Annotated in this window: 51 protein-coding genes; 31 read left to right on the forward strand and 20 right to left on the reverse strand. The window is 68.1% G+C overall.

The annotated features are described in order from the left end of the window. Positions 1-193: 193 nt before the first annotated feature. Complete coding sequence (locus U4Z31_RS29310) at positions 194-934, forward strand: 3-ketoacyl-ACP reductase (protein WP_044848894.1); 741 nt, start codon at positions 194-196, stop codon at positions 932-934. Positions 935-1,053: 119 nt separating this feature from the next. After that, complete coding sequence (gene phaR / locus U4Z31_RS29315) at positions 1,054-1,620, forward strand: polyhydroxyalkanoate synthesis repressor PhaR (RefSeq protein ID WP_006478701.1); 567 nt, start codon at positions 1,054-1,056, stop codon at positions 1,618-1,620. Positions 1,621-1,973: 353 nt separating this feature from the next. Here phaR and U4Z31_RS29320 read toward each other — a convergent pair whose 3' ends face one another. From U4Z31_RS29320 to U4Z31_RS29330, 3 genes are all read right to left on the reverse strand, one after another. After that, positions 1,974-2,228, reverse strand: a complete 255-nt coding sequence (locus U4Z31_RS29320) for a hypothetical protein (RefSeq protein WP_044848895.1) — start codon at positions 2,226-2,228, stop codon at positions 1,974-1,976. An 808-nt stretch (positions 2,229-3,036) separates the two neighbouring features. Continuing rightward, positions 3,037-3,831, reverse strand: coding sequence for an SDR family oxidoreductase (locus U4Z31_RS29325; protein WP_321812159.1), 795 nt, complete (start codon positions 3,829-3,831; stop codon positions 3,037-3,039). Positions 3,832-3,864: 33 nt separating this feature from the next. Then, positions 3,865-4,362: a carboxymuconolactone decarboxylase family protein gene (locus U4Z31_RS29330; protein ID WP_044848900.1), complete on the reverse strand. Its 498-nt coding sequence runs from the start codon at positions 4,360-4,362 to the stop codon at positions 3,865-3,867. 709 nt (positions 4,363-5,071) lie between these two features. Between U4Z31_RS29330 and rimO the strand changes: the two genes are divergently transcribed. From rimO to U4Z31_RS29350, 4 genes are all read left to right on the forward strand, one after another. Continuing rightward, entirely contained in the window at positions 5,072-6,433 is a 1,362-nt protein-coding gene (gene rimO / locus U4Z31_RS29335; RefSeq protein ID WP_044848901.1) for a 30S ribosomal protein S12 methylthiotransferase RimO, read from the forward strand. A gap of 3 nt (positions 6,434-6,436) precedes the next feature. Continuing rightward, on the forward strand, positions 6,437-7,363 hold the full coding sequence (locus U4Z31_RS29340; protein ID WP_257775908.1) for a sugar kinase: 927 nt from the start codon (positions 6,437-6,439) through the stop codon (positions 7,361-7,363). 205 nt (positions 7,364-7,568) lie between these two features. Further along, positions 7,569-8,111, forward strand: a complete 543-nt coding sequence (locus U4Z31_RS29345; protein WP_321812160.1) for a hypothetical protein — start codon at positions 7,569-7,571, stop codon at positions 8,109-8,111. Positions 8,112-8,228: 117 nt separating this feature from the next. Beyond that, entirely contained in the window at positions 8,229-9,410 is a 1,182-nt protein-coding gene (locus U4Z31_RS29350; protein ID WP_321812161.1) for a cystathionine beta-lyase, read from the forward strand. 88 nt (positions 9,411-9,498) lie between these two features. Here the strand turns inward: U4Z31_RS29350 and serB are convergent, their stop codons facing one another. Continuing rightward, positions 9,499-10,344: a phosphoserine phosphatase SerB gene (gene serB / locus U4Z31_RS29355; protein ID WP_044848905.1), complete on the reverse strand. Its 846-nt coding sequence runs from the start codon at positions 10,342-10,344 to the stop codon at positions 9,499-9,501. A gap of 215 nt (positions 10,345-10,559) precedes the next feature. Next, positions 10,560-11,507, reverse strand: a complete 948-nt coding sequence (locus tag U4Z31_RS29360) for a LysR family transcriptional regulator (protein WP_321812162.1) — start codon at positions 11,505-11,507, stop codon at positions 10,560-10,562. A gap of 123 nt (positions 11,508-11,630) precedes the next feature. Between U4Z31_RS29360 and U4Z31_RS29365 the strand changes: the two genes are divergently transcribed. The 3 genes from U4Z31_RS29365 (at position 11,631) to U4Z31_RS29375 (ending at position 14,186) form a co-directional block, all read left to right on the forward strand. After that, complete coding sequence (locus U4Z31_RS29365; protein ID WP_044848907.1) at positions 11,631-12,647, forward strand: zinc-binding alcohol dehydrogenase family protein; 1,017 nt, start codon at positions 11,631-11,633, stop codon at positions 12,645-12,647. A 261-nt stretch (positions 12,648-12,908) separates the two neighbouring features. Continuing rightward, on the forward strand, positions 12,909-13,460 hold the full coding sequence (locus tag U4Z31_RS29370) for a DUF6013 family protein (protein ID WP_124485415.1): 552 nt from the start codon (positions 12,909-12,911) through the stop codon (positions 13,458-13,460). A gap of 252 nt (positions 13,461-13,712) precedes the next feature. Then, complete coding sequence (locus U4Z31_RS29375; RefSeq protein WP_257775914.1) at positions 13,713-14,186, forward strand: PliI family lysozyme inhibitor of I-type lysozyme; 474 nt, start codon at positions 13,713-13,715, stop codon at positions 14,184-14,186. Positions 14,187-14,228: 42 nt separating this feature from the next. Here the strand turns inward: U4Z31_RS29375 and U4Z31_RS29380 are convergent, their stop codons facing one another. Continuing rightward, positions 14,229-15,032, reverse strand: coding sequence for an ABC transporter permease (locus U4Z31_RS29380; protein WP_321812163.1), 804 nt, complete (start codon positions 15,030-15,032; stop codon positions 14,229-14,231). Beyond that, entirely contained in the window at positions 15,029-15,730 is a 702-nt protein-coding gene (locus U4Z31_RS29385; protein WP_321799797.1) for an ATP-binding cassette domain-containing protein, read from the reverse strand. Before U4Z31_RS29385 ends, U4Z31_RS29380 begins: the two co-directional genes overlap by 4 nt. Positions 15,731-15,882: 152 nt before the next feature. Between U4Z31_RS29385 and U4Z31_RS29390 the strand changes: the two genes are divergently transcribed. After that, positions 15,883-18,189 (forward strand): AsmA family protein, encoded by a 2,307-nt coding sequence (locus tag U4Z31_RS29390; RefSeq protein WP_321812164.1) that lies wholly within the window; start codon positions 15,883-15,885, stop codon positions 18,187-18,189. Between the two features lie 133 nt (positions 18,190-18,322). Then, the gene (locus tag U4Z31_RS29395; protein WP_044848912.1) at positions 18,323-19,915 is read left to right on the forward strand and encodes an ABC-F family ATPase; all 1,593 of its coding nucleotides are present in this window, start codon (positions 18,323-18,325) and stop codon (positions 19,913-19,915) included. Positions 19,916-20,113: 198 nt separating this feature from the next. Here the strand turns inward: U4Z31_RS29395 and U4Z31_RS29400 are convergent, their stop codons facing one another. Further along, positions 20,114-20,479, reverse strand: a complete 366-nt coding sequence (locus tag U4Z31_RS29400) for a hypothetical protein (protein WP_044848913.1) — start codon at positions 20,477-20,479, stop codon at positions 20,114-20,116. A 268-nt stretch (positions 20,480-20,747) separates the two neighbouring features. Between U4Z31_RS29400 and U4Z31_RS29405 the strand changes: the two genes are divergently transcribed. The 3 genes from U4Z31_RS29405 (at position 20,748) to U4Z31_RS29415 (ending at position 24,210) form a co-directional block, all read left to right on the forward strand. After that, on the forward strand, positions 20,748-22,184 hold the full coding sequence (locus U4Z31_RS29405) for an aldehyde dehydrogenase family protein (protein ID WP_321812165.1): 1,437 nt from the start codon (positions 20,748-20,750) through the stop codon (positions 22,182-22,184). Positions 22,185-22,312: 128 nt separating this feature from the next. Further along, positions 22,313-23,503, forward strand: coding sequence for a nitronate monooxygenase family protein (locus U4Z31_RS29410; protein ID WP_321812166.1), 1,191 nt, complete (start codon positions 22,313-22,315; stop codon positions 23,501-23,503). Positions 23,504-23,568: 65 nt separating this feature from the next. Then, positions 23,569-24,210, forward strand: coding sequence for an OmpW/AlkL family protein (locus tag U4Z31_RS29415; protein WP_044848916.1), 642 nt, complete (start codon positions 23,569-23,571; stop codon positions 24,208-24,210). A 75-nt stretch (positions 24,211-24,285) separates the two neighbouring features. Here the strand turns inward: U4Z31_RS29415 and U4Z31_RS29420 are convergent, their stop codons facing one another. Next, positions 24,286-24,489: a DUF1289 domain-containing protein gene (locus tag U4Z31_RS29420; protein ID WP_027784516.1), complete on the reverse strand. Its 204-nt coding sequence runs from the start codon at positions 24,487-24,489 to the stop codon at positions 24,286-24,288. 553 nt (positions 24,490-25,042) lie between these two features. Here U4Z31_RS29420 and U4Z31_RS29425 point away from each other — a divergent pair. The 4 genes from U4Z31_RS29425 to U4Z31_RS29440 all read left to right on the forward strand — a co-directional run bounded on the left by U4Z31_RS29425 (position 25,043) and on the right by U4Z31_RS29440 (position 29,128). Then, complete coding sequence (locus U4Z31_RS29425; protein WP_044848266.1) at positions 25,043-26,137, forward strand: polyamine ABC transporter substrate-binding protein; 1,095 nt, start codon at positions 25,043-25,045, stop codon at positions 26,135-26,137. 86 nt (positions 26,138-26,223) lie between these two features. Beyond that, on the forward strand, positions 26,224-27,384 hold the full coding sequence (locus tag U4Z31_RS29430; RefSeq protein ID WP_321812167.1) for an ABC transporter ATP-binding protein: 1,161 nt from the start codon (positions 26,224-26,226) through the stop codon (positions 27,382-27,384). Continuing rightward, entirely contained in the window at positions 27,381-28,310 is a 930-nt protein-coding gene (locus U4Z31_RS29435) for an ABC transporter permease subunit (protein WP_044848264.1), read from the forward strand. Before U4Z31_RS29430 ends, U4Z31_RS29435 begins: the two co-directional genes overlap by 4 nt. Continuing rightward, on the forward strand, positions 28,307-29,128 hold the full coding sequence (locus U4Z31_RS29440) for an ABC transporter permease subunit (RefSeq protein ID WP_124485424.1): 822 nt from the start codon (positions 28,307-28,309) through the stop codon (positions 29,126-29,128). The genes U4Z31_RS29435 and U4Z31_RS29440 overlap by 4 nt, the downstream gene beginning before the upstream one ends. A gap of 96 nt (positions 29,129-29,224) precedes the next feature. On the opposite strand, the gene U4Z31_RS29445 is transcribed toward U4Z31_RS29440, so the two are convergent. Genes U4Z31_RS29445 through U4Z31_RS29455 form a run of 3 tightly spaced genes read right to left on the reverse strand, consistent with a single transcriptional unit; the run spans position 29,225 to position 32,643 of the window. Beyond that, positions 29,225-30,031 carry a sulfite exporter TauE/SafE family protein gene (locus tag U4Z31_RS29445; protein ID WP_321812168.1) on the reverse strand — a complete coding sequence of 269 codons (807 nt, stop codon included), beginning with the start codon at positions 30,029-30,031 and terminating at the stop codon, positions 29,225-29,227. 18 nt (positions 30,032-30,049) lie between these two features. Continuing rightward, positions 30,050-31,729: a TIGR01244 family sulfur transferase gene (locus U4Z31_RS29450; RefSeq protein WP_321812169.1), complete on the reverse strand. Its 1,680-nt coding sequence runs from the start codon at positions 31,727-31,729 to the stop codon at positions 30,050-30,052. Between the two features lie 29 nt (positions 31,730-31,758). Next, positions 31,759-32,643, reverse strand: coding sequence for an MBL fold metallo-hydrolase (locus tag U4Z31_RS29455; RefSeq protein ID WP_321812170.1), 885 nt, complete (start codon positions 32,641-32,643; stop codon positions 31,759-31,761). Positions 32,644-32,904: 261 nt separating this feature from the next. Between U4Z31_RS29455 and U4Z31_RS29460 the strand changes: the two genes are divergently transcribed. The 4 genes from U4Z31_RS29460 to U4Z31_RS29475 all read left to right on the forward strand — a co-directional run bounded on the left by U4Z31_RS29460 (position 32,905) and on the right by U4Z31_RS29475 (position 36,068). Next, a complete protein-coding gene (locus tag U4Z31_RS29460) occupies positions 32,905-34,302 on the forward strand; it encodes a sigma-54 interaction domain-containing protein (protein WP_321812171.1) in 1,398 nt (465 codons plus the stop codon). A 305-nt stretch (positions 34,303-34,607) separates the two neighbouring features. Further along, positions 34,608-35,168, forward strand: a complete 561-nt coding sequence (locus U4Z31_RS29465; protein WP_124485429.1) for a DUF2975 domain-containing protein — start codon at positions 34,608-34,610, stop codon at positions 35,166-35,168. A gap of 8 nt (positions 35,169-35,176) precedes the next feature. Further along, entirely contained in the window at positions 35,177-35,401 is a 225-nt protein-coding gene (locus U4Z31_RS29470) for a helix-turn-helix domain-containing protein (protein WP_124485430.1), read from the forward strand. After that, entirely contained in the window at positions 35,376-36,068 is a 693-nt protein-coding gene (locus U4Z31_RS29475) for a hypothetical protein (RefSeq protein WP_321812172.1), read from the forward strand. Before U4Z31_RS29470 ends, U4Z31_RS29475 begins: the two co-directional genes overlap by 26 nt. Before the next feature lie 145 nt (positions 36,069-36,213). Here the strand turns inward: U4Z31_RS29475 and U4Z31_RS29480 are convergent, their stop codons facing one another. The 4 genes from U4Z31_RS29480 to U4Z31_RS29495 form a co-directional block, all read right to left on the reverse strand. Next, positions 36,214-37,242 carry a MerR family transcriptional regulator gene (locus U4Z31_RS29480; RefSeq protein WP_321812173.1) on the reverse strand — a complete coding sequence of 343 codons (1,029 nt, stop codon included), beginning with the start codon at positions 37,240-37,242 and terminating at the stop codon, positions 36,214-36,216. Positions 37,243-37,369: 127 nt separating this feature from the next. Continuing rightward, on the reverse strand, positions 37,370-38,977 hold the full coding sequence (locus U4Z31_RS29485) for an efflux transporter outer membrane subunit (protein ID WP_321812174.1): 1,608 nt from the start codon (positions 38,975-38,977) through the stop codon (positions 37,370-37,372). 2 nt (positions 38,978-38,979) lie between these two features. Continuing rightward, entirely contained in the window at positions 38,980-42,129 is a 3,150-nt protein-coding gene (locus U4Z31_RS29490) for an efflux RND transporter permease subunit (protein WP_044848256.1), read from the reverse strand. After that, positions 42,126-43,235: an efflux RND transporter periplasmic adaptor subunit gene (locus U4Z31_RS29495; protein ID WP_321812175.1), complete on the reverse strand. Its 1,110-nt coding sequence runs from the start codon at positions 43,233-43,235 to the stop codon at positions 42,126-42,128. The genes U4Z31_RS29490 and U4Z31_RS29495 overlap by 4 nt, the downstream gene beginning before the upstream one ends. 191 nt (positions 43,236-43,426) lie before the next feature. Between U4Z31_RS29495 and U4Z31_RS29500 the strand changes: the two genes are divergently transcribed. Beyond that, positions 43,427-44,047 (forward strand): TetR/AcrR family transcriptional regulator, encoded by a 621-nt coding sequence (locus tag U4Z31_RS29500; protein WP_321812176.1) that lies wholly within the window; start codon positions 43,427-43,429, stop codon positions 44,045-44,047. A 97-nt stretch (positions 44,048-44,144) separates the two neighbouring features. On the opposite strand, the gene U4Z31_RS29505 is transcribed toward U4Z31_RS29500, so the two are convergent. Both U4Z31_RS29505 and U4Z31_RS29510 read right to left on the reverse strand, forming a co-directional pair. After that, positions 44,145-45,878, reverse strand: a complete 1,734-nt coding sequence (locus U4Z31_RS29505; protein ID WP_321812180.1) for a ClcB-like voltage-gated chloride channel protein — start codon at positions 45,876-45,878, stop codon at positions 44,145-44,147. Between the two features lie 115 nt (positions 45,879-45,993). After that, positions 45,994-47,070 (reverse strand): YeiH family protein, encoded by a 1,077-nt coding sequence (locus U4Z31_RS29510; protein WP_321812177.1) that lies wholly within the window; start codon positions 47,068-47,070, stop codon positions 45,994-45,996. Positions 47,071-47,181: 111 nt separating this feature from the next. On the opposite strand from U4Z31_RS29510, the gene U4Z31_RS29515 reads away from it, so the two are divergent. The 8 genes from U4Z31_RS29515 to U4Z31_RS29550 all read left to right on the forward strand — a co-directional run bounded on the left by U4Z31_RS29515 (position 47,182) and on the right by U4Z31_RS29550 (position 55,026). Next, entirely contained in the window at positions 47,182-48,075 is an 894-nt protein-coding gene (locus U4Z31_RS29515) for a LysR family transcriptional regulator (RefSeq protein ID WP_321812178.1), read from the forward strand. A gap of 163 nt (positions 48,076-48,238) precedes the next feature. Next, the gene (locus U4Z31_RS29520; RefSeq protein WP_321812179.1) at positions 48,239-49,003 is read left to right on the forward strand and encodes a sugar phosphate isomerase/epimerase; all 765 of its coding nucleotides are present in this window, start codon (positions 48,239-48,241) and stop codon (positions 49,001-49,003) included. A 28-nt stretch (positions 49,004-49,031) separates the two neighbouring features. Next, entirely contained in the window at positions 49,032-50,024 is a 993-nt protein-coding gene (locus U4Z31_RS29525; RefSeq protein ID WP_044848249.1) for a sugar kinase, read from the forward strand. A 165-nt stretch (positions 50,025-50,189) separates the two neighbouring features. Then, a complete protein-coding gene (locus U4Z31_RS29530; protein WP_044848248.1) occupies positions 50,190-51,470 on the forward strand; it encodes an MFS transporter in 1,281 nt (426 codons plus the stop codon). Between the two features lie 5 nt (positions 51,471-51,475). Continuing rightward, complete coding sequence (locus tag U4Z31_RS29535) at positions 51,476-52,441, forward strand: NAD(P)-dependent oxidoreductase (RefSeq protein WP_044848268.1); 966 nt, start codon at positions 51,476-51,478, stop codon at positions 52,439-52,441. A gap of 322 nt (positions 52,442-52,763) precedes the next feature. Continuing rightward, positions 52,764-53,807 carry a LacI family DNA-binding transcriptional regulator gene (locus U4Z31_RS29540; RefSeq protein ID WP_044848247.1) on the forward strand — a complete coding sequence of 348 codons (1,044 nt, stop codon included), beginning with the start codon at positions 52,764-52,766 and terminating at the stop codon, positions 53,805-53,807. A gap of 54 nt (positions 53,808-53,861) precedes the next feature. Further along, positions 53,862-54,650, forward strand: coding sequence for a YhfC family intramembrane metalloprotease (locus U4Z31_RS29545; protein WP_044848246.1), 789 nt, complete (start codon positions 53,862-53,864; stop codon positions 54,648-54,650). A 13-nt stretch (positions 54,651-54,663) separates the two neighbouring features. Next, on the forward strand, positions 54,664-55,026 hold the full coding sequence (locus U4Z31_RS29550) for a DUF3022 domain-containing protein (RefSeq protein WP_044848245.1): 363 nt from the start codon (positions 54,664-54,666) through the stop codon (positions 55,024-55,026). 60 nt (positions 55,027-55,086) lie between these two features. Here the strand turns inward: U4Z31_RS29550 and U4Z31_RS29555 are convergent, their stop codons facing one another. Both U4Z31_RS29555 and U4Z31_RS29560 read right to left on the reverse strand, forming a co-directional pair. After that, entirely contained in the window at positions 55,087-55,518 is a 432-nt protein-coding gene (locus U4Z31_RS29555) for a PGDYG domain-containing protein (protein ID WP_257775835.1), read from the reverse strand. Positions 55,519-55,648: 130 nt separating this feature from the next. Continuing rightward, positions 55,649-56,194 carry a Spy/CpxP family protein refolding chaperone gene (locus U4Z31_RS29560; RefSeq protein WP_124485446.1) on the reverse strand — a complete coding sequence of 182 codons (546 nt, stop codon included), beginning with the start codon at positions 56,192-56,194 and terminating at the stop codon, positions 55,649-55,651. Positions 56,195-56,359: the final 165 nt, after the last annotated feature.

Below are 56,359 nucleotides of genomic sequence, written 5' to 3' on the forward strand. Positions count from 1 at the left end.
ATGCGAAGCGCGGGCTGGCGTCGCTGTGCATCGGCGGCGGGATGGGCGTCGCGCTCGCGGTCGAACGTCCGTAACCGGTCGTCCGTCACTGCCAAACCAATCCGGGCGCCGGCCGATTGCGGCTTCGGCCGGTGCCACGTGAAGTCAGAGGGGCCTCCGGCGGCTCTCGAAACCAAAAAATGGAGTGAGATTTATGTCTCAGCGAATTGCGTACGTAACGGGCGGGATGGGCGGCATCGGCACCAGCATCTGCCAGCGTCTGTCGAAAGACGGCTTCAAGGTGGTCGCGGGTTGCGGCCCGAACTCGCCGCGTCGGGTGAAGTGGCTCGAGGACCAGAAGGCGCTCGGCTACGATTTCATCGCGTCGGAAGGCAACGTCGGCGACTGGGACTCGACCAAGGCAGCGTTCGACAAGGTCAAGGCCGAAGTCGGCGAGATCGACGTGCTGGTCAACAACGCGGGCATCACGCGCGACGTCGTGTTCCGCAAGATGACGCATGAAGACTGGACGGCCGTGATCGACACCAACCTGACGAGCCTGTTCAACGTGACGAAGCAGGTGATCGACGGGATGGTCGAGCGCGGCTGGGGCCGGATCATCAACATCTCGTCGGTGAACGGCCAGAAGGGGCAATTCGGCCAGACGAACTACTCGACCGCGAAGGCCGGCATCCACGGTTTCACGATGTCGCTCGCGCAGGAAGTCGCGACGAAGGGCGTGACGGTCAACACCGTGTCGCCCGGCTACATCGGCACCGACATGGTGAAGGCGATCCGTCCGGACGTGCTCGAGAAGATCGTCGCGACGATTCCGGTGCGGCGTCTCGGTGCGCCGGAGGAAATCGGCTCGATCGTCGCGTGGCTCGCGTCGAACGATTCCGGCTTCTCGACCGGCGCCGACTTCTCGCTGAACGGCGGCCTGCACATGGGCTGAACGTCCGGGCTGCGCAGGCCGGACCGGCCGTGCAGCCTGGCGTTTCCGAAGGCCCCCGCCTCCCGGATCCGGGAGGCGGGGATTTGTCACTTGCGCTACGCTGCACCCAAAGGCGTTACATGACTACTACAAAGAAAACGGCCGAGCGGCTCATCAAGAAGTACCCGAACCGCCGGCTCTACGATACCGAGACGAGCACGTACATCACGCTGACCGACGTCAAGCAACTCGTGCTGGAACAGGAGGACTTCAAGGTCGTCGACGCGAAATCGAACGAAGACCTGACGCGCAGCATCCTGCTGCAGATCATCCTCGAGGAAGAGAGCGGCGGCGTGCCGATGTTCTCGTCGTCGATGTTGTCGCAGATCATCCGTTTCTACGGTCATGCGATGCAGGGCATGATGGGCACGTACCTGGAAAAGAACATCCAGGCGTTCATCGACATCCAGAACAAGCTCGCGGATCAATCGAAGAACTTGTACGAAGGCAACGCGATGAATCCGGAAGTCTGGTCGCAGTTCATGAACATGCAGGCGCCGATGATGCAAGGGATGATGACGAGCTACATCGAGCAGTCGAAGAACATGTTCGTGCAGATGCAGGAGCAGATGCAGAATCAGGCGAAGTCGATGTTCAGCACGTTCCCGTTCAAGCAACCGGGCACGCCGGAGCCGGAGAAGAAGTAACGATGTCGCGGCAGGCCGGCCGCGGCGGCGCGAGCCGTCGGGCGTCGGTGCCGCGACGTGCGGCGGGTGCGATGCGGCCGGTCGCGTGCCCGGGCACGACGATGATTGGCGGCTCGCTGCCGCGAGATGTCGCCGACGGTCGTCCCTGATCGTCGGCACCGAATGCCCGTGCCCCTGGGTGGGGGCGGGCATGACTGTCGTCCGGTCGATCGAATTCCAGGCAAGCAGCGAAATACAAGCGGAGCATGTCGCGCCTGATGGCGCGCGTGCGTGCGCGGGCGCGGGCGGCCGCCGTTGTGTCGGACGGCGCGACGACGCGCCGCCTCAATGCCGGCATGGCGCGCCGGCTTCGCTCAAAGCGCGCGATCGAAATCCTGTTGATCGTCCGCCGGCGGCAGGTCGAGCACGAGCTTCACCGCGCAGTAGTTCGCCTTCAGCGAAAACACGCGGCCGATCACGAGGAACGTTTGCTGCGAGTTCTCGATCTCGACGAAATCGCCAGGCTGCGGCACGTGGGCGCCCTGGTCATAGGAAAAGCTGGTGCTGGTCTGCTCGCCGATGGTTTCGGCGGCGTGCTCGGTGAATTCGATCGTGATGTGGGTGGTCATGCGAACCCCGTCGTGCGTGGAGTGAAGCGGTTGGAGGTTCCGATTCTCGCATAATGGCGGGTCGCGTCCGGGGCGATTGTCGTGCGCCGGCGGTTGCGGATCGTGCTGACCCGCCGGGCAGCGGCTCACCGGAATGCGCACTCGTCGAGGATTTCTCATGAGCGCTGCAGTGAGTCTCCCGTTGGAGATGCGTGGCAGTGCGATGGCAGCGGCTCGGGCGAAGCCGGGCGCGGCGCGGAACGAAGCGAGGCGGCGGTTATTTCTCTGCAATCGTGCCGAAGGCCATGTCCAGCACCCATTGGATGCTGTTCTCGATACGCCAATGCACTCTGCATCGGGAGGCAGGCTACGACAAGTAGTAACGCCGCTCGGTCGTCTTGGTATCGCCGATTTCGCGAGTGGCCTCGACCATCACGATCGAACGCTTCCCGATCAAACCGCTACGACTTGACTGAAGTTTGGCTGAGAAACGCAGCTTGGCGTCGCTTTCAAGCGCCCCGACGGTGTTCCATTGAGAAATGAGCGCCGGGATTTATGCGTGAGCATCATGAGTTGCATCCGCAAAGAGGAAGTCCATGCTCCTCGGGACTTTCACACCGTTTGCTTGAGCACGAACGCCGTACGGGTGTATGAACTCATCCAGATCGATGTCGGCGCGCAGGCTCGATAGCTGGTTACGCGCCGAACGGAATAGCACTTCAGCATCTGGCGCTGTTATGCCAATCGACGCTAAAACAATATGTCATCCTTAACAACCTACCGTTTTCAGGACGTATTTGATTGCGTTGCCCACATCCGCCAGCCTCGCTCACGCCAACTGCATCGGCACTGGCCAGTCGTCCGGCCGGAGCAGGGCATCCGTACCACCGTCGAGCCAGATCACCGAGCCGCACATGAATCGGGACTCCGTTCCGAGCAAGAACGCGATGAGCGAGGCGACTTCTTCAGGTGTTCCCGGGCGGCCAACGGGAATCGGAAAGGCGTCGAGCTGACGTGCGATGTCGGGATCGGTACGACCTTCAGCCGCGAGCGCCGTCTCGATCAATCCCGGTGCAATCGCGTTTAATCGTATTCCGCTTCCGATCCAGTCCTTCCCTGGCGCCAAACGCCTGACAAGTCGGGCAATCGCGGCCTTTGTCGCGGGATAGGTCAATACTGGTCCGAACGTGTCGGCCATCGTGCAGGCGAGCGTTTCATCCCCGGACAGACACGCGGCGGCCAGTGCTTCGGGCCACCCAGGTTGGGCCGTAGACGAGTTGGAACTGATGACGACGACGGATGCATTTTCTGATGCGGCGAGAGCCGGCCTCAGTCCGGACAGCAGAACGGCCGTGCCGAAGTAATTGATTGCGGCGACTTCCGCGCCACGACGATGCGGGAAGCCGCCGACCCCGGCACAGGTCACGAGGCCATCCAGGCGACCGTCTGAAAGCGCGTTGATGCGTTCAATCGCGAACTGCCGACCCGGCTCGGAGCCCAAGTCGCAGACAACATCGGCCTCGTGACGGTCGACGCTGATGACTCGATGCCCTTCACTCGCCAGGCGCGCCTGCGTTGCCGCTCCGATGCCGGAAGCGGTTCCCGTCACTGCAATCGTACCCATCTGCTTACTCCTTCGATGTGTGTCCATCTTTACTCAGGAACGTGCGGTGGAGGTCTGCAACTCCAGCGAACATGACTGGCCGACATCCAGCACGCGCATGGCTCTGCCAGCACCGACCCACAGTGCACAGCAAATGCCGAGATCGACGATCTCGGCATCTTCGAATGCCACGCGCAGACGCATCCAAAAATCATCATCCGCGCTCAGTGCAAGGTGATCGAGCGCAAAGCGCTCGGCAAACTCGATGGCCAATCGCTCGCGCTCGCTGTATCCGGGCCAGGTTCGCCATTCGACGACGTGTTCATACAGCGCGTCGTCGACACCATTGGCTTGTCCTTGGGCGTCGCGCGTGTTGCGGCACAACTGACACTCGTTGGCCTCCGCGATCCTCATGCGTGCCGCTTCGCGTACTCGCATCGGTAACCGGCTCTTTCCATACACTGCGTGGCTGAGGGCGTTCAGGCCGGCGGCCAGTTCAGGTTGTAGTTCCATCCAGCTCTGGGGATCGTCAACGACGTCGATACGCGGCATTTCAGACTCCGTCCGGCGAGGTCAGGTCAATGCGGACAGGCTGCCTCAATGACGATCGCAAAGCTTCACTCAAATGGACTACTTCGGAGATATCGCGCTGGAGTGTTCGCAGACGGCGGAAACGGAAGCCACGGTTCCATGGTCGCGGTACTGGCGGCCTGGCTCAGGTAGATTGTTTGTCGATCGCGTCCGAGTTGCACGAAGACGCGAAGCCATTCGATTTCGGTCAGGCAGCGATTCCCCAATTCGAAGCGGTCGAAAGTGGATGTGCGGCCGATCGGCGCCGACTTTCCATCCGCAAGGAGCCCCCAAGATTGGTGCTGTCGACGCGACGGTGATGCCGTCGGTGACGAGCTGGGGGAGCTGCCTCGGCGCCGGTAACGACGCAGGCCGTGCCGGGTTGAGCCCAGCTCGGCTCGGCTCGATGGATCCGACCCTCCGCGCGTAGCGCGGACCTGTTCGGCATGTGGCAATCCCGGGCTACGCGAAGGAACACCCCGCGAGGCCCTTGGCGCTGGTACCGGGACGGAGCCCAGCGCCCATCCGCCCCAAACTGAAAGGGACGCATCAAGCGCGACATCGGGGGCGGCCGCCCGCCGGCCAGCTCATTCGAGCCGGCGCCTGCACCGCCACCAACCGCCGTTTTTGCCTCGCTGACCCATAAATAGCTGTAAACTCACACTTTTGCCGCCACGCCCCCACATTCCAGATGTCCCAATCCCCCAAAGTAGGCTTCGTATCGCTCGGGTGCCCGAAAGCCCTCGTCGACTCCGAACAAATCATCACGCAGCTGCGTGCCGAAGGTTATGAAATCTCCGGCACCTACGACGGCGCCGACCTCGTCGTCGTGAACACCTGCGGCTTCATCGACGAAGCCGTGCAGGAGAGCCTCGACGCGATCGGCGAAGCGCTGACCGAGAACGGCAAGGTGATCGTCACCGGCTGCCTCGGCGCGAAGTCGAGCGCGAGCGGCTCGAACCTGATCGAGGAAGTCCACCCGAAGGTGCTCGCCGTCACCGGCCCGCACGCGGTGGGCGAAGTGATGCAGGCCGTGCATTCGCACCTGCCGAAGCCGCACGACCCGTTCACCGACCTGGTGCCGGCGGCCGGCATCAAGCTCACGCCGCGTCACTACGCATACCTGAAGATTTCCGAAGGCTGCAACCACCGTTGCACGTTCTGCATCATCCCGTCGATGCGCGGCGACCTCGTGTCGCGCCCGGTCGCCGAAGTGATGCTGGAAGCCGAGAACCTCTTCAAGTCCGGCGTGAAGGAGCTGCTCGTGATCTCGCAGGACACGAGCGCATACGGCGTCGACGTGAAGTACCGCACCGGCTTCTGGAATGGCAAGCCGATCAAGACGCGCATGACCGACCTCGTCGCCGCGCTCGGCGAACTCGCCGCGCAGTACGGCGCATGGGTGCGCCTGCACTACGTGTATCCGTATCCGAGCGTCGACGAAGTCATTCCGCTGATGGCCGAAGGCCCGTTCAAGGGCCACGTGCTGCCGTATCTCGACGTGCCGTTCCAGCACGCGCATCCGGACGTGCTGAAGCGCATGAAGCGCCCGGCGAACGCCGAGAAGGTGCTCGAGCGCGTGCAGAAGTGGCGCGAGATCTGCCCGGACCTGACGATCCGCAGCACGTTCATCGCCGGCTTCCCCGGCGAGACGGAAGAACAGTTCGAAACGCTGCTCGACTTCATCCGCGAGGCGGAGCTCGATCGCGTCGGCTGCTTTGCGTATTCGCCGGTCGAAGGCGCGACCGCGAACGAACTCGACGGCGCGCTGCCGGACGAGGTGCGCGAAGAGCGCCGCGCGCGCTTCATGGAAGTGGCCGAGGAAGTGTCGGCGCGGCGCATCCAGCGCAAGGTCGGCAAGACCCTCAAGGTGCTGATCGACGAAGTCGGCGAGGAAGGCGGCATCGGCCGCACGGCGGCCGATGCGCCGGAGATCGACGGCGTCGTCTACGTCGAGCCGGCGACCAAGGCGTCGAAGCGCTACAAGGTCGGCGATTTCGTGTCGGTGAAGATCACGGGCGCGGACGGCCACGACCTGTGGGGCGAGGTTTAAGCGATGACCGCCGCACTGCCGCAGATCCTCGCGCTCGGCGAGGCGATGATCGAATTCAACCAGTCGCAGCCGGGCCGGCCGGAGTTCCTGCAAGGCTTCGGCGGCGACACGTCGAACTTCTGCATCGCCGCGGCGCGCCAGGGCGCGTCGACGGGCTTCGTGTCGGCGATCGGCGACGATCCGTTCGGCCGCCTGCTGACCGAGATGTGGGCGGCGGAGCACGTCGATACGACGTACGTACGGATCGACCGCACGGCGCCGACCGGCGTGTATTTCGTCACGCACGGTGCTGACGGCCACCAGTTCGACTATCTGCGCGCGGGTTCCGCGGCGAGCCGCTACGCGGTGGCCGATCTGCCGCTCGATGCGCTGGCCGCGGCGCGGGCCGTGCACCTGTCGGGCATCAGCCTCGCGATCGGCACGGCCGCGTGCGACGCCGCGTTCGCGGCGATCGACCACGCGCGCAGCAACGGCGCGCAGGTCAGCTTCGACACGAACCTGCGCCTGAAGCTGTGGCCGCTGCCGCGCGCCCGCGCGGTGATGCGCGAAGCGCTGCGCCAGACGGACATCTGCCTGCCGAGCTGGGACGACGTCACGGCGCTCACCGGTGCGAACGACCGCGACGCGATCGTCGATGCGATGCTCGAGCACGGGCCGCGGGTCGTCGCGCTGAAACTCGGCAAGGAAGGCGCGTATGTCGCGACGCCGAACGAACGGCGCGTGGTGCCGGGCTTCGCGGTCGAGGCCGTCGACGCGACGGGCGCGGGCGACTGCTTCGGCGGTGCGTTCGTTGCGCGGATCGTCGCAGGCGACGATCCATTCGCGGCCGCGCGTTATGCGAACGCGGCGGCGGCACTGTCGACGACCGGCTACGGCGCGGTCGCGCCGATTCCGCGCCGCGACGCGGTGGAACGCCTGATGCAGGGCTGACGCGGAACACGCACGCCGGCTACGCGACGTGTTCACTCGACGCCCGGATGACGGGCGACGTGAACGGCTGGCGAGCGGTGTGCGTACCGCGCTCGGCGCCTGCGCATCGGCGGTCGCCACGTGCGCGTGGCGATCGATGTGCAGCGGCGACGCGCAGCATGTCGCCGCGATTTTCGAGCGAATCTGAAGCAAGGAGCAACACAAGGTGGGTCGATATTCGCAATGGCAACGGGCGCTGGTGATTGCCGGCGCGCTGGCGGCGGGCCTCACGATGTCGGGCGTGGTCGCGGCACAGGCTGCCGCGTCGGGCGCGCAGCAGGATGAAGCGGCACCCGCCCGGCCGCTGCGGCCGAATCCGGAATTCGCCCGCCTGCCGCGTTACGAAGGCACGCTCGGCGATCGGCCGATCGTCGTGCATCTCGGCCCGAAGACGGACGAGGAAGGCGTGCACGGCGAATACCAGTTCGCGGACACGGGCGAGGTGGTGCTGCTCGCCGGCGATCGCGACGGCGACACGCTCGAGATCGAGGAATCGAACGACGGCACGAACATCACGGGCGTGTGGATCGGCCGCTTCGACGCGACGGGCGAGCTGAAGGCCGACCGGATGAACTCGGACGAATCGGATCCGCAACCCGTCGTGCTGCGCCTGGCGCCGGGCAAGCGCGCGGCGCTGCAGGTACGCGACGGCCGCGTGCAGGAAATCGAGACGGTCGGGAACGTGGTCAATCTGCGCACCGACGACTGAGCGCGCGCTGGCTCGGCGCATGCGGCGCGCATTGTACCGGGCCAACCGCGCTGATTTTGGCTAACCTAGCCACCTATTCATTCCGCAACCGAACGGCCTTTCTCCGGGCCTCCTGCCATGACTGCATCCACTCCGAAGCGTGCACTCCAGACCCGCATCGTTCAACCCGACGACAACATCCCGGACGGCTTCCGTTCGTTCGTGCCGCCGGTCGAGCGTGCATCGACGGTCGTGTTCCCCGATCTCGCGACGATGCGCGCGCTGGTCTGGCACGACGACAACCAGTGGCGCTACGGGCTGCATGCGACCCCGACGTCGCTCGCGCTCGCGCAGCGGCTCGCCGAGATCGAAGGCGGCTCGCATGCGCTGCTGCAGCCGTCGGGTCTCGCGGCGATCATGAACGTCTATTTCGGGATCGTGAAGGCGGGCGACGACGTGTTGATCCCGCACAACGTCTACGGGCCGAACGCCGATCTCGGCACCTGGCTCGCGAAGGATTTCGGCATCACCGCGCGCTTCTACGATCCGCTCGTCGGCGCCGGCATCGCCGACCTGATCCAGCCGAACACGCGGCTGATCTGGATCGAGGCGCCGGGCTCGGTGACGATGGAAGTGCCCGACGTGCGTGCGATCACCGCGGTCGCGCAGGCGCGCGGCATCGTCACCGCGATCGACAACACGTATTCGGCCGGGCTCGCGTTCAAGCCGTTCGAGCATGGCGTCGACATCTCGGTGCAGGCGCTGACCAAGTATCAATCGGGCGGCAGCGACGTGCTGATGGGCGCGACGATCACCGCGAGCGCGGCGCTGCAGGCGCAACTGAAGCTCGCCCGGATGCGCTGCGGGATCGGCGTGTCGGTCGACGACTGCTCGCTCGTGCTGCGCAGCCTGCCGAGCATGCAGGTGCGCTTCGATGCGCACAGCAAGAGCGCGCTCGCGCTCGCGCAATGGCTGAAGGCGCGCCCGGAGATCGCGGCCGTGCTGCATCCGCAACTGCCGGACTGTCCGGGGCACGCATCGTTCGTGCGCGACTTCACCGGCGCGGGCGGGCTGTTCTCGGTGGTGTTCGACGAGCGCTACAGTGCCGAGAAGATCGATCGTTTCGTCGAGGCGCTCGAGCTGTTCGCGATCGGCTGGAGCTGGGGCGGCGCGTGCAGCCTCGCGATGCCTTACGACGTGGCGTCGATGCGCCCGGACTGGCCGCATCGCGGCACGCTGGTACGCTTCTACGTCGGTCTCGAAGACGAAGCCGACCTGCGCGCGGATATCGAGCGCGCGATGCAGTCCACGCTCGGCTGAGCACCGAACCCCGAGCGGAACAACAAAACGCCCGCGCGATGCAACATCGCGCGGGCGTTTTTCATGGGCGGCTTGCGCGGATCGGAAATCAGAACAGCCGCAGCAGCCCGTCGAGGCCGACGTGGTCGAATGCGACGGTGGCCGCATCGCGCACGACGGGCTTCGCGTGGAACGCGACCGACAGCCCGGCTTCGGCCATCATCTTCAGGTCGTTCGAGCCGTCGCCCATCGCGATCGCGCGGCTCGGCTCGATGCCGAGCGATGCGCAGGTGTCGCGCAGCAGGCGCGCCTTGACGTCGGCGTTGACGATCTCGCCGAGCACCTTGCCGGTCAGCTTGCCGTCGACGATCTCGAGCGTGTTCGCGTGCGCGAAGTCGAGGCCGAGGCGCGCCTTCAGGCGCTCGGTGAAGAACGTGAAGCCGCCCGACACGAGCAGCGTCTTCAGGCCCGCGGCCTTCACGCCGGCGAGCATCGTCTCCGCGCCGGGCGACAGCTGCAGCCGTTCCTCGTACACGCGCTCGAGCGCCTGCGCGTCGAGCCCCGCGAGCAGCGCGACGCGGCGCGTGAGGCTTTCGTTGAAATCGCGGATCTCGCCGCGCATCGCCGCCTCGGTGATCTCGGCGACCTGCGTCTTCAGCCCGCAGAAATCGGCGATCTCGTCGATGCATTCGATCGTGATCAGCGTCGAGTCCATGTCCATCACGACGAGCCCGAAATCGCTCAGCGCGCGGCCGGCTTCGACGAAGCCGAAGTCGAGCGCATGCGTGCCGCAGTACGCGTCGATGTCGAGACGCTGCGCGGGGTTGGCGTTTTCGATGCGCAGCGCGTGATCGTCGGTCTGCACGATGCGGGTGCCGCGCGACAGCGCGAGCAGCGGTTTGTGATGCGCGTCCGACAACGGCGCGAGACTCTGGATGACGAGGTTGTGGGTCATGACGGAATGTTTGGAAGCGAATGAAACGCGTGCGCGGCCGGCATGCGGCCGCCTGCGAACGCGGGCCCCGTCCGGCGTCGGGCCGTTGCGTCGCGAACGCGCCATTGTAGCCGGTTGGTATCCGATCGCGACCGGATCGCTGCCGGGAACCGGCGCGGGCGCCGTGCCGGGTGCCGCACGCACGGCGATTCGGCGGACGGTGCGGGCTATTCGAGTCATTCGGGCGATTGCCGGTCGCGATCCCAGTAAGGCGGATCGCCGAAGTGTTCGGCCAGGAACGCGATGAACGCGAGCGTCTTCAGCGGCACGTGCGCGCGGCTCGGATAGACGGCCCAGATCGCGACGTCGTTCGCGAACGGGTAGTCGTCGAGCACGGTGACGAGTGCGCCGCTCGCGAGCAGCGGGCCGACGTCCCAGGTCGACTTGATCGCGATGCCGAAGCCGTCGACGAGCGCTTCGCGGATCGCCTCGCCATTGCTCGCGACGAGCCGGCCGCCGACCCGCACGGTGAGCGGGCCTTGCGGCGTGACGAACGACCAGTCGCGCTGGTCGCCGAGGATCACGCATTCGTGCTGCGCGAGGTCGGCCGGATGGCGCGGTGTGCCGTGTTCGGCGAGATACGCGGGCGAGCAGCACAGCACGCGCCGGTTCGTGGCGAGCCTGCGCGCGACCAGCGTCGAATCCTTCAGCGCGCCGAGGCGGATCGCGACGTCGTAGCCGTCGTCGACGAGGTCGACGATCTCGTCGGACAGCCGCAGGTCGAGCGACACGGACGGGTAGCGGCGCAGGAACGCGGGAATCACGGGCGCGACATGCTGGCGGCCGAACGACGACGACATCGACACCTTCAGCCGCCCGTATGGCTCGCTGCGGCCGTGGCCGACCGAGGCGCGCGCGGCGTCGGCGGCCGACAACAGCGCCTCGGCGCGGGCCATGAAGACTTCGCCGTCCTGCGTCAGGCTGATGCGCCGCGTGGTGCGATGCAGCAACCGCGCGCCGAGCTGGCGCTCCAGCTGCGCGATGCGCGCGCTCGCGACCGCGGCCGATACGCCGAACTCGCGCCCGGCCGCGCTCACGTTCGCGAGCAGCGCGGCGCGCACGAACAGGCCGACGTCGAGCAGGTCGAGCGGCTTGTCGGGGGCGGGAATCGGATCGGACGTCATTATTCTGAAATTCCTGAAAATGTTTCAGGAAATATAGCGGTTTTCTCGAAGGATCGGGGCGCCTACGATGGCATGCATGGGGCTGCGCCGCGGCCCGCCCGATTTCCCTGAAGGAGTTTCGTGATGAAAGCCGTTGGACTGACCCGTTACCTGCCGATCGACGACCCGCAGGCGCTCGTCGACGTGGAACTGCCGCAACCGGTGCCGGGCCCGCGCGACCTGCTCGTGAAGGTCGAGGCGATCTCCGTGAACCCGGTCGACACCAAGGTGCGCGCGCCGAAACCGCAGGTCGAGGAGACGCCGCGCGTGCTCGGCTGGGATGCGGCCGGCACGGTCGTCGCGGTCGGTGCCGAGGTCACGCTGTTCCGGCCGGGCGACGAGGTGTTCTACGCGGGCAGCATCACGCGGCCCGGCGCGAACAGCGAATTCCACGCGGTCGACGAGCGGATCGCCGCGCTCAAGCCGCGCTCGCTCGATTTCGCGGCATCGGCCGCGTTGCCGCTCACCGCGCTGACCGCCTGGGAGGCGCTGTTCGACCGGCTGCGCGTGTCGCCGCAGGGCGCCGACGCGGGCAAGTCGGTGCTGATCATCGGCGGCGCGGGCGGGGTGGGTTCGATCGCGATCCAGCTCGCGAAGACGCTCGCCGGGCTGCGCGTGATCGCGACCGCGTCGCGGCCGGCGTCGGCCGAATGGGTGCGCTCGCTCGGCGCGGACGACGTGGTCGATCATTTCGGCGACCTGCCCGCGCAACTGCGTGAAATCGGCCACGCGAGCGTCGACTACGTGCTGATCTTCAACGACACGGACCGTCATTTCCCTGCCGCGGCGGAAGTAATTCGCCCGCAGGGCGGCATTTGCACGATCGTCGAGAACGAGAAGCCGATTCCGGTCGAGCAACTGAAGGCGAAGAGCGCCGCGTTTCACTGGGAATTCATGTTCACGCGTGCGATGTTCGAGACGCCGGACATGATCGAGCAGCACAAGATCCTGAGCGAGGTGGCGCGGCTCGTCGACGGCGGCACGCTGCGCACGACGCTCGGCGAACAGCTCGGCACGATCAACGCCGCCAACGTGCGGCGCGCGCATCAGCTGCTCGAAGCCGGGCGCGCGATCGGCAAGCTGGTGCTGAGCGGCTTCTGAGTGCCGCAGACGCGTCGCTTCGCGCCAGGCGCCGATGGGCATCCCCCAAGGGGACTTCCTTCGGGGCGGAAAACCTGGGTCTGCCCGGCGTGTTCCCGAGCGCCGGCGTCGCGCGTACGGGATGCCGCGTCGCGAACGCAAGCGGGGTAACACCCGATGCGTTTGCGGCGCATTGCATGCCGCTTGGCGGTAGACTGGCAACGCATCATGCATCGAAAACCGCGCGGCACGCGCGTGCCGCCGCATTACAAGGAGGTCAGCATGAGCCAACGCAGCTTGTCAGTCGCCGCATCGTGGTCTGCCGTGTTCGCGGCGGCGTGCGTCAGCGCGAGCGTATTCGCGGCGCCGCCGGTCAAGGGCAGCCTGAAGGGTGGCGGGACAGGGCAGCTCGAATACACCGTCAAGGTCGATTCGAAGACCTTCGGCAATACGCAGGAGACCCGCAAGATCCGCTCGGGCGAAACGGACGACTTCAACTGGAAGTCGGTGCCGCCGGGCGGCGCGGTCGCGATGCCGGACGGTTGCCCGAACGCCGACAACCTGCCGCGCGACGCGAACGGCGCGATGGTGCGCCAGACCCAGGTGCGGCTCGCGCCGTCGGTCGACGCGAAGGGGATCGCGAACGTGCAGATGAGCTTCCAGGCCGCCGCGCCGAAAGGCACGCGCAACGTGAGCGCGGGCGGCAAGTCGCTGCAGTGCCCGGATGTCGTGTCGGTGAGCCAGGTCAAGTGGGTGTCGATTTCGACCAATGGCGGCTCGAAGTCCGTCTCGATGAGCGACGGCACGAAAGTGACGGTGTCGATCAAGCGCTGAGCGGTGCGCGCGGGCCGGCAAGGCGTTCGGTGCGTGCGCAACCAACCGCGATGCGTATCCGGTGATCCGGGCAGTGCCGCGCGTGACGGTTTCGTGGCGCGCGGCTTCGCGTATTTCCGTTGTTTGAGGTTTGATGTGCGTCGTGTCCGGCGCGCACCGACAGCGCAGCCATTCGCCCCGCGGCGCGCGTGACGTGATGCGGATGTCGCGCTATCCTCGTGGGCTTCTCCCTCTTTCCCGAACGACATCCCGATGAAACATTGCATGCGCGCGCTGCTATCGGCCGCTGCGTTCGTCGCCACCCATGCGCAGGCGGCCGACGATTGCAGCTTCGCGAAGAAAGTCGAGCTGCCGTCGCGACAGCAGGTCGCCGTCGTGTCGAGCGGCGCACTCGAGCCGTGCTCGACCGGCAGCTATGCGGTGCGCGTGTATTCGACCGCGCATGCCGCGCCCGGCTTCGATACGGACGACTACGTAACCGGTGTGCTGCATGCGCGTGACGGCACCGTCGCCGACGCCTTCACGGCCGACCTCGGTGCGCGTGCGCCGCAGGCGCTCGTCGTCACGACGCGCTCGGCCGGCAGCGGCGGTTATGTCGGCGCGCAGGCCTATGTGACGACACCGCGCGCGGTGCGGCTCGTCGCGTCGGTCGACGGGCTGACGCCCGATGCCGATGTCACGGCCGCGTTGCGCCAGGCCCTCGGCAGACGCCGTAGCGCCCGCTGACCGCACGCCGCGCAAACGCCGCGTGGGGCGTGGCGCCGCGCGTCAATGCGCGCGTTCCTCGAGCCGCGATGCGAGAAAGCGGTGATCGGCGGAGAACAGCCGGCGATACGTCATCAGCACCGCGCCGACCGTGCCGAGCGCGGACGCCGCGGCGATCAGGAACATGATCACGATCTGGTAGCGCACGGCCTGCAGCGGCGACTGGCCGGCCAGCACCTGGCCGGTCATCATCCCCGGCAGGCTCACGACGCCGACGACGGCCATCTGGTTGAGCGTCGGCAGCATGCCCGCGCGCACGGCCTGGCGCGCGGCGTCCTGCGCGGCTTCCCAGCGCGTCGCGCCGAGCGCGAGCGCGGTCTCGACGCGGTCGCGCCGTGCCGTCAGTTCCTCCATCATCCGTTCGACGCCGAGCGACACGCCCGTGAGCGTATTGCCGAGGATCATCCCGAGGATCGGGATCGCATACTGCGGCGTGTACCACGGATGAATGCGGATCACGGCGAACAGCCCGATCGCCGCGACGACCCAACTGCTGAACCAGATGGACGCGATGCTGTCGACGCGCTGTCCGCGATACGTGCGCTTGCCGCGGCCGGCGCCCGCGAAGCCCGCGATCAGCGTCATCAACGCGGTCAGCGGCAGCACGACGGTCCAGTGCGGATGGCCGAACACCCAGCCGAGCACGTAGCCGATCGCGAGCAGCTGCACGATGGTGCGCACGGCGGCGAGCGCGAGCTTGCGCCCGAGGCCGAGCGACAGCGCCGCGGAGATCGCGCCGTTGACCGCGACGAGCGCGGCGGCGATGCCGACGTCGACGAGACTCAGATCCTGCAGTGCCGGGCTCATCGTGCCGCCTCCGTCGTGCTCGCGGCGTGCAGCACGCCGGCCTGCATCACGAGCCGCATCGTGCTGATCCGTGCGGCCTGCGCCGGATCGTGCGAGATCCACATATAGGCGCGCGCATCGGCCGCCGCGTCGAACCAGGCGCCGACGAGCGCTTCGATCGCGCGCGTGGAGTCGGGGTCGAGCGCGGACGTCGGCTCGTCGAGCAGCAGCACGTCGGGGTCGAGTTGCAGCACGCGCAGCAGCGCGGCGATCTGCGCTTCGCCGCCCGACAGTTCGCTCGCGCGCTTGTCGAGAAAATCGGCGCCGCGACCGGCGCGGGCCGCGAGCGCTTCGGCGCGCGCACGGTCGAACGTCGCGTCGCGATAGATCGCGAGCGAGTACGGATAGCGCAATTGCGCCTCGACGGTGCCGTCCATCTGCGCGGGTCGCTGGCGCACGTAGGCGACGCTGCGCCGGTAGCGCGGAATTGCATTGCGCCTGATCCGCTTGCCGCGCCACAGGATCTGACCGCCGTCGAGTGGATCGAGCAGCGCGAGCGCGCGCAGCAGCACGCTCTTGCCGGAACCCGATGGTCCGGTGATAGCAATTCGCGATCCCGCGGCGAGGCTGAAGTCGGTCGGCGCCAGCAAAGTCTTGCCGCTGCTGGCGTCGCGGCGCGTGATGTGCTGCGCATCGATGAGACCGGTCGGGGCTGTCATGTCGAAAATGAAAAAAAGCGTTAATGGCGCCGAGGCGTCGTCGGAGCGTGCGTCATAATACAGATTGAAAAGCCGCCAGTGTCGTGCTTCGTTCATTCACGCACGTGGCCCGACATGGCGTGCACACTCTGCATAACAACAACGGAATCGCCATGACGCTAGCCCGAGCCATCGGCAAATCGGCTGCATGGATCGTCTGCATCGTCGCACTGATCATCGCGGCCGCCGGCATTTTTATCGTCACGTTCGACTGGAACCGCGCGAAACCGTGGGTCAACGAACATGTGAGTACCGCGCTTGGCCGTTCGTTTGCGATCAACGGCGATCTCAAGGTCGGCTGGCGTCGCCCCGACGGCGAGACCGGCTGGCGCGCATGGGTACCCTGGCCGAGCTTCTCGGCCACGCAACTCGAGATCGGCAATCCGGACTGGGCGAAGGGGCCCAGGTTCGTCACGGTCGATGCCGCGCATTTCGATCTCGCCATCCTGCCGCTCCTCGCGCACGAAATCGTCATTCCGTCGATCGATGTCGTCAATCCCGCAGTCGACCTCGAGCGGCTCGCCGACGGCCGCAATACGTGGACCTTCCAGTTCAAGCAATCCGCGCAGCCGTCGCCGTGGAAGGTGCGGCTCGACAGTTTCGGGTTCGCGAAGGGCATCGTCACGTATCGCGATGCGATCACGAAGGCCGATCTCACGGTCGCGATCGATACGCTCGGCCAGCCGATTCCGCTCGGCGACGTGCTGAAGGAACAGGAACAGAGGTCGCGTGCGGCATCGGCCCAGCGCGTCGGCAAGCACGGCGCCGCGCAATTGAGCGCGAAGGCGAATGCAGAAGCCGCATCGGGTGCGTCGGCGCCGCAGGCGGCGAGCGGGGCGTCTGCCGTTGCGGCGTCGGGAGTGTCCGGCGCCGCTCCGGCTACTTCGGTTTCCTCTGCATCGACGGCCGCGCCGGCATCCGGCGCGAGCGGTGCGTCAGGTGCAACCGGTGCGTCGGCGGCCGCCGCGCCCGCGAAGCCGTCCGGCCCGACCTATGCGTTCGGGCTCAAGGTCGACGGCCGCTACAAGAACGTGCCGATCAGCGGCACCGGCAAGGTGGGCGGCGTGCTGGCGATCGAGAAGTCGACGCAGCCGTTCCCGCTGCAGGCCGACGTGAAGGCCGGCGACACGCGGCTCGCGATCGTCGGCACGCTGACCGACCCGATGCATCTCGCGGCGCTCGACCTGCGGTTATGGCTGCAGGGCACGTCGATGTCGCACCTCTACCAGATTACCGGCATCACGCTGCCCGACACGCCGCCGTATGCGACCGAAGGGCGGCTGATCGGCAACATCAAGCAGGGCGCCAGCACGTTCCGCTACGAGGACTTCAACGGCCGCGTGGGCGGCAGCGATCTGCGCGGCACGCTCACCTGGACGCAGCGCGAGCCGCGGCCGAAGCTGTCGGGCGAGCTCGAGTCGAAACTGCTGCAGTTCTCCGACCTCGCGCCGGTGATCGGCGCCGACACGGCCGCGAGCAAGGCCAAGCGCGGCGACACGACGCGCCAGCCGCCGGACCGCGTGCTGCCGGTTTCGAGGTTCCGCACCGAGCGCTGGAGCGCGATCGACGCGGACGTGAAGTTCACCGGCCGCAAGCTGATCAAGAGCCCGCAACTGCCGATTACCGACCTGTACACGCACGTTCTGCTGCAGGACGGCGTGCTGACGCTCGAGCCGCTGAAGTTCGGCGTCGCGGGCGGCACGCTCGCGACGACCGCGCATCTGGACGGCAGCCGCACGCCGCTCAAGGGCCGCTTCACGCTGTCCGCGCGTCACCTGAGGCTCAAGCAGCTGTTCCCGACGCAGAAGGTGATGCAGACCGCGCTCGGCGAGATCAACGGCGACGCGTCGCTGTCGGCGACCGGCAACTCGCCGGCCGCGCTCGCGGGTACCTCGACCGGCGAAGTGAAGGCGCTCATCACGGATGGCCGCATCAGCCTGCTGCTGATGGAGGCGGCGGGGCTGAACGTCGCGAACGTCGTCTACGAGAAGCTGTTCGGCACCCGCGACGTGAACATCAACTGCGCGGCGATCGACTTCGTCGCGACCGACGGGATGCTCGACCCGAAGGTGTTCGCGCTCGATACGGACGATGCGCTGATCAACGTCGACGGCCCGGTCAACCTGCGCGACGAATCGATCGACCTCAAGATCCACCCGCACACAAAGGGTTTCCGGGTCTTCTCGCTGCGCTCGCCGCTGTATGCGAAGGGCACGTTCAAGAACCCGAAGGTCGGCGTCGACGCGGGCGCGCTCGCGCTGCGCGCCGGCGCGATGGTCGGGCTCGGCCTGATCAACCCGTTCGCGGCGCTGGTTCCGCTGATCGCGCCGAGCAACAACCGCGACGTGCCGTGCGCGGAGCTGTTCGGGCAAATGAAGGAGAAGGCGGCGCAGAAGCGCGCGGCGAAGGAAGGCAAGTAGGGGCCCTGAAGGGAGGCGCCGGCGCCGCGCGCGGCGGCCCGGCTGGCGGGGCCGGAACAGTGCGGTCGGCAGTTTCTCCGACACCTGCTAAAATACACGGTTTTCCGTCGATTTCTCTCTTACGGGACCTGCCGTGCTTTCTACTGCCAACATCACGATGCAATTCGGGCCGAAGCCCTTGTTCGAGAATATCTCGGTCAAATTCGGCGAGGGCAACCGCTATGGTCTGATCGGCGCGAACGGCTGCGGCAAGTCGACCTTCATGAAGATCCTGGGCGGCGACCTCGAGCCGAGCGCCGGCAACGTCGCGCTGGAGCCGAACGTGCGCCTGGGCAAGCTGCGCCAGGACCAGTTCGCGTACGAAGACGTGCGCGTGCTCGACGTCGTGATGATGGGCCACACCGAAATGTGGGCCGCGATGACCGAGCGCGACGCGATCTACGCGAACCCGGAAGCGACCGACGACGACTACATGCACGCGGCCGAGCTCGAAGGCAAGTTCGCCGAATACGGCGGCTACGACGCCGAGGCGCGCGCGGGCGCGCTGCTGCTCGGCATCGGCATCGAGGAGAAGTTCCACAACGGTACGATGGCCGACGTCGCGCCGGGCTGGAAGCTGCGCGTGCTGCTCGCGCAGGCGCTGTTCTCGAAGCCGGACGTGCTGCTGCTCGACGAACCGACCAACAACCTGGACATCAACTCGATCCGTTGGCTCGAGCACACGCTCAACGAGTACAACTCGACGATGATCATCATCTCGCACGATCGTCACTTCCTGAACTCGGTGTGCACGCACATGGCCGACATGGACTACGGCACGCTGAAGGTCTGGCCGGGCAACTACGACGACTACATGCTCGCGTCGGCACAGGCGCGCGAGCGCCAGGCCGCGGCGAACGCGCGCGCGAAGGAACGCGTGGCCGAGCTGCAGGACTTCGTGCGCCGCTTCTCGGCGAACAAGTCGAAGGCCCGCCAGGCAACGAGCCGCGCGAAGCAGATCGACAAGATCAAGATCGAGGAATTCAAGCCGTCGTCGCGTCAGAACCCGTTCATCCGCTTCGAGTTCGAGAAGAAGCTGCACAACGTCGCGGTGGTCGCCGAAGACATCACGAAGAAGTACGAGCGCACGATCTTCCAGAACTTCAACCTGTCGGTGCAGCCGGGCGAGCGCATCGCGATCATCGGCGAGAACGGCGCGGGCAAGACGACGCTGCTGCGTTCGCTGCTCGGCGCGCTGCAGCTTGATCACGGCACGGTGAAGTGGTCGGAGAACGCGAACGTCGGCTACATGCCGCAGGATACGTACGAGGAGTTCCCGAACGACATCACGCTGATGGACTGGATCGACCAGTACCGCAAGGACGGCGACGACGAAACGATGGTGCGCGGCACGCTGGGCCGCCTGCTGTTCTCGTCGGACGACATCAAGAAGTCGGTGAAGGTGCTGTCGGGCGGCGAGAAGGGCCGCATGATCTGGGGCAAGCTGATGCTCGGCCGCCACAACGTGCTGCTGATGGACGAGCCGACCAACCACATGGACATGGAGTCGATCGAGTCGCTGCAGATCGCGCTCGAGCAGTTCGAAGGCACGCTGATCTTCGTGTCGCACGACCGCGAATTCGTGAGCGGGCTGGCGAACCGGATCATCGAAGTGCGCACGGACGGCACGCTGTTCGACTTCGGCGGGAATTACGAGGAGTTCCTGACGAGTCAGGGGCAGGAGTAATTGCCCGGGCGGCCATGCCCGACCTGATGTACCGGAAGCCCGCCAGGTGCAAGCCTGGCGGGTTTTTTCGTATCCGGGCAGATGTTCGCCGTTACCGGATCGGCACGACGGCCATTGAAGGGAAAACGTCAGGTCGAGTGCGGCACCTTCGATGACGATTCGACGCGGCGGCGCCGTTTCCGGCCGGCAGCCGCCGCGTCAATCCGCGAGCCGCTTGTCGGCAAGCGCCTTGCAGCAGTCTTCGTACACCCATTGCACGAGTTTCGCCCGGTAATCGAGATCGTCGGTATCGACGATTTCCTCGACCGCGTCGCGCGCCCACGACGCATCGACGAAGTCGGCGTGCCGCTTGGCGATGTCCTGCGCCAGCGCGGCCAGCTTCGCGATCGCGAGCCAGTCGGCCTGCCGGTGATGGCGGTCGAGCCAGCGGTGCGCGGCCTGCACCTGGAACGATGCGTCCGGCCAGGTTTCGTTCAGGTAAAACGCGCCGAGATTGCCGCAGGTGAGCCAGCACAGCAGCTCCAGGCGATCTTGCGAGCCGAGGATATGGGATGCGTCGGTCATGGCAGCGCTCACGAAGGCATCGATTCCGGGTGGCGCGGCCTGCAGCGGCCGGCGCCGATACTAAAAACATAGCACGATGCGGGCCACGTCGTGCGGCCTCGTGGCGTGCCGGCGTGGCGCGGATGCCGCAGCCGCGGGCGTCCGGTATCCGGCACCCGCTCGCCGGCGCCCGTGCGGACCGTTCGGCGGCGCTCGCGGTCTGGTCCGGCGTCATCGCCGGGCCGCGCCACACTCGTTAGAATGGCCGTTTTCCGGGAGACAGGAAGCGATGAAAATCTACAACCAGTTCTACATCGACGGTGCATGGCGCAAGCCGGCCGGAACGGGCACGATCGACGTGATCGACTCGGGCACCGAGGCCGTGATCGGCCGGATTCCCGAGGGCACGGCCTCGGACGCGCAGGACGCGATCCGCGCGGCGCGCGCGGCGTTCGACGCATGGGCCGCGACGCCGGCCGCGACGCGCGCGGGCTACCTGCGCAAGATCGTCGAGCGTCTGCAGGCGCGCAGCGAGGAACTCGCGCAGTCGATCACCGGCGAAGTCGGGATGCCGATCAAGCTGTCGCGTGCGATCCAGGTCGGCGGCCCGATCTACAACTGGAAGGCATACGCGAAACTCGCCGAATCGTTCGAATTCGAGGCGACGGTCGGCAACTCGCTGGTGGTGCGCGAGCCGGTCGGCGTCGTCGCGGCGATCACGCCATGGAACTACCCGCTCAACCAGGTCACGCTGAAGGTCGCGCCGGCGCTCGCGGCCGGCTGCACGGTCGTCCTGAAGCCGTCCGAAGTCGCGCCGCTCAATGCGTTCATGCTCGCGGAGGCGATTCACGAAGCGGGCCTGCCGCCGGGCGTGTTCAACCTCGTATGCGGTTACGGCCCGGTCGTCGGCGAGGTGCTGGCGACCGATCCGGACGTCGACATGGTGTCGTTCACGGGTTCGACGCGCGCCGGCAAGCGCGTGGCCGAACTCGCGGCCGCGGGCGTGAAGCGCGTCGCGCTCGAGCTGGGCGGCAAGTCGGCGTCGGTGATTCTCGACGATGCCGATTTCGCGACCGCGGTGAAGGGCACGGTCAACGCGTGCTACCTGAACGCGGGCCAGACCTGTTCGGCGCACACGCGGATGCTGGTGCCGGAAGCGCGCTACGACGAGGCGCGCGCGCTCGCGAAAGCGGCGGCCGAAGCGTATGTCGCGGGCGACCCGCGCCAGGAAACGACGCGCCTCGGCGCACTCGCATCGGCCGCGCAGCAGCAGCGCGTGCAGGCCTACATCCAGCGCGGGATCGACGACGGCGCGGAACTCGTGACGGGCGGCACGGGCCTGCCGGAAGGGCTCGCGAAGGGCTTCTTCGTGAAGCCGACGGTGTTCGGCCGCGTCGATCCGAAATCGACGATCGCGCAGGAAGAAATCTTCGGGCCGGTGCTGTCGATCATCACGTATCGCGACGAAGACGAAGCCGTGCGCATCGCGAACGATTCGCCTTATGGGCTCGGCGGCGCGGTGTGGGCGGGCAGCGACGAACGCGCGATGCGCGTCGCGCGCCGCATCCGCACGGGGCAGGTCGACATCAACGGCGGCACGTGGAACAGCGCCGTGCCGTTCGGCGGCTACAAGCAGTCGGGGCACGGCCGCGAGAACGGTGTGTACGGGCTCGAAGAGTATCTCGAATACAAGTCGATGCAGCTCAAGCCGGCGAATCCGGCCTGAGCGTCTCACCGCGCCTGACCCGAAACGGCACGCTCGCGTGCCGTTTTTTTATTGACGGCCGTCAAGATGCGCGTCGGTGGATCGTCGATCATCGCGTTTCCGATTTCCGATGTTTCGACGAGGTTCAGATGACCGCACGCACTTCCTTCCCGCCGCTCACGATTCGCGGCCGCGCGTTGCTGCCCGTGGTGCAGGGCGGCATGGGCGTCGGCATCTCCGCGCACCGCCTCGCGGGCAGCGTCGCGCGCGAAGGCGCGCTCGGCACGATCGCGAGCATCGACCTGCGTCACCACCACGCGGACCTGCTCGCGCGCTGTCGTGCGAATCCCGACCGCGCGACGCTCGAGGCCGCGAACCTCGACGCGCTCGCGCGCGAGATTCGCCTCGCGAAGACCTACGGCGAAGGCCGCGGGATGATCGCGGTCAACGTGATGAAGGCGGTGCGCGCGCATGCGGACTACGTGCGCGTCGCGTGCGACGAAGGCGCGGACGCGATCGTGATGGGCGCGGGCCTGCCGCTCGATCTGCCCGATCTCACGCAGGGGCGCGACATCGCGCTGATCCCGATCCTGTCGGACAGCCGCGGGATCGCGCTGGTGCTGAAGAAGTGGATGAAGAAGGGGCGCTTGCCGGATGCGATCGTGATCGAGCATCCCGCGCATGCGGGCGGCCACCTCGGGGTCACGCAGATCGACGACATGCACGATGCGCGCTTCGATTTCGCGCGCGTGCTCGACGAGGCCGCGCAGGTGATGGCGTCGCTCGGCGTGGCGCGCGACACGATCCCGCTGATCGTCGCGGGCGGGATCAACAGTCACGACTCGGTGCGTGCGGCGCTCGCGGCCGGCGCGAACGGCGTGCAGGTCGGAACGCCGTTCGCGGTGACGGAGGAAGGTGACGCGCATCCGAACTTCAAGCGCGTACTGGCCGACGCGCTGCCCGACGACATCGTCGAATTCGTCAGCGTGACGGGGCTGCCGGCGCGCGCGGTGAAGACACCGTGGCTCGATCGTTACCTGCGCAACGAAACGCGCATTCGCGACAAGCTCGGCGCGTTCAGGCAGCGCTGCCCGACCGCGCTCGAGTGCCTGAGCGTCTGCGGGCTGCGCGACGGCATCGAAAAGTTCGGCCATTTCTGCATCGACACGCGGCTCGCGGCCGCGTTGCGAGGCGACGTCGCGAACGGCCTGTTCTTCCGCGGCCGCGAAGCGCTGCCGTTCGGCAACGCGATCCGCAGCGTGCGCGATCTGCTCGACCTGCTGCTGACGGGCAGTGCCGCGGCGACTGCGACAAACCGTCCGAGGTTTACGCTGGCTTGACGGATATCAAAACGACGAAAAGACCCTACGAGGAAAATGGAATGCATTCTTCAGGGGTCTTTACCATGCATAAAACGATTCGAACATGTGTCACCGCTGCCGCCGTCGCGGCGAGTCTGGTCACGATGCCCACGCTGTCGCACGCGGCGTCGCCGGGCGACGGGATCAACCAGGGTGACGTACTGGTCCGCCTGCGCGCGATCAGCATCCAGCCGAACGAGCGCGCGAGCGACACGCTCGGCGCGATCAATACCGGCGTGAACAACGCGATCGTTCCGGAACTCGACTTCACCTACATGATCCGCGACTACCTTGGCGTGGAGCTGATCCTCGGCACGTCGCGGCACCAGATGACGTCGAGCCTCGGCAACCTGGGCGGCGTAGGCGTGCTGCCGCCGACGCTGCTGCTGCAGTACCACTTCAACCATGCCGGCAAGGTGCGTCCGTACGTCGGCGCGGGCCTGAACTACACGTACTTCTACAACAACGGGCTCAACGTCGGCGGGGAAGGCGTGTCGATCAACAAGAGCAGCTTCGGTCCGGCGCTGCAGTTCGGCGTCGACGTGCAGTTGACGAAGAAGGTGTTCATGAACGTCGACGTGAAGAAGATCTGGATGAGCACCGATGCGACGCTCGGCGACAAGGGCATCGGCACGCTGCACATCGATCCGCTGATCGTCGGCGTGGGCGTCGGGATGAAGTTCTAACGGTTCGCGGACAAGAACAGAGTTGGGGTTGGCGGCATGGCAGTCGGCATGCCGCTCTTTTTTTGTGCGGCCGGTTTACAGCTTGTCGTACTGGAAGCGCATCGCGGTGCCTTCGCGCGTAATGCGCTCCCACACCGCCCGCTTCTCGTCGTCGCTCAGGAACACCCAGTTCGACACTTCGCCGGCCGTGCGGCCGCAGCCCTTGCAGACTTCGTCGAAGAGGGTCGAGCACACGCCGATGCAGGGGCTGTCGGGCAGGTCGTGGAGATTGGAGGCCATCGGGAGGGTTCGCGCAGTGAAATCGTCAGGGCGTCATTTTAATGCATCGGAACGGGGCGGCCGGCGGACGCCGCTAGCGTGCCGTACGGTCGCGTTGCCGTGACGGTGCGGCCGGTCGGCCGAACGGTTGGACGATGGCCGGATCGCCGTCGGCGACGGCGACGGCCGGCCCACCGTGCCGGACAGGGCCGGGCACGGCGCGCGGCGCGTGTCGCAGCGCGTCGCGATTTCCCCGGTGAAACGGCCGCGTGCACCGCGCGTCGCGCGGGCCGCTTGTACTGCATGCGGGACGCGGTTTCGCCACCGCTTTCTTTTCCCGATGGACAGACGCCGATTACCCGATAGAATTCCCCCGGAACGCCCCGCTGCGCGGGCCGCCCGAGCGGCCGGCGGCGGGAATCTGTTCCGTTTGCGCGACACGGGCATGATTTTTTTGTGACGGAGCGCGAATGGTGGTAGCGTTCGGGGTTTTCGAGGGGCGGCGTGCCGGAACGCGCCGCCATGACGAGGCAGACGGCAGCCGGACAAGCGGTCCGGCCGGAGGGAGAACGGGATGAAAGCAAACGTAGTGGGCCGGTTCGCAGCGCTCGCGCTGTGCGTGGGTGCATCGGCGGCGGCGGCGAAGGATACGCAGCTCAATGTCTATAACTGGTCGGACTACATTGCGAAGGACACGATCCCGAACTTCGAGAAGCAGGCGGGCATCAAGGTCCGCTACGACAATTACGACAGCGACGACACGCTGCAGGCGAAGCTGCTGACGGGCAGCTCGGGCTACGACATCGTCGTGCCGACCAGCAACTACGCGGGCAAGCAGATCGCCGCCGGCATCTTCACGCCGCTCGACAAGTCGAAGCTGCCGAACCTCAAGTACCTCGATCCGCAACTGATGGCGCTCGTCGCCGGCGCGGACCCGGGCAACAAGTATTCGGTGCCCTGGGCGTACGGCACGACCGGTCTCGCCTACAACCTGACGAAGGCGCAGCAGGCGCTCGGCAAGGTCCCGCTCGACAACTGGGACATCCTGTTCAAGCCGGAAAACATCTCGAAGCTGAAGACCTGCGGCGTGTCGGTGCTCGACGCGCCGGACCAGATGTTCGCGGCGGCGCTGCACTACATCGGCAAGGATCCGATGAGCACGAACCCGGCCGACTACAAGGCCGCGATGGAGGTGCTGAAGAAGATCCGCCCGTACATCACGCAGTTCAACTCGTCGGGCTACATCAACGATCTGGTCGGCGGCGACATCTGCTTCGCGTTCGGCTGGTCGGGCGACGTCGTGATCGCGAAGCATCGCGCGATCGAGGCGAAGAAGCCGTACAAGGTCGAGTACTACATTCCGAAGGGCGGCGCGCCGGTGTGGTTCGACGTGATGGCGATCCCGAAGGACGCGAAGAACAAGGACGCCGCGCTGCAGTGGATCAACTACATCGAGGATCCGAAGGTGCACGCGGCGATCACGAACGCCGTGTACTACCCGAGCGCGAACGCCGAGTCGCGCAAGTACGTGCGGCCCGACGTCGCGAGCGACCCGGCCGTCTATCCGCCGGCCGACGTCGTGAAGACGCTGTTCCTGCTCAAGCCGCTGCCGCCTGAAATCCAGCGTCTGCAGACGCGTCTGTGGACCGAGCTGAAATCGGGCCGCTGAAGCGAGCCGGAGTCAGCCAGCAGTCATGAAGCCCCTGGTGTCCCCGGGGGCTTTGTTCGTCAAACGCAGGAGAGAAGCAGCACATCATGAATAGCCAGTCGGGTGCGCCGGTCGCGGGCGCACCGTCCTTCGTTCCTTCGTCCGGCGCCGATACGCGCGCCGAGAATTTTGTCCAGATCGTCGACGTCGTCAAGAAATTCGGCGACACCGAAGTGGTGCGCAACGTGAACCTGACGGTGCGCCAGGGCGAGCTGTTCGCGCTGCTCGGCAGTTCGGGTTCCGGCAAGTCGACGCTGCTGCGCATGCTGGCGGGCCTCGAGACGGTCACGTCGGGCAAGATCCTGATCGACGGCGAGGACCTCGCACAGATGCCGCCGTACAAGCGGCCCGTGAACATGATGTTCCAGTCGTATGCGCTGTTCCCGCACATGTCGGTCGAATCGAACGTCGCCTACGGCCTGAAGCAGGAAGGCACGCCGAAGGCGGAGCTGAAGGAGCGCGTCGCCGCGGCGCTCGAGCTCGTGCAGATGAGCAAGTACGCGAAGCGCAAGCCGCACCAGCTGTCGGGCGGCCAGCAGCAGCGCGTCGCGCTCGCGCGTTCGCTCGTCAAGCGCCCGAAGGTGCTGCTGCTCGACGAGCCGATGTCGGCGCTCGACAAGCAGATCCGCCAGCGCACGCAGATCGAGCTCGTCAACATCCTGAACAAGGTCGGCGTCACCTGCATCATGGTCACGCACGACCAGGAAGAGGCGATGACGATGGCGAACCGGCTCGCCGTGATGAGCGAAGGGCAGATCGTGCAGATCGGCTCGCCGAACGAAGTCTACGAATATCCGAACAGCCGCTTCTCGGCCGAGTTCATCGGCTCGACCAACCTGTTCGAAGGCGTCACCGTCGAGGACGAGCCCGATTACGTGTACATCGAATCGCCGGATCTGCCGAGCCGGCTGTACGTGAGCCACGGGATCACGGGCCCGCTCGGGATGCCGGTCACGGTGTCGGTGCGCCCCGAGCGGATCGCGCTCACCCGCAAGCCGCCCGAAGGCGCGTTCAACTGGGCGCACGGGAAGATCACCAACGTCGCGTACATGGGCGGCTACTCGCTGTATCACGTGAAGCTCGACGCGGGCAAGACGGTGATCGCGAACGTGTCGAGCCTCGCGATCTCCGAGCTCGACACGCCGGCGCTCGGCGACGAGATCTACGTGCGCTGGAGCGCGACGGCCGGCGTGGTGCTGACGTCATGAGCACGCTCAAGTCCCTGCTCGCATGGCCCGTGCGACGCTTCAACCTGACCGGCGGCTCGGCGGTCGTCGCGGGGCCGTACACGTGGCTCGTGCTGTTCTTCCTGGTGCCGTTCGTGCTGGTCGTGAAGATCAGCTTCGCGGAGCTGCAGCTCGGCATCCCGCCGTATACGGAACTCGCGTCCTATGCGGACGGCGTGGTGCACATCGCGCTGAACCTGTCGCACTACGCGTTCCTGCTCACCGACAGCCTGTATTTCGCGACCTACGTGAATTCGGTGGTGGTCGCGGCGATCACGACGCTGCTGTGCCTGCTGATCGGTTATCCGATGGCGTACTACATCGCGCGTTCGAACCCGGCGACCCGCAACCTGCTGATGATGGGCGTGATGCTGCCGTTCTGGACGTCGTTCCTGATCCGCGTGTACGCGTGGATCGGGATCCTGAAGAACAACGGGCTCCTGAACAACTTCCTGATGTGGATCGGCCTGACCCATACGCCGATCGAGCTGTACCGCACGAACTACGCGGTGTACATCGGGATGGTGTATTCGTACCTGCCGTTCCTCGTGATGCCGCTGTACGCGCATCTCGTGAAGATGGACCTGCGCCTGCTCGAAGCCGCGTACGATCTCGGCGCGAAGCCGTGGAAGGCGTTCGTGCAGATCACGCTGCCGCTGTCGAAGAACGGGATCATCGCGGGCTGCCTGCTGGTGTTCATTCCGGCGGTCGGCGAGTACGTGATTCCGGAACTGCTCGGCGGCGCGAACACGCTGATGATCGGCCGCGTGATGTGGAACGAGTTCTTCAACAACGCAGACTGGCCGATGGCGTCGGCCGTGACCTGTGCGATGGTGCTGCTGCTGCTCGTGCCGATGGCGATGTTCCAGCACTTCCAGGCGAAGGAGCAGGAGGGCCGCCGTCGATGAAGCCGAATCGTTACCTGCAGTTCGCGGCGCTGTTCGCCGGCTTCGCGTTCCTGTACATCCCGATCATCAGCCTGATCGTCTATTCGTTCAACGAGTCGAAGCTCGTCACCGTGTGGTCGGGCTTCTCGTTCCGCTGGTACTCGGCGCTCGCGGAGGACGACGAGCTGCTGACGGCCGCGTGGCTGTCGCTGAAGATCGGCGTGCTGACCGCGTTCGCGTCGGTGTTCATCGGCACGTGGGCCGGCTTCGTGCTCGCGCGGATGGGGCGCTTTCGCGGCTTCGCGCTGTTCAGCGGAATGATCAACGCGCCGCTGGTGATCCCCGAGGTGATCCAGGGGATCTCGCTGCTGCTGCTGTTCATCGAGCTCGCGAAGTGGATCGGCTGGCCGGCCGAGCGCGGCGTGTTCACGATCTGGCTGGGCCACGTGATGCTGTGCATCTCGTACGTCGCGATCATCGTGCAGTCGCGCGTGCGCGAGCTGAACCCGTCGCTGGAAGAAGCCGCACTCGATCTCGGCGCGACGCCGCTGAAGGTGTTCTTCACGATCACGCTGCCGCTGATCTCGCAGGCGCTGATCGCGGGCTGGCTGCTGTCGTTCACGCTGTCGATCGACGACCTCGTGCTGTCGGCGTTCCTGTCGGGCCCCGGCTCGACGACGCTGCCGCTCGTCGTGTTCTCGCGCGTGCGCCTCGGCCTGAACCCGGAGATGAATGCGCTCGCGACGCTGTTCATCGTCGCGGTGACGGCGGGTGTCGTGATCGCTAACTTCGTGATGCTGCGCCAGGAACGCAAGCGGATGGCCGCGTTCGCCGCCTGACGCGCTCGCGCTCAGGTTGCCGACGCAACGAACGACGCCCGGTGCCGACGACGAGTCGGCCCGGGCGTTTTGTCTGGTGTGCGCGCCGCGTGCGGCTTATGCGCCGACCGCCGCCTTCGCGAGCAACCCGAGCGCCACGCACACGAGCACGGCAGCGAAGCCGGCCTGCACGTGCCGCGCGGACAGGTGCCGGGACGCGCTGCGGCCGATCGCCATCCCGATTGCCGTCGCGACCGTGAACCACAGCGTCATGTCGAGCGGCGCGCGCGTGCCCGACACGAGCGTCGCGAACACGCCGCCGGTGCCGACCAGCGCGATCACCATCAGCGACGTCGCGACCACGCCGTGCATCGACACGTTCGTGAACTTGCGCAGCATCGGCACGATCACGAAACCGCCGCCGACACCGAGCAAGCCCGTCATCAGCCCCGTCACCGCGCCGGTCGACGCGAGCGCGAGCCCGACCGGCCACGACCAGACGAGCCGGCCCGTGTCGGGATTCACGCGGCCGACGCACAGCGGCGACGCGTCCGCGTCGCCGGGCGCATGACGCAGCGCCTGCCGCAGCAGGCGGCCCGCGACGACCAGCATCGTCAGCGCGAACAGCGCCAGCAGCACGCGTTGCGGCAGCACGTGCGCGAGCTTCACGCCGAGCGTCGTGAGCGGCACGCCGGCGACGGCCATCAGCAGCGCCGCGCGATAGCGCACGAGCCCGCGGCGAAACCCTTCGAGCGCGCCGAGCGCGGCGCTGCCCGCGACCGCGACGAGCGCGACGGGCGTGGCCTGCTGCATCGGCCAGCCCATCCCGACGACGAGCGCGGGCACCGCGAGAATGCCGCCGCCCGCGCCGGTGAGGCCGAGCACGGCGCCGACGAGACTGCCGAGTACGAGGGAAATCAGCATGGTGTCATCGGATTCCGGTCAACGTGCGATCGTGGGCTTCGCGAGCCATTCGCGGCCCTTGAGCATCGCCTTCCAGTAGAGCGGCGGCAGCACGCGCTCCTTGAGCAGCCACGCGAGCCGCGACGGGCGCCGGCCGTCGATCAGCCACGCGGGGAAGGTCGGCGCGACCTTGCCGCCGTACAGGAATTCCGCGAGCACGATCTTGCCGCGCTCGACGGTGAGCGGGCAGGAGCCGTAGCCGTCGTACGCGGCGTCGCCGCGGGCGCGGCCCAGCGACGCGAGCACGTTGTGCGCGACCACGGGCGCCTGCTTGCGGGCCGCGGCGGCGGTTTTCGCATTGGTCGTGTTGGTGACGTCGCCGAGCGCGAAGATGTCCGCGAACTGCTTGTGCCGCAGCGTCGCCGGATCGACGTCGATCCAGCCGGCCGCGTCGGCGAGCGGGCTCGCGCGCACGAAATCGGGCGCCTTCTGCGGCGGCACGACGTGGATCATGTCGAACGGGCGCTCGACGGTTTCCGTGCCGCCGTCGGGCAGCGCGCGCTTGAACGTCGCGCGCCGCGCCGGCCCGTCGATCGCGACGAGGTTGTGGCCGAACGACAGCGCGATGTCGTAGCGTTTCACGTACTCCATCAGCGCGGGCACGTAGTCGGCGACCCCGAACAGCGCGCCGCCCGCGTTCAGGAACTCGACGTTCGCGGCACCGAGGCGGCCCGCGCGCCGCCAGTGGTCGCACGACAGGTACATCGCCTTTTGCGGGGCGCCCGCGCACTTGATCGGCATCGGCGGCTGCGTGAACAGCGCATTGCCGCCGCGGAACGCCTGCACCAGTTCCCACGTGTACGGCGCGAGATCGTAGCGATAGTTCGACGTGACGCCGTTGCGGCCGAGCGTTTGAGCGAGGCCGTCGATCGCGTGCCAGTCGAGCTTGAGGCCCGGGCACACGACCAGCTTGAGGTAGCCGATGCGCCGGCAGCCGTCGAGCACCACCGTGTGCGTGTCGGGCTCGAAGCCGGCGACGGCGGCCCGGATCCATTTCACGCCGCGCGGCAGCAGGTCGACGATCGGGCGCGCGGTCGTGTCGGGCCGGAACACGCCGGCGCCGACCATCGTCCAGCCCGGCTGGTAGTAGTGCGTATCGGCCGGGTCGATCACCGCGATATCGAGCGATGCGTCGCGTGCCAGCAGGCTCGACGCGACCGCGACGCCGGCCGCACCCGCGCCGACGATCACGATGTCGTGCCGCGCGTCGACGGCCGGCGCGGCCTGGCGGCCGTCTTGCGCAAGATCTCGCATGAGACGCGGCGCGAGCGCGCCGAGGTCGTAGCCGGCCGTGGCGGCGATCGCGACGATGTCGCCGGCAGGACGCCGGCCTGCCTGCGACAGCGCCCACAGCGTCGCCGAACGCGTGCCGCTGCGGCAGTACGCGAGTACCGGGCCGGCGAGCGACGCGACGAGCGTGCCGAACTGCGCGGCCTGGTCGTCGGTGACCTTGCCGGTGTCGACGGGCAGGTAGTGCACGGCGATGCCGAGCGGCGCGGCGGCGGCGCGGATCTCGGCGACGGTCGGCTGGTCGGCGCCTTCGCCGTCCGGGCGGTTGCAGACGATCGTGCGGATGCCGGCCGCGTGCAGTGCGGGCAGGTCGGTCGCGGCGATCTGGGGGGAGACCGACAGCAGGTCGGTCAGCGGGCGGATGGTCATGTCGGGGGTTCTCCGGTCGGGGCGGCGGCTCAGATCGCGTCGAGCGGGATCTTCAGGTAGCGCACGCCATTGTTTTCGGGCTCGGGCAGGTGGCCGGCGCGCATGTTGACCTGCACCGACGGCAGCATCAGCACGGGCATGTCGAGCGTCGCGTCGCGCGCGGTGCGCATGGCGACGAAATCGTCCTCGGTCACGCCGTCCTTCACGTGCACGTTCGCGCGACGCTGCTCGGCCACCGTCGTCACGAACTGCACGTCGCGGCCGCCCGGCTGGTAGTCGTGGCACAGATACAGGCGCGTGTCGGGCGGCAGGGCGAGCACGCGCGCGATCGAACGGTACAGCGTGCGCGCGTCGCCGCCCGGGAAGTCGCAGCGGGCGGTGCCGTAGTCGGGCATGAACAGCGTGTCGCCGACGAACGCCGCGTGCTGCGTCGCGTCGTCGACACAGTAGGTCAGGCACGCGGGCGTATGGCCCGGCGTGTGCAGCGCGCGGATCGTCAGCGCGCCGAGCGCGAGCGTGTCGCCGTCGTCGAGCAGGCGGTCGAACTGGCGGCCGTCCTGCGCGAAGCCGGGGCCGGCGTTGAACAGCGTGCCGAATACGTGCTGCACGCGGCGCACGTGCGAGCCAATCGCGATCTGTCCGCCGACATGCGCCTTCAGGTACGGCGCAGCCGACAGATGGTCGGCATGCACGTGCGTTTCCAGCAGCCAGTGGACGGTCGCGCCGAGTTCGGCGACGCGCGCGATCAGCCGGTCGGCGCTGGCGGTGTGCGTGCGGCCGGATTTCGGGTCGTAGTCGAGCACGCTGTCGATCAGCGCGCACGCGCGGCTTTCGGTGTCGAGCAGCAGATAGCTGACGGTGTGGGTCGCCGGGTCGAAAAAGCCTTCGACCGACAGCTGGGGGGCATGGCTCACGGGATGTCCTCGATCGGGTTCTGCGTCTGCAATCGGACATCCCATGTTCAAGAAGCATGCCAATTCGCGCCGCGCTGCCGGATGATGTGGCAGGTAATTGATTCGGTTCGGATTTTTGGCGTGGCCGCGGTGTGTCGCAGGCACCGGCGCCGGGGTGCTGTCGACGTCGACTGCCATATCTGGCAGTGTCGTGGCAGAATTGGCAGTCCGCCTGGCAGTCCGCCTGGCAGTCCATCCCCCCATCTGTTTCCGAGCTTCCCGATGAATCCGCACGACACCATTCCGATCGTTCCCGCGCCGTCGCGCGACGTCATGCCCGACGTGCGCGCGCTCGTCGCGTATCTGGAACAGGATCCGCAGCCGATGATCGTCGTCGATCCCGACTACCGCATCCTCGCCGCGAACGATGCGTATCGGCGCCAGTTCGGCGTGGCGGGCGTCGAGCACGTCGGCCGGCACTGCTTCCAGGTTTCGCATCATTACGACGTGCCGTGCGACCAGGCGGGCGAGCATTGCCCGATGAAGCAGGCGCGCGAGTCGCGCAGCCTGAACCGCGTGCTGCACATACACCATACGCCGCGCGGCCCCGAGCACGTCGACGTGGAGTTGCGGCCGATCTTCGATGCGCGCGGCGACGTGATCGCCTACGTCGAGCGGCTGACGACGGTGCGCAGCGCGTCGGCGCAGCCGAGCGCGGAAGGGCTCGTCGGCGGCGCCGACGCGTTCAATGCGGCGCTCGGCGCGCTGCAGCGCGTCGCGCCGTCGATGCTGCCCGTGCTGCTGCTCGGCGAATCGGGTACCGGCAAGGAACTGTTCGCGCGGGCGCTGCACGAGGCGAGCGAGCGTGCGATGGGGCCGTTCGTGGTGGTCGACTGTTCGGGCATCGCCGAGACCCTGTTCGAGAGCGAACTGTTCGGCTACGAGAAGGGCGCGTTTACCGGCGCGAACCAGCGCAAGCCGGGCCTCGTCGAGACCGCGCAGGGCGGCACGCTGTTTCTCGACGAGATCGGCGACGTGCCGCTGCCGATGCAGGTGAAGCTGCTGCGGCTGATCGAGTCGGGGACGTTCCGGCGCGTCGGCGGCGTCGAGGCGCTGCGCGCGGATTTCCGGCTCGTCGCGGCGACCCACAAGCCGCTGCGCGAAATGATCGACGACGGCCGGTTCCGCCAGGACCTGTACTACCGGATCAACGCGTTCCCGATTCCGCTGCCTGCGCTGCGCGAGCGGCGTGGCGACGTCGCGCTGCTGGCCGAGTCGATCCTGCGGCGCATCGCGAATGCGCGCGCCGGCGCGGGCGACGCGAGCGCGCGGCCGTTCGCGGCCCGGCCGTTCGTGCTGACCGAGCGTGCGCGCGCGTGCCTCGACGCGTATGCATGGCCGGGCAACATCCGCGAGCTGCGCAACGTGCTCGAGCGCGCGTGCCTGTTTGCGGACGACGGCACGATTCGCGTCGAGCATCTGCCGGCCGAGCTGGTCGCGGCGTCGGCGACGCCACCGGCGCGTGCGGCGGACGTGCGCGGCGTGTCGGACGCGGAACTCGTGCGCCTTGCGGGCACGTTCGATGGCACGCGCAAGCAACTGGCCGAGCACGTCGGACTGAGCGAGCGCACGCTGTACCGGCGGATGAAGGCGCTCGGGCTCGGGGTGCGCGACCGGTAAGCGGGCGCGTCGTGCTCGCTGCCGCCGACCGGTCGTGTCAAGCGGCAAGCTGATGGACGGCGGCGCGCCGCCCGTGCCGAATGCGGACCCGAACGCTCAGCCCGTGTTCCCTCGCGACATGACGAAGCGCGGGCGCGCGATCGGCCTGCACGACGATCGCCGATTGCCCGGCCGGTCGGGCGAGTTGGCGGTCGGCTGTCATGATTGACGATAAAAAATGACTGTTCTGCACGAAATAATTATCGTTTTACGATAATCATCTGGCTTACAATCGATGCGTGTTCACACCCTATCGAGGAGGTCGCATGCATTCCGATCGCATTGCCCGTATCAGTCAGCGCATGGCTACCGTCACGCTGTGGTTCATCGTCGGCATGCTGGTGCTCAACGCCGCGTGCTGGGCGTTCCCGTCGTTGAGCGCGGCCACCGGGCCCGGCCTCGTATTCGGCCTCACCGATTCGGTGGTCACGAACCTGGGCGTCGATGTCGGCGCGTTCCCGTGGTGGCAGAAGGCCGTCGGCATTCTGCTGTCGAGCGTCCCGCTCGTTGCGCTCGCGGGCGGTCTGCGCCACTTGCGCGAGCTGTTCCGGACCTACGCGCGGCGCGACTATTTCTCGGCGCAGGCGGCCGGCCATCTCGGCAAGACGGGGCGCGCGATCGGTCTGTGGGTGCTGTTGAGCCTGCTGTGCGAACCGCTGCTGAGCGTGTGGGCGACGTTTCGCGAACCGGTCGGCCATCGCGTCGTCAGCATCGGCTTCAGCCTGCCGTACGTCGTCGCGCTGTTCACGGCGGCCTGTATCGCGGTGATCGCGCACATCCTGCGGCAGGCGAGCGAGCTCGACGCCGAACACCGGCAGTTCGTCTGAGGCGCGCGATGTCGATCGTGGTCAAACTCGATGTGATGCTCGCGACCCGCAAGGTCCGCTCGAAGGATCTCGCGGCGGCCGTCGGGATCACCGAACCGAACCTGTCGCTGCTCAAGCAAGGCAAGGTCAAGGGCATCCGCTTCGCGACGCTGGAGGCGATCTGCCGGTATCTCGACTGTCAGCCGGGCGACCTGCTCGCGTTCAGCGATGACGGCGGCGGCGAGCCGGATTGACGTGCCGCAACGGCCGGTCGTCGATGCGGCGCGGCGGCGTCGGCCGGGCATCGTGGCAGTTGCAGGCGTGATCGCCGTGTTGCTGCATGCGATCGGTTGGTATGCGCTGCAGCGGATGCCGGCGGCGCGCGGGCCGCTTGCGGCCCGGGTCGATGCGTCGTCGGGCCGGATTGCATTGAGCGTCCGGTTGATTCCCGTGACGCCCGAACCTGCGCCCGCAACCGCGGTCGACCGGCGCACCGGTCCGACAGCAGCCATGCGAGAGACGCGCGAACCGAAAAGCCGTTCCGGCGCAGCGGCGACGCCGCGCCGGGCGACACGTTCGCTTGCGGCCGCGCCCGCGCAGGCAACGACCGGCGGCTCGGCGGATTCGGCTGAAAGCAGCCCGGTGCGTGAGCCGACCCCCGAGGTCGACTGGGGGCGTGATCTGGCAACGATCGGCACGCGTCGAGCGACGGGGCGCAGCCCAGCGGCGGCCACGGTCGGTGCGCTGGGCGCATCGTCCGGCCTCCCGGCCGCGCGTCGCCATTCGGTCGACGAGACGCTGGCAAGCGGGGTGGCGGACGCACGGCGCGCCGACTGCCGGCGCGCCTACTCGAGTGCCGGTTTGCTCGCACTCCCGATGCTCGCGCTGGATGCGGTTCGCGATACGGGCTGCAAGTGGTGAGGAAGCACGCGGCTCGGCGCTGCCGGTGAGACATGATCGCGCGGCGTTTTCGACGCGCGGCCGGATACGAGCCGGCTCGCCTGACGACGTGTCCGGGCGGCGCGCAACGGCCACGCACCGCCCGGGCTGCCTGGGCGTTGGACCCTCAACGCGCCGGCGCAAGCTGCGCCATCGCCTCGCGCATGAAGCCGAGCAGCGTGTCGTCGACCCATGAGTCCTTCGTCAGCGCCGGCTCGGTCATCATCGCCTTGCGGAATTTCGCGTGCGTGGCCGGGTCGTTGCCCGCGTAGCCGCGGAACAGGTCGAGCCAGCGTTGCGCGAGCGCGCGGCCTTCCGGCGAATCGGGCTGCGCGCCCGCATCGATCGCGTCGCGCACGTCGCCCATCAGTTGCGGCCATTCCATCGAGCGTTCACCGAAGTGCGCCCGCATGAAGCGGATCTCGTCCGGCGCGAGATACTTCTCGAAAATCCGCATCTTCGTTTCCGCGGACGCGCGCAGCACATAGTCGCGCAGCACGGTCGAGATGCCGAGTTTCGACTGCATCGACGGTTCGCGCTCGTGCATCAGGTTGAGCTTCGCCAGCAGCCGCGGATCGTTGTTCGTGTCGCGCACGAGCAGCGCCATCCAGCGGCCGGCAAGCGCGCGTGCGCGCTCGTCCTCCGGCGGCACGCCCGCGTCGTGCAGCGCACGCACGTCGGCGACGAGCGCCGTCCATTCCGCGTCGCCGGCCTGGCTCTTGCGATACATCGGCAGGCGCGCGAGTTCTTCCTCGGAAAAGTATTTGTCGTACACGGTCATCAACTCCAGTGTGGTGAGCCAATCGGCCAGCTCCGGCTCCGTGCCCGCGGCGAGCTGCGCGTGCAGGTGCACGAGCCGCTCGCGCAGCTGCGCGGTCTGCGCGAGCTGGTGGTCGAGCGACGCGATCTGCCTCGCGACGAGCGCGACGAGCGGGGTGCCGGGCCGGTTCAGGTAGTCGCCGATTTCGGCGAGCGACAGTCCGAAGCGACGCAGGGCCTGGATCTGGTGGAGCCGGGCGATGTCGTCGCGGTCGTACAGCCGGTAGCCATTGTCGGCACGCGCCGAAGGCGTCAGGAGGCCGATCGCGTGATAGTGATGAAGCGTGCGGACGGTCAGGCCGCTGCGTTTCGCCAGTTCTCCCACTTTCAGCCGCATGATGTCCTCCGTTCGGTGCGCACACTGGAGTCTCGAACGTTACGCTACGTGAGGGTCAAGCGGAAGATCGCGGATCGGCGCGCGGGGGTGATCCCGCGCGCCCGATGCAAACGGCGCGCTCTTGCGGTTATTGCGGTGACGGCGGCGCGTCGGGCGTGGCCGCGCGCGCCTGGGCGGTGGGGGCGATTCGAGCCGCGTTGCCGATGTCGCCGGCCGGGTCGGCCTTTCCAGCCTTTTCGACTTTTTCAGCCTTGCCGGCTTTGCCGGTCGGGTCGACCGGCGGCGTGCCCATCGCCTGATAGAGCCGCGCGGTATCCGCGAAGCGTGCGCCGGTCGCGCGGATCTCGTCGAGCCGCGCGTTGCGGTACTGCAGCTCGCTTGCTCGCGCGGCCGACGGCGGCAGCGCGCCGAGCCGAACGCGGGCGGCCGCGTCGTCGTACGCGCCGCGCGCGGACAGCGCGGCCCGCGACGACGCATCGAGCGCCTGAGCGTCGTGCTCGAGCGCGGCGAGCGAATCCGCGACGTTCTGGAAGGCAGCGAGCACGGTCTGCTTGTACTGGTCGACCGCCGCCTCGTAGGTCGCCTTCGCCGCACGGCGCTGCGCGAGTAGCGCGCCCCCGTGGAACAGCGGCTGGCTCAGCGACGCACCGACGTTCCAGATCGAACCGGCGCCCGACAGCATCGCCGGCCAGCTGAAACCGCCTTTGCCCATCGCGGCCGACAGCGACAGCTGCGGGAACAGCTGCGCGGTCGCGAGGCCGACTTCGGCGGCGGCCGCCTTCAGCCCCGCGTCGGCGGCCTGGATGTCGGGGCGGCTTTGCAGCAGATCCGACGGCACGACCACCGGCACTTGCGCGGGCAGGTGCAGGTCGGCGAGCGTGAGATCGGCGGGCGGCCGGTCGGGCGTACGGCCGATCAGCACGGCCAGCGCATGGCGCGCCGAGTCGCGCTGCTGGCGCAGCGCGGGCAGGCTCGCGGCGAAGGTGTCCGCGCTTTGCTGCGCGTTCAGTGCGTCGCTGCGCGACGCCGAGCCGAGCGCGTAGCGGCGTTGCGCGTCGTGCGCCTGGTCGTTCGCGAGCGCGACGAGCCGTTCGGTCGTGGCGATCTGCGCGTCGAGCACCGACACCGTGATCGATGCGGTGACGATGTTCGCGGCGAGTGCCCGGCGTGCCGATTCGAGCTGGAACGCGCTGACGTCGACGCGTTTCGCAAGCGCCCGGTTCGCGAAGCGCGATACGCCGAACAGGTCGACCGTATAGCTCGCCTGCAGTTGTCCGACGAACGTGTCGTACAGCAACGTCGGCGCGCCGAGCGCGGGGATCGGCACGCCGAGCGCACGCTGGCGCGTGGCCTGGCCGCCGGCGTCGATCGACGGCAGCATCGAGCTGCCGATCTGCCCGCGCAACTGCTCGCGCGCGGCATCCAGCGAGTGCGCGGCGGCGCTGAGCGTCGGGCTGTTGCGCAGCCCTTCGTCGACGAGTGCGTTCAGCGCATCCGAGCGGTACTGCGTCCACCAGTCGGGCACGGGCTGCGCGCCGACGTCGAACTGCTGCGCGACGCCTTGCGCGGCGACGGTCTGCGGCACTTGCGGCGCGGCGCCGTAATGCGCGGGCGACGGCATCGCGGGCGGCTCGCCGCTCGGCGCGAACCATGCGCAGCCGGCGAGCGGGCCGGCGAGGCTCGCGGCCGCGAGCATCCGCGCGGCCTTCGTTTTCAGGTTCATCGACAGTTCCATGGTCAGGCTCCCGACGGCGCGGCAGGCGTGCCGCCGTCGTGCGGCGGGGCGTCGCGCGGGTCGCGTTCGTCGCGCTTCACGCGGAACCACGCGGCGTACAGCGCGGGCAGGTAGAACAGCGTCAGCACGGTCGCGCTCGTGATGCCGCCCATCAGCGCGGTCGCCATCGGCCCGAAGAAGTTCGAGCGCAACAGCGGGATCAGCGCGAGCACGGCGGCCGCGGCCGTCAGCGTGATCGGGCGGAAGCGCCGCACGGTCGCGCCGACGATCGCGTCGAAGCGTCCGTGGCCGGCCGCGATGTCCTGCTCGATCTGGTCGACGAGAATCACCGAGTTGCGCATGATGATCCCGAACATCGCGATCACGCCGAGCATCGCGACGAAGCCGAACGGCTGGCCGAACAGCAGCAGCGTGCCGACCACGCCGATCAGGCCGAGCGGGGCGGTCAGCACGACCATCAGCACGCGGGAGAAACTCTGCAGCTGGATCATCAGCAGCGTGAACACGGCGATCGCCATCAGCGGCATCTGCGCGTTGATCGACGTCTGCGCCTTCGCACTTTCCTCGACCGACCCGCCGATGTTGATCTGGTAGCCGACCGGCAGTTGCGCGCGCAACGCATTCAGCTTGCCGTCGATCGCATGCGTGACGTCGATGCCCTGTGCGCCGGCGCGGACGTCGGACTGCACGGTGATGGTCGGCTGGCGGTCGCGTTCCCACACGACGCCGTATTCGAGCGTCGGCGTGAAGCGGCCGAGCGAACCGAGCGGCACGGGGCCGTTCGGCGTCGGCATCGCGAGGCCCGCGAGCTGCGCGGGATCGACGCGATCGGCGCGCGGCGCACGCAGGTCGACCGCGATCAGCTTGTCGCGTTCGCGGTATTGCGTGACGGTCGTGCCGGACAGCGTCATCGCGAGGAAGCTCGACACGTCCTGCGACGTGACGTTCAGCTCGCGCGCCTTCTTCTGGTCGAGCTCGAAGCGCACCGAACGTTCGGCCGGCTCGTCCCAGTCGAACTGCACGTTCACCGTGCGCGCGTCGCCGCGCATCGTCGCCGCGACCTTCTCGGCGATCGCGCGCACCGTCGCGATGTCGTCGCCGCTCACGCGGAATTGCACGGGGTAACCGACGGGCGGCCCGTTCTCGAGCCGCGACAGGCGCCAGCGCACGGCCGGGAAGCGGTCGCGCAGCGTGGTCTCGAGCCAGGCCGCGAGCTTCTCGCGATCCTCGACCGATTTCGCGGTGACGACGAACTGCGCGAAGTTCGGCAACTGCAACTGCTGGTCGAGCGGCAGGTAGAAGCGCGGCGCGCCGCTGCCGACGAAATTCACCGAATGGTCGATCTCGGGCCGCTTGTCGAGCACCTTCTCGAGGCGTTCGGTTTCGCGCAGCGTCGCCGCGAACGACGCGCCTTCGGGCAGCCGCAGGTCGATCAGCAGCTCGGGGCGATCGGAGCTCGGGAAGAATTGCTGCGGCACGAGCGAGAAGCCCGCCAGCGCGACCACGAACAGCGCGCCGGTGATCAGCAGCACGACGAAGCGCCGCTCGATGCACCAGTCGATCCAGCCGCGCAAGCGCGTGTAGAAGCGCGTGTCGTAGATGTCGTGCTCGTGATCGTCCGGCAGGTGCGCTTCGTGCGCGTGCTTCTTGCGTTCGGGCAGCAGGTGGAAGCCCAGCAGCGGGATCAGCACGACGGCCGCGAACCACGACGCGATCAGCGCGATCGCCGACACCTCGAAGATCGAGCGCGTGTACTCGCCGGTACTCGATTTCGCGAGCGCGATCGGCAGGAAGCCCGACACGGTGACGAGCGTGCCCGTCAGCATCGGGAACGCGGTGCTCGTGTACGCGAACGCGGCGGCGCGCGCGCGGCTGTAGCCCTGCTCGAGCTTCACGGCCATCATCTCGACCGCGATGATCGCGTCGTCGACGAGCAGCCCGAGCGCGAGCACGAGCGTGCCGAGCGACACCTTGTGCAGCCCGATGTCGAACAGGTACATGAACAGGGCCGTGACGGCGAGCACGACCGGAATCGAGATCACGACGACCATCCCGGTGCGCAGGCCGAGCGACACGAGGCTCACGACCAGCACGATCGCGACCGCTTCGGCGACGGCTTCGAGGAAGTCGTCGACGGAATGCGCGACCGCATGCGGCATGCTCGACACCAGCGTCAGCTTGAGGCCGGCCGGCAGCCGCGCCTGCAGATCCTTCGATTCGGCGTCGAGCGCCTTGCCGAGCCGGATCACGTCGCCGCCCGGCTGCATCGTCACGCCGATGCCGAGCACGGCGTGACCGTTCGCACGCATCTGCGTGACGGCCGGATCGTCGTAGCCGCGCTTCACGGTGGCGAGATCGCCGAGCCGGAACGTGCGGCCGTTGATGCGGATCAGCGTGTCGGCGATCGTGGCGACGTTGTCGAACTGGCCGCTCGGCCGCACGAATACGCGGTCGTCGGCGGTCGTCAGCACGCCGGCCGACGAGATGTCGTTCTGCGCGTTGATCGCCTGCCCGAGTTGCTGCGGCGAGATGCCGAGGCGCGTGAGCTGCGCATTGTTCACTTCGATGAAGATGCGCTGGTCGGGATCGCCGAAATAGTCGACCTTGCCGACGCCGGGCACGCGCAGCAGCACGGTGCGCAACTGGTCCGCATAGTCGTGGAGCTGCGCGGGCGTGAAGCCGTCGCCTTCGAGCGTCCAGATGTTGGTGTAGACGTCGCCGAACTCGTCGTTGAAGAACGGGCCCTGCACGCCGGGCGGCAGCGTATGGCCGATGTCGCCGACCTTCTTGCGGATCTGGTACCAGGTCTCGGGCACGTCCTGCACGGGCGCCGAGTCCTTCATCGTGAAGAAGATCAGCGATTCGCCGGGCCGCGAATAGCTGCGCAGGAAGTCGATGGCCGGCGTTTCCTGCAGCTTGCGGCCGATCCGGTCGGTCACCTGTTCCTGCACCTGCCGCGCGCTCGCGCCGGGCCAGAACGTGCGGATCACCATCACGCGGAACGTGAACGGCGGGTCTTCGGATTGCGCGAGCCGCGTGTACGCGAGGATGCCCGCGAGCGTCGCGAGCGCGATCAGGTAGACGACCAGCGCCTGGTGGCGCAGCGCCCATGCCGACAGGTTGAAGCGGCCTTCTTCGCGGGGGCTGCTCATGACGCGAAGTCCTCCGCGTGCAGCGGGGCGACCGGCCGCACCTTCTCGCCCGCGCTGACCGTATGCACGCCTTGCAGCACGACGCGCTCGCCCGGCTGCAGCCCGCTCGACACGGTGACGGTGCGTTCGTTGAAGCGCGCGACGTCGACGCGGCGCAGCTCGAGCGTGTCGTCCTTCGCGCGCACGACCCACAGGGCCGGATGCGGGCCGTCGTGGAACAGCGCGGTCGCGGGCAGCGTGATGCTCGGCGCGTTGCCGGCAACCGGCGCGCCGTCGAACGCGACGTTCGCGGTCATCCCGAGGCGCACGGCCGGATCCGGTGCGGCGAGCGTGAGCTTCACACGCCAGGTGCGGCTTTGCGGATCGGCGGCCGGCGCGATTTCGCGCACCTTCGCGGCGAACTGGCGGCCCGGCAGCGACGGCAGCGTGACGCTCGCCGCGTGACCGGGCGCGAGCGACGCGAGCGCGGCCTCGGGCACGTCGCTGACGACGTCGATGTCGCCCGACCACGCGAGCTGGTAGACGGCCTGGCCGGCCGATACGTTCTGGCCGGTGTCGGCCTGCTCGGCGGTGATGGTGCCGGCGTGATCGGAGACGAGCGTCGCATAGCGGAGCTGGTTCTTCGCGAGCGCGAGCTGCTGCTGCGCCTGGTCGCGCTGCGCGAGCGCGGACGTGTAGCTGTTCTCGGTCTGCTCCAGCTGCGCCGTTGCGATCAGGTTCTCGCGCGCCTGCGCGCGATCGCGATCGCGCTGCTGCTTCGCGAACGCGAGGCTGTGCGACGCGGCATCGAATTGCGCCTGCGCGCTCGCGGCGTTCTTCTCGACGTCGGACGGATCGAGCAGCGCGACGACCTGGCCGGTCTTGACGGTATCGCCGAGCCGCACCTTCCGCTCGACGATCTTGCCCGCGATGCGGAACGACAGCGGCGTCGCATAACGTGGCTGGATCTCGCCGGGCAGCGTGGCGGCGGCTGCGGCGCCGTCGGCGCGCGCGGGCAGCGCGACGACCGGGCGCGGCGCGGGCGGCGCGGCTTCCTTCGGATGACAGGCGGCGAGGACGAGCGCGGTGCCGACCAGCAGCACGGCGCGGGAACCGGAGCGATTCACGAAACCCCCAGATGAGGTGAGAGCGGAACGAGGCCGGCAAGCGCGGCGGGCGCTTGCCCCGAGTGGCGCCAGTCCGGCGCACACGAACACAGCCGAACGAGGTCGTTCGGAAACTGCGGTGGATTCTAATACATTGCTGTATCTGAATGCAAAAATGAATCTGAAAGGAAGTTGGTGCTAGACTGCGCGCCATGAAACCTCAGCGCTTAACTCGCGAGCAGAGCAGGGACCAGACGCGCGAACGTCTGCTGACTGCCGCGCACCGGATTTTTATGAAGAAAGGCTTTGTCGCGGCGAGCGTCGAGGACATCGCCGCGGCGGCCGGCTACACGCGCGGCGCGTTCTACTCGAACTTCCGCAGCAAGTCGGAACTGCTGCTCGAATTGCTCGAGCGCGACCACGATTCGGTGCGGGCCGATTTCGAGGCGATCTTCGAGATTGGCGGGTCGCGCGAGCAGATGGAGTCGATGGCGCTCGCGTACTACCGGACGCTGTTTCGCGACGACGAATATTCGCTGCTGTGGGGCGAGGCGAAACTGCAGGCGGCGCGCGACGCGAAGTTCCGCGTGCGCTTCAACCAGTTCCTGCACGGCAAGCGGCTGCAGATGGCCGAATTCATCCAGCGCTTCGCCGAGCGCGCGGGCACGCCGCTGCTGCTGCCGGCCGACACGCTCGCGTTCGGATTGATGTGCCTGTGCGACGGCGTGCAGTCGTACTACACGGCCGACCCGCAGCACGTGTCGGCCGACGTGGCCGAAGCGGTGCTCGCGGGGTTCTTCGCACGGGTCGTGCTGGGGCGCGCGCCGGACTGAACGGCCGGGCGCCGATGCGGGCGGCCAGACGGTTGGCCGCCCGGCGTGGCGATCAATAAGACCGCGACGCCACATCGGGCGTCGCGCACCGGCGCCGTCACCGCTCGCCGGTCATCCGCCGGTACGCGTCGAGCAGCGACGTCTTGTAGACGACCCCCGCGAGCGTCGGCTCGGCTTCGCTTTCGATCACCGGCAGCCGTTCGCCCTGGAACGCCATGAAGCGTTCGAGCGCGGTCGCGAGCGGCATGTCGGGCGTGAGCAGCGGAAACGGCGTATGCGTGTAGTGCGCGGCCGTCTTGTCGGTCGTGTCGCGCTTGTCGAGCAGGTCGGACGTGATGTCCTTCAGCGCGACCGCGCCGCGGAAGCGCCCGGCGTCGTCGGTCACGTACAGATACTTCACCGGATATTCGAGAAACACGCGCGTCATGTCGGCGACGCTCGCGGTGAGCGGCACGATCGTCTGCGCGGGCTGGATCAGCTCGCGCATCTGGGTGGTGCGCAGCCGCAGCCGTTCCTGTGCGTCCTGGTGATGGTGCAGCGTGATCTCGTACATCGACGTCGTGCCGGTCGCGCGCGCGACGAAATACGCGAACACGCACGACACCAGCAGCGGCAGCACGACCTGGTAGCTCAGCGTCATCTCGAAGATCATCAGGATCGCCATCAGCGGCGCCTGCGTGGCGCCGGCCAGGAACGCGCCCATCCCGACCATCGCATACGCGAAGTACGCGGACGTGTGGCCGGGCCACAGCGCGTGCATCGCGAGCCCGAACAGCGAACCGAACACGGCGCCGACGAACAGCGTCGGCGTAAACACGCCGCCGACCGCGCCGGAGCCTGCGGTCGCCGCGGTCGCGATCACCTTGAACGCCAGCACCGCGACCAGCGCCTGCCAGGTCCACGGCGCATGCAGGATGTGGTTCACGACGCTGTAGCCGTTGCCCCACACGTCCGGAATCCACACCGAGATCACGCCGACCACGAGGCCGCCGAGCGCGAGCCGCACCGGCAGCGGCACGGGCAGCCGCTTGAACTGGTTCTTGGACGCATCGAGCAGGTGCAGGAACTGCGGCGCGAGCACGCCGCACAGCGTGCCGAGCACGACGAACAGCAGCACTTCGGCGCCCGTCACGGCCGGGAACACCGGCATCTCGTACGGCGGCCGGTAGCCGGCGAATTCCCGCATCACGATGTTCGCGACGACGGACGCGACGACCATCGGCCCGAAGCTCTCCATCGCGATCGTGCCGAGCACGATTTCGGAGACGAAGAACGCGCCGGCGATCGGCGCGTTGTACGCGGACGTGATCCCGGCCGCGGCGCCGCATGCGACGAGCAGGCGCAGGCGCGGCGGGTCGAAGTGCACGAAGCGGCCGACCAGCGACGCGGCGAGCGCCGCGAGCTGCACCATCGGGCCTTCGCGGCCGATCGAGCCGCCGCTGCCGATCGTCAGCAGCGACGACACGCTGCGCCACAGGCTCTGCCGCACCGGCACGACGCCGTCGCCGAGCGCGACGGCTTCCATGTAGTCGATGTTGCCGGATTTTCGGTCGCCGCGCGTCGCGAGCAACAGCACGCAGCCGGCGAGGAAGCCGCCCGCGGCCGGCATCCAGAAGCGCACGTACCAAGGCAGGCTTTTCGCCATCTCCACGAAGCTGCCGCTGTGCCCCGAGATCAGGCGCTGCATCAGGTCGATGCCTTCGCGGAACGCCATGGTGGCGAAGGCGCCGCCGACGCCGACGACGGCCGACCAGATCAGCATCGTATGGGCGTCCGACAAGCGGAACAGCGTCTGGGCGCGAGTGCGCAGCTTCAGCAGGAACGAGAGCACGGCTGAAAGAGGGTGATGAAGAGGACGAAGGAAAACGACGCGAAGCATAGCACTGCGCCGCGCCCGCGGGACCTTCCCGTCGGGCGCGGCGCGTGTCGCGGCGTGGCTGCGCGGCTCAGCCAAGCCAGTGCTGTACCGCCCAGGTGATCGCGTAGCCGCCGGCGATCAGCCACACGTACAGGATCAGGCCGGTGGTCAAGGCGCGCGGGCCGGCCTCGCGGATCTGCGACACGCGGGTCTCGATGCCGAGCGCGGTCATCGCCATCGTCAGCGCGAAGGTGTCGAGCAGGTTCAGCGTGTGCGTGACGTCGGCGGGCAGCACGTTCAGCGAATTGACGATCACGAAGCCGAGGAAGCCGAGCGCGAACCACGGCACCGCCACCTTGCGCTTGCCTTGCGCGCCTTCAGCGGTCGCATCGGCCGAGCGCGCGGAGCGGGCGAGCCACCAGCCGAGCGTGAGCAGCACCGGCACCAGAAGCATCACGCGGGTCATCTTCACGATGGTCGCGACGCGCGTGACCTCCGGACTGATGTCGCTCGCCGCGCCGACCACCTGCGCGACCTCGTGGATCGTGCCGCCGAAGAACAGGCCGAGGCCGGTCGGGTCGAGGTTGAGCAGGCCGGCGTGATACGCGAACGGATACAGGAACATCGACAGCGTGCCGAACAGCACCACGCTGCCCACGGCCATCGCGCTCTGGTGCGGCTTCGACTGCAGCGTCGACTCGAACGCGAGCACGGCGGCCGCACCGCAGATCGCGCTGCCGGCGGCGGTCAGGAGCGCCGCGTCGCGATCGAGCTTCATCACCTTCATGCCGACCCAGGTGCCGATCGCAAGTGTGCTGACGACGATCAGCACCGACACCGTCAGGCCCGGGAGGCCGACCTGCGCGATTTCCTGCAGGCTCACGCGCAGGCCGAAGAACGCGACCGCGATGCGCAGCAGCTTGCGCGCGGAAAAGTTGACGCCGGCCGCCCAGCTCGCGGGCATGCCGTCGCGCAGCGCGTTGCCGTACAGCGCACCGGCGACGATGCCGACGATCAGCGGCGACAGGCCGAGCCCGGCGATCGCCGGCAGCTGCGACAGGCTGGTGACGGCGGCGGCGAACAGCGCGACGAACAGCACGCCGTTCAACTGGCCGCGCAGCGACGGCGCGGCGTGGGCGAGGTGGGGAGTCGGAGCAGTGGACATGGGGCACCGTGATCAAGCAGGTTGCGATGGTCTAATCCTAATTTGGTTATATCGATATGAAAAATTGTGATTTGTGACGTAAACTATCCGGGAAGCCGATAATTCATCCTCATGACCCCGGATCAACTGATAACGTTCGCGGCCGTCGCCGAACACCTGAACATCAGCCGCGCTGCCGTGGCGCTGCATCTGTCGCAGCCGGCCGTGTCGGGCCAGCTGCGCCTGCTGCAGGACGAGTTCGGCGAGCCGCTGTACCAGCGTGACGGCCGCGGCATCCGCCTGACGCCGGTCGGCGAGCAGCTCGCGCAGTACGCGAAGGCCCAGCGCGACACGTTCGCGCAGGCGCGCGCGTTTCGCGACGCGGTGCGCGGGCTCGACGCCGGCACGCTGCGGATCGGCGCGAGCACGACGCCGGCCAGCTACCTGCTGCCGTACCTGATCGCGGCGTTCCAGCCGCGCGTGCCGCGGGTGGCGATCCACACGATGAGCGGCAACACGGCCGACGTGGTCGCCGCGCTGGCATCGCTCGACATTGCGATGATCGAAGGGCCGCCCGGCGAGGCGCTGCCGCCCGGCACCGCCGTGCACGCCTGGCACGAGGACGAGATCGTCGCGGTCGTGCCGGCCGGGCATGCGCTCGCCGCGCCCGAGTACGCAGCCGGCGTCACGCTCGAGGCACTCGCCGCGTATCCGCTCGTGCTGCGCGAGGAGGGCTCCGGCGTGCGGCAACTCGTGGAACGCGCGTTCGCGCACGGCGGCGCGCCGATGCGTGTCGCATTCGAGATCGCCGGTGTCGAGGCCGTGAAGGAGGCCGTGCGCGCGGGGATGGGCGTCGGCTTCGTGTCCGCGATGTCGCTGCGTCACGAGGGGGCGGCGCTCGTGCCGCGCTCGCTCGCCCCCGCGCCGCTCACGCGTCATTTCTCGATCCTGGTGCCGCACGGCGCGGCGCCGTCGCGCGTGGCCGCCCAGTTCCTCGAAACGAGCCTCGCGCACGACGCCGGGTAGGCGCCCGAAGCCGGTCCTGGAGCGCCGGATGCCCGTGCGCCCGCGCACGCTCGTGCGGCGGCCGTCCTTAGGGATTTCCTCTATGGCGTGCGTCCGGGGCGAAGCGCACCATCCGTCTCAAGCAAATGGAACCGGTTCCATTCCGGAGAAAAAAAGGGCAGACATGGCAGACATCGTGATCGTGGCGAGCGCATTCGGGATGGACCGCGTGCGTCAGGAGGGCCACCGTGCATTCATCGCGACCGCGGCGGCATCCGGCGCGACCGGCTTCGAGGTGCGGCGCGAACTGTTCGCATCGGACGACGACGCGACGCCCGGCGCGCTGGCCGAGCTCGGCACGGCACTCGCCGCGCACGGGCTGTGGTCGGTCTATTCGACGCCGGCCACGCTGTACACGGAAACCGGCGCGCTCGACGTCGACGCGCTGCGCGACACGCTCGTCGAAGCCGACGCGCTCGGCGCGCGCTTCGTCAAGTTCCAGCTCGGCGGCTTCGCCGGCGACGCGCACGCGGCCGAGATCGTCGCGCTGTCGCGCGGCGCGCGTGCCCGCGTGGTGGTCGAGAACGGCCAGTTGCCGGTGGGCGGCGCGCTCGTGCAATTCAGCGGGCTGTTCGCGGCGCTGGCCGAGGCAGGCGCGCCCGACGCGCTCGGCATGACGTTCGACATCGGCAACTGGCAGTGGCCGGGCGAAGCGCCGCTCGCGTGCGCGCACGCACTCGCGCCGCATGTGGAATACATTCATTGCAAGGCAGTCGCTGGCGAGGGCGCGCGCCGTTTCGCGGTGGCGCCGGCGCCGGGCGACGCGCTCGTGACTGGCGTGCTCGCGGCCCTGCCGCAAGCGGCGCCGCGCGGCATCGAATTCCCGTTCGATGCGGCCGACCTGGCGGGCGATGCCGGCCGGCGCGTCGCGTGGCTCGCCGCCGCGTGACGCTCGAAGGATACGGAGGAATGCACTCATGAAGGCAGCACTCGATGTCGTGACCTACGGCGAGGCGATGGCGATGTTCGTCGCCGCCGAGCCCGGCCACCTCGCGCACGCCGCGCAATTCACGAAACGGATCGCGGGCGCGGACCTGAACGTCGCGATCGGCCTGTCGCGGCTCGGCTTCCGGGTCGGCTGGATGAGCCGGGTGGGCCGCGATTCGTTCGGCGGCTACGTGCTCGACACGCTCGCGCGCGAAGGCATCGACGCGTCGTGCGTGACCGTCGATCCGCGCTATCCGACCGGCTTCCAGCTGAAGTCGCGTAATGACGACGGCAGCGACCCGACCGTCGAATATTTCCGCAAGGGCTCGGCCGCGAGCCACCTGTCGTGTGACGACTACGTGGCCGACTACGTGCTCGGCGCACGGCACCTGCATTTGACGGGCGTCGCACCTGCGATCTCCGCGACGTCGTGCGAGCTTGCGTTCCGGCTGGCGCGCGAAATGCGTGCGGCCGGCAAGACGATCTCGTTCGATCCGAACCTGCGCCCGACGCTGTGGCCGTCCGCCGACGTGATGGCGAAGACGCTGAACGCGCTCGCGTCGCTCGCCGACTGGGTGCTGCCGGGCTTGGCCGAAGGGCAGCAGCTCACCGGGCACGACACGCCGGCCGACATCGCGGGCTTCTACCTGGCACAGGGCGCGCGCGGCGTGGTGATCAAGCTGGGCGCCGACGGCGCGTACTTCCGCACGGCCGACGGCCGCGAGGGCACGGTGGCGGGCGAGCGTGTCGCGAACGTGGTCGACACGGTCGGCGCCGGCGACGGCTTCGCGGTCGGCGTGGTCAGCGCGCTGCTGGAAGGCCGCTCCGTCGAGCAGGCGGTCGCGCGCGGCAATCGCATCGGGGCGCTCGCGATCCAGGTGATCGGCGATTCGGAAGGCTTGCCGACCCGCGCGGCGCTCGATCGGCTCGAAAACGTCAGCAATCGCGCCGATCGCCTAGAGGAAACCGTCACCGCGCAATGAGAGGCCGGACACGGCACAATCCGCGGACCCAATTCGTGCTTCGTGCACGGTTTTGCATGAGGCCGGAGCAGGCGCCATCGCGCCGACGCCGGTCGATTCCCGAAAGGACGGGAGCGGAGCCGGGCGCTTGACCCGCCCACTCCGATCACCCAAGGAGACACTCTGATGGCAGCCAATCTCGCAGCACGACGCTGGTGGACGATCATGCCGATCGTGTTCATCACCTACAGCCTCGCTTACCTCGACCGCGCGAACTACGGGTTCGCTGCAGCCGCCGGCATCAACCAGGACCTCGGGATCAGCAAGGGCCTGTCGTCGCTGATCGGCGCGCTGTTCTTCCTCGGCTACTTCTTCTTCCAGATTCCGGGCGCGATCTATGCGGAGCGCCGCAGCGTCAAGAAGCTCGTGTTCGCCAGCCTCGTGCTGTGGGGCGCGTGCGCGGCGCTCACGGGGGTGGTCACCAACATCCCGTCGCTGATGGCGATCCGCTTCGTGCTCGGCGTGGTCGAGGCGGCGGTGATGCCGGCGATGCTGATCTACATCAGCAACTGGTTCACGAAGAACGAGCGCTCGCGTGCGAACACGTTCCTGATCCTCGGCAACCCGGTCACGGTGCTGTGGATGTCGATCGTGTCGGGCTATCTCGTGCACGAATTCGGCTGGCGCCACATGTTCATCGCCGAAGGCGTGCCGGCCATCATCTGGGCCGTATGCTGGTGGTTCCTCGTGCAGGACAAGCCGGCAGATTCGCCGTGGCTCACCGCGCAGGAAAAGCGCGACCTCGACGCCGCGCTCGCGGCCGAACAGGCGGCGATCAAGCCCGTGCGCAACTACGGCGAGGCGTTCCGCTCGCCGGCCGTGATCAAGCTGTGCGCGCAGTATTTCTGCTGGAGCATCGGCGTGTACGGCTTCGTCCTGTGGCTGCCGTCGATCGTCAAGAACGGCTCCGAACTCGGGATGGTCGCGACCGGCTGGCTGTCGGCGCTGCCGTACCTCGCGGCGACGATCGCGATGCTGGTCGCGTCGTGGGCGTCCGACAAGGTCGGCTCGCGCCGCGGCTTCGTGTGGCCGTTCCTGCTGGTCGGCGCGGCCGCGTTCGCCGCGTCGTATGCGCTCGGCTCGTCGCACTTCTGGATCTCGTATGCGCTGCTGGTCGTCGCGGGCGCCGCGATGTACGCGCCGTACGGCCCGTTCTTCGCGATCGTGCCGGAACTGCTGCCGAGGAACGTCGCCGGCGGCGCGATGGCGCTGATCAACAGCATGGGCGCGCTCGGCTCGTTCGTCGGCTCGTATTTCGTCGGCTACCTGAACGGGGCGACCGGGTCGCCCGTCGCATCGTATGCGTTCATGAGCGTCGCGCTCGTCGCCGCGGTGATCCTCACGCTGTCCGTCAAACCCCAGGCGCGCGATGCGCACCCGCTCGCGACGCCGCTGCAAGGAAAATGAAAACGATGAAGCCTCGTATCGTCGCGTACAAGCCGCTGCCCGATGACGTGCTTGCGTACCTGCGCGAGCATGCGGAACTCGTGCAGGCCGACGGCGCCGACGCGCTCGCCGATGCGCTCGGCGACGCGGACGGCGCGATCGGCGCGAGCCTGAAGGTCACGCCGCAGATGCTCGATCGCGCGCCGCGGCTGAAGGCCTGGTCGACGATCTCGGTCGGCTACGACAACTTCGACGTCGCGGATCTCACGCGGCGCGGGATCGTGCTCGCGCATACGCCCGACGTGCTGACCGAATCGACCGCCGATACCGTGTTCTCGTTGATCCTCGCGTCCGCGCGGCGGGTGGTCGAACTGGCGGAGTGGGTGAAGGCCGGCCACTGGCAGCGCAGCATCGGCCCCGATCTGTACGGCACCGACGTGCAGGGCAAGACGCTCGGCATCGTCGGGCTCGGGCGGATCGGCGGCGCGGTCGCGCGCCGCGCGGCGCTCGGCTTCCGGATGCAGGTGCTGTACACGAACCGTGCCGCGCACGCCGAAGCCGAGACGCAGTACGGCGCCCGCCGCGTGACGCTCGACGAGCTGCTCGCGCAGTCGGACTTCGTGTGCCTGCAGGTGCCGCTGTCGCCGCAAACGCATCACCTGATCGGCGCGGCCGAATTCGCGAAGATGAAGCGCGGCGCGATCCTGATCAACGCGTCGCGCGGGCCGGTGGTCGACGAGGCCGCGCTGATCGACGCGCTGCGGGCCGGCACGATCCGCGGCGCGGGGCTCGACGTGTTCGAGAAGGAGCCGCTGGCGGCGGACTCGCCGCTGCTGCGGATGAGCAATGTCGTCGCGCTGCCGCATATCGGCTCGGCGACGCACGAGACGCGCCATGCGATGGCGCGCTGCGCCGCGGAAAACCTGGTCGGCGCGCTGGCCGGCACGCTGCGCACGAATCTCGTCAATCCGGACGCGCTCGCGCGCGTCTGAGCGGCGGCGGCCGGCCGGCGGGCCGCCGCCGCAGTTAGAGTCGATGGTCTTGGTGCGGGAGGGCAGGCTGCGTTATGATCGCCCGCTCGTCGCGCATCGACGACCCGGCCACGCGGCCGGCGGCGTCCGGCGACGGACATCCGTGCCAGCCCGGTGCGGCCGATCGCCGTGCGTGTCGGGCGAGCGGAGCGGGCGCGAACGCGCCGGCTTCGCTTGACCGCGAAGCAGGGGAGCGGCGGCGTGCGCCGGGGGGCGTTCGTATCCAACAACAAAGGTCCGTCCGCACACGAAGCGGCGCGGATCGTACGTCGCGAGGCACGACTTGAGCGATTCGCAACCTTCCACGCAGCGTCCGGCGACGATCAGCGACGTCGCACGCGAAGCAGGCACGGGCAAGACCAGCGTTTCGCGCTATCTGAACGGCGAGACGCACGTGCTGTCCGCCGATCTGCGCCAGCGGATCGAGACGGCGATCGCGCGCCTGAACTACCGGCCGAACCAGATGGCGCGCGGGTTGAAGCGCGGCCGCAACCGGCTGCTCGGCATGCTCGCGGCCGACCTGACCAATCCCTATACCGTCGAAGTGCTGCTGGGCGTCGAGGCCGCGTGCCACGCGCTCGGCTACATGCCGCTCATCTGCCACGCGGCGAATGAAGTCGAGATGGAGCGGCGCTTCCTGCAGCTGCTCACGACCTACCGGGTCGAAGGGCTGATCGTCAATGCGCTCGGCGCCGAGGAAGACGTGCTGCGCCCGCTGCGCGGCGGCGGCATCCCGGCCGTGCTCGTCGACCGCACGGTCGAGGGCTTCGAGGCGGACCTGATCGGGCTCGACAACACCGATGCGATCGAGACGGCGCTCGCGCATCTGATCGCGCGCGGCTTCGATGCGATTCATTTCGTCGTGCAGCCGTTCGAGCGCGTCAGCTCGCGGCGCCTGCGCGAGGCCGCGTTCCGCGCGGCGCTCGACGCGCGCGGGCTGCCGGTGCCGCCGACGGTCGTGCTCGACCTGAACGAGCCGGCCGCGGCCGCCGTGGCGCTCGCCGACCTCGACGCGCGCGTCGACGCGGCCACGCAGCGCGGCGTGCGGGCGGCACTGTTCGCCGCGAACGCGCCGGTCGCGCTCGCGATCGCGCGCCACCTGCGCGCCCGCTTCGGCGCCGCATGGCAGGAAAAGGCCGCGCTGCTGTCGATCGACGATCCGGAGTGGGCCGAGCTGATCGGCATCACGACGATCCGTCAGCCGACCTACGAGATCGGCTACAAGGCCGTCGAATTCGTGCACGAGCGCATCGACGGCGCGGTCGGCGACGTGCGCGTCGCGATGCTGCCGGGCGAGCTGATTGCGCGCGCGTCGACCGCAAGCTGAGTATCATGCGGGGCACGCGGCGCGTCAGGTGCGCTGCCCCGAACAAGGAAATTCATGACTGTCGCTCCCGTCACGCTGGCGGTGCTGATCGCCGCCACGCTGATCATCGCGCTACTGCCGTTCGTTCTCTTCCGTACCCTGCGCAAGCCGCTTGCGCTCGACCGCCGCGACACGATCGTCGGCGTCGCCGTCTTCACGCTGTTCGCGATGATCGTCGAACGCGCATTCCATGGCCTCGTGCTGAGCCAGACGCCCGCCGGCGGCTGGCTCACGCAGCCGCTCGCATTCGTCGCGTACAGCGCGCTCGCGACCGCCGTGTTCGAGGAAGTCGGCCGTTATCTCGGGATCCGGTTCCTGAACCGCCGCTACGGCGCGTTGGCCGGCGACGGGCGCGGCATCGGCTACGGGATCGGCCATGCCGGCGCCGAAGCCTGGTTCGTCGGCGTGCTCGTCTGGGGCCAGTGGTCGTATCTCGCGTGGCTCGCGAGCCGCGGGCAGCTCGAGACGCAGCTCGCGGACCTGCCGGGCGATACCGTCGTGCGGCTGCACGTGATGCTGGCGACGCTGTCGGCACAGTCGATCCTGCTGTTGCTGATCGAGCGCTGCGCGGCGTTCGCGGTGCAGCTCGCGCTGTCGGTGCTGGTCTGGCGCGGCGTGCGTGCCGGCTGCGCGGGCGTATTGCCGCTCGCGATCGTGCTGCATGCGCTGGCGGCCGCACCGGCGTTGCTGTACCAGGTGCGCGTGCTGCCGGCCGGATCGCTCGAGGCCGTGTATTTCGTGCTGGCCGCGATCCTGGTCGCCGTGCTGGTGAAGACGTGCCGGTCGCCGCGCGCGGCGGCCTGACGGGAGAGGCGGAATGGACGACTATCTGATCGAATGCGCAAGCGCCGAATTCGACGCGCTCGCGCGCGTGATCTGCGATCTCTTTCCGGAGCAGACGCGTTTTGCCGAAAGCAGCGACGAACGCGGGCGCTTCCTGTCCGTGCAGTGGCTCGCGATGCGTTTCGGTTCGACGCCGAAACGGATGACGCTCGATATCCGCATCGTGCCGGCCGCGCTGGCGCGCTATCTGGCGCTCAGGCCGATGCAGCGCGCCCGCAGCCACGCGGTGCTGCATGCCTACACGGAAGCGATGCTGGGCTCGCTCGAGGAGCGGCACGCGGCGGGTGAAGCCGTCGAGCGCACCGCGGAACTCGAACTCGACGAAGACTTTGCGTGAGCGGCGACGCCGGCGCGCGCCGGCACGACGCCGGCGCAGCGCGTGTCACGCGGCGCGCGCTTACGCGTCGCGATAAACCTGCGCGAAGCGCTGCGCTTGCACGACGCCATAGTCGCCGGGTGCATATTGCATGACCCAGTCGCCGGCGATGCCGCGCAGCGTGTCGCCGTTTTCCGAGCGGGCGATCGTGAACGGCTCGTCCATGCGGCGGGCGAGCACGACGGCCGGCCGGTTCCGGTAGGCGCCCGGCGCGCCGTGCGCGAGCGCCGGATCGGCGGGCAGGTACTTCGCGTCGAAGCGCGCGCGCGACACGACCCAACGGTCGCCGGTCGAGCCGGTGATCAGCGCGTCGCCCGCGACATAGCGGTTCGGGCCTTCGAGGCTCATCAGTTCGCCGTCGGCATCCGCGAATGCGACCGTGACGGTTTCATCCTTCACGACGCGACGGGCCTGCGGGTCGGTACGCAGATCGAGGTGCTTGAGTTCGAGCATGGCAGGGGGAAGTGCGGGAAAAGCCGGGAGCTTATCCCGAATCCGGCGCGCCGTGTGACGCGCCGGATTCCCGCGGGATGCGCGGCACCGTTCGGCCCGCACGGGCAGTGCGGCGCCGACGGGGCGGACGTCAGGGTTGCGCGGGCGCGCTGGCGGCCGGCGCGGCTGCTGCCTTGCCTTCCTTGCTCGCGGCCTTGCCCTTGCCGCGGTGTTCGCCGCCGTGGTGCAGCCAGCTGCGGAACGTCGTGTCGGCGAGCGCCTTCTGGTCGGCCGGGAAGCGCTCGTAGAGCGGCGCGAATGCGTCGGCGAGCTTTTTCGCGCCGTCCGCGTTCGCCTGCGCGAGTTCCGCGTACTGCTTCATGTCGTCGACCGCGGACACGTCATGGCTTTCCATCCGGGCGCGATAGAGGCGGCCCATCGTGTCGCCGTTCTCGCGCATCGTGTCGGCGAACGTCTTCCATTGCGGTTCCTGCGCCGACGTGATCTTCAACTGGTCGTGCAGGTACTTGATGCGCTGCTCGATGCGCGCTTCGTGGCGCGCCGCACGCTGCTCGGCGCTCGGGGCCGACGACGCCGTTGCCGCTGCCGGAGCGGGCGTCTGCGGTTGCGGCGGGGTTTGCGCGAATGCGCTGGCTGCAACGGCGAGCGTAGCGAGGGTGAGCGAGATCTTCTTCATGGTTGGCTCTCCGGGGTGGTGTCGTGCGAGCGGGCGCGGCGGCCAGTGCCGCGAGCGCGCATCTCGCGTCGCACCTTATTAGTAGCACGTTGCGTGCAGTGCAGCAGCGAAAGCGACACTTGCTTACATCCGATACGAATCGAAATTGAAAGGGACTTGGCGAAG

It is taken from the genome of Burkholderia sp. BCC1985, from assembly GCF_905339915.1.
Lineage (GTDB): Bacteria > Pseudomonadota > Gammaproteobacteria > Burkholderiales > Burkholderiaceae > Burkholderia.

Bases quoted from the DNA above. Each gene is read 5' to 3' on its own strand.
- U4Z31_RS29310 (WP_044848894.1), top strand. From the start codon at position 194: ATGTCTCAGCGAATTGCGTACGTAACGGGCGGGATGGGCGGCATCGGC.
- phaR (WP_006478701.1), top strand. From the start codon at position 1,054: ATGACTACTACAAAGAAAACGGCCGAGCGGCTCATCAAGAAGTACCCG.
- U4Z31_RS29320 (WP_044848895.1), bottom strand. From the start codon at position 2,228: ATGACCACCCACATCACGATCGAATTCACCGAGCACGCCGCCGAAACC.
- U4Z31_RS29325 (WP_321812159.1), bottom strand. From the start codon at position 3,831: ATGGGTACGATTGCAGTGACGGGAACCGCTTCCGGCATCGGAGCGGCA.
- U4Z31_RS29330 (WP_044848900.1), bottom strand. From the start codon at position 4,362: ATGCCGCGTATCGACGTCGTTGACGATCCCCAGAGCTGGATGGAACTA.
- rimO (WP_044848901.1), top strand. From the start codon at position 5,072: ATGTCCCAATCCCCCAAAGTAGGCTTCGTATCGCTCGGGTGCCCGAAA.
- U4Z31_RS29340 (WP_257775908.1), top strand. From the start codon at position 6,437: ATGACCGCCGCACTGCCGCAGATCCTCGCGCTCGGCGAGGCGATGATC.
- U4Z31_RS29350 (WP_321812161.1), top strand. From the start codon at position 8,229: ATGACTGCATCCACTCCGAAGCGTGCACTCCAGACCCGCATCGTTCAA.
- serB (WP_044848905.1), bottom strand. From the start codon at position 10,344: ATGACCCACAACCTCGTCATCCAGAGTCTCGCGCCGTTGTCGGACGCG.
- U4Z31_RS29360 (WP_321812162.1), bottom strand. From the start codon at position 11,507: ATGACGTCCGATCCGATTCCCGCCCCCGACAAGCCGCTCGACCTGCTC.
- U4Z31_RS29365 (WP_044848907.1), top strand. From the start codon at position 11,631: ATGAAAGCCGTTGGACTGACCCGTTACCTGCCGATCGACGACCCGCAG.
- U4Z31_RS29370 (WP_124485415.1), top strand. From the start codon at position 12,909: ATGAGCCAACGCAGCTTGTCAGTCGCCGCATCGTGGTCTGCCGTGTTC.
- U4Z31_RS29375 (WP_257775914.1), top strand. From the start codon at position 13,713: ATGAAACATTGCATGCGCGCGCTGCTATCGGCCGCTGCGTTCGTCGCC.
- U4Z31_RS29380 (WP_321812163.1), bottom strand. From the start codon at position 15,032: ATGAGCCCGGCACTGCAGGATCTGAGTCTCGTCGACGTCGGCATCGCC.
- U4Z31_RS29385 (WP_321799797.1), bottom strand. From the start codon at position 15,730: ATGACAGCCCCGACCGGTCTCATCGATGCGCAGCACATCACGCGCCGC.
- U4Z31_RS29390 (WP_321812164.1), top strand. From the start codon at position 15,883: ATGACGCTAGCCCGAGCCATCGGCAAATCGGCTGCATGGATCGTCTGC.
- U4Z31_RS29400 (WP_044848913.1), bottom strand. From the start codon at position 20,479: ATGACCGACGCATCCCATATCCTCGGCTCGCAAGATCGCCTGGAGCTG.
- U4Z31_RS29405 (WP_321812165.1), top strand. From the start codon at position 20,748: ATGAAAATCTACAACCAGTTCTACATCGACGGTGCATGGCGCAAGCCG.
- U4Z31_RS29410 (WP_321812166.1), top strand. From the start codon at position 22,313: ATGACCGCACGCACTTCCTTCCCGCCGCTCACGATTCGCGGCCGCGCG.
- U4Z31_RS29415 (WP_044848916.1), top strand. From the start codon at position 23,569: ATGCATAAAACGATTCGAACATGTGTCACCGCTGCCGCCGTCGCGGCG.
- U4Z31_RS29420 (WP_027784516.1), bottom strand. From the start codon at position 24,489: ATGGCCTCCAATCTCCACGACCTGCCCGACAGCCCCTGCATCGGCGTG.
- U4Z31_RS29425 (WP_044848266.1), top strand. From the start codon at position 25,043: ATGAAAGCAAACGTAGTGGGCCGGTTCGCAGCGCTCGCGCTGTGCGTG.
- U4Z31_RS29430 (WP_321812167.1), top strand. From the start codon at position 26,224: ATGAATAGCCAGTCGGGTGCGCCGGTCGCGGGCGCACCGTCCTTCGTT.
- U4Z31_RS29435 (WP_044848264.1), top strand. From the start codon at position 27,381: ATGAGCACGCTCAAGTCCCTGCTCGCATGGCCCGTGCGACGCTTCAAC.
- U4Z31_RS29440 (WP_124485424.1), top strand. From the start codon at position 28,307: ATGAAGCCGAATCGTTACCTGCAGTTCGCGGCGCTGTTCGCCGGCTTC.
- U4Z31_RS29445 (WP_321812168.1), bottom strand. From the start codon at position 30,031: ATGCTGATTTCCCTCGTACTCGGCAGTCTCGTCGGCGCCGTGCTCGGC.
- U4Z31_RS29450 (WP_321812169.1), bottom strand. From the start codon at position 31,729: ATGACCATCCGCCCGCTGACCGACCTGCTGTCGGTCTCCCCCCAGATC.
- U4Z31_RS29460 (WP_321812171.1), top strand. From the start codon at position 32,905: ATGAATCCGCACGACACCATTCCGATCGTTCCCGCGCCGTCGCGCGAC.
- U4Z31_RS29465 (WP_124485429.1), top strand. From the start codon at position 34,608: ATGCATTCCGATCGCATTGCCCGTATCAGTCAGCGCATGGCTACCGTC.
- U4Z31_RS29470 (WP_124485430.1), top strand. From the start codon at position 35,177: ATGTCGATCGTGGTCAAACTCGATGTGATGCTCGCGACCCGCAAGGTC.
- U4Z31_RS29475 (WP_321812172.1), top strand. From the start codon at position 35,376: ATGACGGCGGCGGCGAGCCGGATTGACGTGCCGCAACGGCCGGTCGTC.
- U4Z31_RS29480 (WP_321812173.1), bottom strand. From the start codon at position 37,242: ATGCGGCTGAAAGTGGGAGAACTGGCGAAACGCAGCGGCCTGACCGTC.
- U4Z31_RS29485 (WP_321812174.1), bottom strand. From the start codon at position 38,977: ATGGAACTGTCGATGAACCTGAAAACGAAGGCCGCGCGGATGCTCGCG.
- U4Z31_RS29490 (WP_044848256.1), bottom strand. From the start codon at position 42,129: ATGAGCAGCCCCCGCGAAGAAGGCCGCTTCAACCTGTCGGCATGGGCG.
- U4Z31_RS29500 (WP_321812176.1), top strand. From the start codon at position 43,427: ATGAAACCTCAGCGCTTAACTCGCGAGCAGAGCAGGGACCAGACGCGC.
- U4Z31_RS29510 (WP_321812177.1), bottom strand. From the start codon at position 47,070: ATGTCCACTGCTCCGACTCCCCACCTCGCCCACGCCGCGCCGTCGCTG.
- U4Z31_RS29515 (WP_321812178.1), top strand. From the start codon at position 47,182: ATGACCCCGGATCAACTGATAACGTTCGCGGCCGTCGCCGAACACCTG.
- U4Z31_RS29520 (WP_321812179.1), top strand. From the start codon at position 48,239: ATGGCAGACATCGTGATCGTGGCGAGCGCATTCGGGATGGACCGCGTG.
- U4Z31_RS29525 (WP_044848249.1), top strand. From the start codon at position 49,032: ATGAAGGCAGCACTCGATGTCGTGACCTACGGCGAGGCGATGGCGATG.
- U4Z31_RS29530 (WP_044848248.1), top strand. From the start codon at position 50,190: ATGGCAGCCAATCTCGCAGCACGACGCTGGTGGACGATCATGCCGATC.
- U4Z31_RS29535 (WP_044848268.1), top strand. From the start codon at position 51,476: ATGAAGCCTCGTATCGTCGCGTACAAGCCGCTGCCCGATGACGTGCTT.
- U4Z31_RS29545 (WP_044848246.1), top strand. From the start codon at position 53,862: ATGACTGTCGCTCCCGTCACGCTGGCGGTGCTGATCGCCGCCACGCTG.
- U4Z31_RS29550 (WP_044848245.1), top strand. From the start codon at position 54,664: ATGGACGACTATCTGATCGAATGCGCAAGCGCCGAATTCGACGCGCTC.
- U4Z31_RS29555 (WP_257775835.1), bottom strand. From the start codon at position 55,518: ATGCTCGAACTCAAGCACCTCGATCTGCGTACCGACCCGCAGGCCCGT.
- U4Z31_RS29560 (WP_124485446.1), bottom strand. From the start codon at position 56,194: ATGAAGAAGATCTCGCTCACCCTCGCTACGCTCGCCGTTGCAGCCAGC.